Here is a 57,671-nt window from a genome sequence, read left to right as displayed (position 1 = left end):
TTGTTACTTTCTCTTGCATGTAGTATTTGGCTCATCGTTTTAGAAGCGACCCCAGGTACACCGGGAGAAAATAAGTACGGAGAACCTGTTTAAACGGTCAAATTAAATAAAGAAAACGAATTGCCTTTATAAAATATTTTTTTAAATATGTACTCCTTTTTAAAAGAAGCTAAAATTTATACTTATATCTTTTTATTGAAATAGTGCATATCTTTCATGGAAAGAGAAACAATATTACAAACTGTTTATAAAGGAGAGATCTTATGAAAGCATATGTAAATGAAAAATGCATTGGCTGTGGCCTGTGCGTTACCCTTTGTGGTGATGTTTTTTCTATGGACGACAGCGGTCTGGCAAAAGCGATTCCAGAAAACGTTCCCCCAAGTACAGAGGCTATGGTCATTGAAGCAAAAACAAACTGTCCCGCCATTGCCATTGAAACAACCGGTCATTAATAAAGATACGAAAAAGGAGGTATTCTTTTTGAATTCCTCCTTTTTAATATTATTTAAAAGTAATTTCTGCTTATGAAAGAAAAAGCATTCCAATACGAAACTTTATTTTTTATATATCACATATAATTCAATAATATATGTAAGAACAAGTAAAACAATTAATTGATAAGGCCCATCTTTGTGGGACAACTTGAGGCAAGATGAGCTACATGAAATCTCATATAGGAAAACATAATGATAAGTGATAATGTCAACATATTTATGCTGGTTGCAAGAACAAATAACAACTTTTTCATAAAAATATAACCTCCTTTTGGGTTTGTACCTATGTACTTTTCATTTCTTTCAAAAGAGTTTCTATCTTTTCTATCAGCTCACTTACCTATACATACAAGAATAAAAATCTAAAATCTATCATCAAATAAATTTACAAAATTTGTTATTTTTTTATTTTAGCATGACAAATTCTCTTTAGCAACCCACCTCACCTATCCTGGCCATTCTCTTTCAACAATCATAAACTAAAAACAAAAAAGTGACATCCGTAAACAGATGCCACCATTCTTTACATTTTTTATTTAAAATTTAAGCTGTTATCCTTTAACAATACATCGTGAGCGCCGCCTTCTACCAAGCTTGTGGTAGAAATTACGGTGATTTTTGCCTTCTCCTGCAATTCAGGAATGGAGAGCACACCGCAGTTGCACATAGTAGACTTTACCTTCTTCAAAGAAAGCCCCACGTTGTCACGCAGACTGCCTGCGTAAGGTACATAGGAATCTACGCCCTCTTCAAAGGAAAGATTTTCGTCACCACCCATGTCATATCTCTGCCAGTTTCTTGCACGGGCCGAACCTTCGCCCCAATACTCCTTCATGTAACTGCCGTTGATGTTTACTTTGTTTGTAGGGCTTTCATCAAAACGTGCAAAATATCTGCCCAACATGATAAAATCTGCACCCATAGCCAAAGCTAAAGTCATATGATAATCGTAAACGATACCACCGTCAGAGCAGATAGGGATATAAACACCTGTTTCCTTAAAGTATTCATCCCTAGCCTCCGCAACCTCAATGACTGCGGAAGCCTGTCCACGGCCAATGCCCTTTTGTTCTCTGGTAATGCAAATAGAACCACCGCCGATACCAACCTTCACGAAATCCGCACCACAATCTGCCAAGAAACGGAAGCCTTCTCTATCTACCACGTTGCCTGCGCCAATTTTCACGGTGTCACCATAATTTTTGCGTACCCAATCCAAGGCATCCTTCTGCCATTCGGAATAACCCTCGGAGGAATCGATACAAAGAATATCTACCCCTGCTTCCACCAAAGCAGGTACTCTTACCATATAATCTCTGGTGTTAATTCCCGCTCCAATCACATATCTCTTATCCTTATCCAAAAGCTCATGAGAATTTTCTTTGTGACTATCATAATCCTTACGGAATACCAAATATTGCAGTCTGCCCTCTTTATCAACAATAGGCAGCTGATTGATTTTATTGTCCCAAATAATGTTGTTCGCTTCCTTCAGGCTTGTCCCCTCGGGTGCTGTAATCAGCTGATTCAAAGGTGTCATAAACTCGCTGACCTTTGTGTCTCTCTCCATACGGCTGATTCTATAATCTCTGCTGGTCACAATACCCACCAATTTTCCCTGGGCAGTGCCGTCGGTGGTCACTGCAACGGTAGAATGGCCTGTTTTGCGCTTCAGGTTTAAAATATCCTGTAAAGTGCTCTCGGGGCTAATGTTGGAATCGCTCATAACAAACCCTGCTTTATAGGCCTTTGCTCTTGCTACCATTGCCGTTTGGCTTTCTATACTCTGAGAACCGAAAATAAAGGAAATACCGCCTTCCTTCGCCAGAGCCACCGCCATTTTGTCGTCAGATACTGCCTGCATAACCGCGGAAGTTAAGGGAATATTCATCTCCAAAGCGGGTTTTTCACCTTTTTTGAATTTCACTACTGGGGTTTTCAAACTCACATTATCCACTGTACATTCCTTTGATGAATAACCCGGTACCAGTAAAAATTCGCTAAAGGTTCTGGATGGTTCCGTAAAGTATTTCGCCATTTTTTTCTCCTCCTGATGAAAAATAGGGAGCGTATTTCTCTACGCTCCAACTCTAATAGAATTATTTTCATAAGATTTTAGCACTAAAACACCTCATGTACAAGGGGGAGTTCATTTTTTTCGAGATTTTGTAAATATCGTCGGTTTTTCTTCCCTTTTCACAAGTATTCATGAACAAAAAGCGCCCCTTGTCCTCAACCACCACACATTCGTCCGCTTCAAAAACGACGATTTAAATATCCCAAGCTTGTTCTGGCGACAACACCGATTACACTGCCTGTAATAAGGCCAAAAATAAGCAGAAATGGTAAATAATACATCAGCCGAATGTTCTCTACAACCAAAGCTGCAACAATAATTTGACCAATATTATGAAAAACTCCTCCGGCAATACTAACACCTATGATGCTGAATTTGTCTGTTTTTTTCAAAAGCACCATAATGCAGTAGCTAAACAGTGCTCCCGAAAGGCTATATAACAATCCGGCAAAGCCAGCAAACATCAGTCCCGAAAGAACCACCCTCACAAGAGAGATGAAAAAAGCCGCTCTTGCATCCATAAAATACAACACAATAACAATAATCACATTGGCAAGGCCAAGCTTCATTCCCGGAACCAAAAGTGGCAAAGGGATCAGCATCTCAACATAACCCATGAGTATGCCTAACGCAGCAAACAAACCATAATAAGCAACACTTTTCCGTCCCATTTAACCCACCACCATATCATACGCTGCTTTCTTTTCCCCTATAATTTCCACCACTAATTTATGGGGCAGGCAGACTATGGTTTCTCCTGTCAAATGGATTTTTTTATGCTCTACACAAATCTGGTCTCTGCAATCTGCTTCTTGCATCGTAACATAGCCATCCTGAATCTGTATGATATTAAAGCCTTCCTCCGTTTCTACCTGATATATGGTATCTTCAGATAGGGGTAATTCCGCTTTTACTTCACCATTGGCTGTAATTCTTGCGTATCCGCCTTTCTCCGCTCCCAAAAAGAAAAAAAGGGCAAAGCCAATCGCTGCCACAAGAAGAACCAAAATCAGAATTTTATCTCCTTTTTTCATACCTGTCACCTTTCTTCCACATAGGAAAAAAAGGAAGCAATTGCTTCCTTTTCTATGTAATAGGATTTATTAAAAATTACTATCTAAATGCCCAGAGCCGGAATCGAACCAGCGACACGAGGATTTTCAGTCCTCTGCTCTACCGACTGAGCTATCTGGGCGCATGTTTCTGACGCCATATTAGTATATCCAATAAAACCCCATAAGTCAACAATTATTTTACTTTTTTATTACAAATTGTACTATTTCATTAATATCTGCAAAAATTCTGATAATCATTCATGTTTTTTCGTTCCCTCAAAAATAAAAAACTTCGCAAATTTTGAAGGATAATACCCCATCATACAGCATGCCAAAAGGTCGTGAAATAGGCGTACCCTATAATGGGGTGATGCCGTTAATTTATTCCTTCCCCAGATTTTTAGCTCGTTCATCCCAATAATCACATGAGATTCCTACAACCTCTGAGGTAAAAGGTTCCCCTTTTTTTGTTTTATAGTGCCTTGTGGCACGAAATGCATATTTAGCACCAAAAAACATAATCGGTAAGTTGCAATACACAATGATGATATTTCCCAAATCAGAAATATACCAAAGATTATCCAATTCCAACCCCGCCAGTACAGAAACCGCCCCAAAAGGAATAAACACCAGCGCACCTAAAACTCGAATAAAATTGATAAAGCTTTTTTTCTTACTGATTCGATTTGCCGCAATTTCCGAAAAAATGATAAATCCGATGACACATGTATAGGCAAACAGACCATAACACAAGCTGACCAACAGGGTTATAAAGCTATCAGCCCCCGTTCCCGGTGTTAGGGAAGTGATGGAGGCCAAATATAGGGGAAGTTTCTGACCATGCAGTTCTTCCCACACCGTTGGGTTATTCCAAAGTTGGGCCATAACAACAATAAAACCTGAAAGGGTGCAAATGATAATGGTATCTAAAAATACACCCAGCGATTGCACACAGCCCTGTTCGCAAGGATGCTCTGCATTGGATGCGGCGGCAGACATGGTGATGGTACCCTGCCCTGCCTCATTTGACATGAGCCCACGTTTAACCCCTTGCACCAAAGCTGTACCAAAGAAACCGCCAAACACAGCTTCGGGAGTAAACGCACCTTTAAAAACAGCACCAAAGAAAAAAGGAATGGTGCGGAAATTTAAAAGAGCAATCACTACCACAGTTAGACAATAAATAACCGCCATAATTGGAACCATCTTATCCGTAACCTTTGTGATTTTTTTAATGCCGCCAAAGGCAAGGATACCTGTTCCGCCAACTAATACAACCGCAATCAAATAATAAAGAGCAGATGTCCTATCATATGTAGTTCCCGTTACTACCTGAGCAATGGAGCCCACGGAAGAGAACACATTAAACGCTTGGGCAGGCAAACAGAACATGGCATAAAGGATAAAAATAGAGGATAGTGCTACGCCCACCCACGCACGGTCTCCCATGATTTTTTTACCATAAAAGGGTAATCCGCCTACAAATTCGTCTCCCTTTTTCTCCTTAAATATCTGAGCCAATGTTGCTTCCATATAGGCTGTAGCCATACCGAAAAAGGCACTTACCCACATCCAAAACAGTGCACCAGGACCACCAACGGATATAGCACCTGTTACACCAAGAATATTCCCGGGACCAACCCGCATGGCAGAGCTTAGAAAAAAGGCTGCCAACGGCGTTATACCAATTGCCGCTGCCCTTTGCTTTGTCAGAATACGAAGTCCTTCTTTAAAATGGGTAACCTGGATAAATCCTGTTTTGATGGTAAAGAAAATCCCCGAGCCAATCAACAGAACCACAGCAAAGCTTAATTTACCCAAAATGGGAATGGCTGCGTACCATTCAAAATTTGTGGGAAAATCCCACATAAAATCAGCAATTGGCACGACAAATTGAAACACTCCGTTTACTGCATCAAATACTTCTTTCAAAATAAATCTCCTCCCAATTTTTAATTTTCCGGGCAAAGGTCCGAGGACTCTGTCCCCAACCCTGCAAGCCTTTGTAAAGGCTTGAGCCCAAACTCCTATAGCAAAAATTATATTTTTGGCGTTGTATTTCCTTTCAAAGAGCAAATGGATTTTGGACAACGATCACCATCTTAAAGCACCGCCAACGGTTTTACCTTTGCATGATATCAATAATGGTTCTATCCATAGCAAACATGCCCTCTGCTGAAATCCGCCCCAGATTCTTAACTGTATCCTCCGCTGAAGCACCAATAATGCCAAAATTGTTTGGAATTGCTTTGTGATTCATGGCAAGCATGGCTGAAAGAAAAGCAGAATATACCCCTGCCGAAGCCTTGAGGGAACAACCAATACTACCACCGTCGCAAATCATACCCGTTAAATTTGCAGCCATATGATTGATTGCGTTGGAAACCTCTTTGACACCGCCCCCCATAAGAAAGACCAGTCCTGCCGCAGCACCGCTCCCTCCACCTAACACACAACCACAAAGAGGCGATAACCTGCCTGTATAATGCTTACTATAAATTGTAACTAAGCCACTCAGTGCAACAGCCCGCAAAACCCACTCCTCCGATGCTCTTATGCCTCTTCCATAGGAAACAACGGGCAAGGAACACAAAATACCATGGGAGCCACTACCCACAATACTCATAGCAGGATTCGGAAGGCCGGATAACCTTGCATCCATAGCAGAACAGGTAAGCCGTTGGGCGTCATAAATCATATCATTGCCTAAAACACCTTTCTCACGGAAAGCATCTAAGGTAGAGCTGATTGCCAAGCCAACACCAACTGCCCCCAAATGAGAAAGCTTGCAGTTCATTTCTATCATTTCTTCTATAATATCCAATTCCTGAATGGAAACCGAAGCCGCGTATTCCACCATATCCTCAATGGTAATGGAATCAAAGGGAACAACTTCTTTCTTTTCCATCTCCATTCCCCTCTTCGTCTGAAAAAGGATCTCATCATTTTTCGCTGCATATGTAATATTATCGTGGATGCCTTCAATACGGGCAATGCCCACACCTCTTGTGGTTGTAATCTCACCTTGGACATAAATGGCTTCCTTATCCTGAGCGATTATAATTTCAACAGGAAGTTGTTTTGCCTTTTCCACCTGCTCTTGTGTTATCCCCTTTAAACACTCCAAGCCCAACTCCCACTTACCTCCAATTGCACCCAAAGCCGCTGCCATTTTACACCCCAGCTCCTTTGTACCGGGAATTCCACAAGAGAAGGAATTTTTATACAAACCTCCATTCATTTGAACCTCGATATGCAGTATCTCGCCTCCCACTAGGCTATAGGCTCTTGCCGTGGCAAGGGCAATGGCACCAACCTCTGTCACCCCTAATGCAGGGCGAATTTCAGATTTTAGAAGCTGCGTAAAGTCCACTATCTATTCCCCTCCTTATGTTTTTCCTAATTGTTTTCAGTATAGCGTTTCAGATAAAAAAATTCCACTTTTTTCTATGACTTTTTCTAATAAATCTCCTTAGGTACACATGTATACAGCATAATTCCCTATTTTTACTTGTTTTTCATTTTGAACTTCTCTATAATAAAACAGCTATTATATTTTATGCAGTTAAATTACTGCTTACTTTAGGAGGGTAATATGGATCAGCAAAGAGAAAAATTCTCATCCCGACTGGGCTTCATCCTCATCTCTGCAGGCTGTGCAATCGGTCTGGGTAATGTTTGGAAGTTCCCATATATTACGGGGCAATATGGCGGTGCCGCCTTTGTTCTCATTTATATTTTGTTTTTACTCATACTGGGCATCCCTATCATGGTAACAGAGCTTTCCGTCGGTCGTGCCAGCCAAAAAAGTGTGGCCATGTCCATGGATGTCTTAGAGCCAAAGGGAACCAAATGGCATATATTTAAATATTTCGCAATGGCAGGCAATTACATTTTAATGATGTTTTATACCACAGTTGCAGGTTGGATGCTTTATTATTTTATTAAAATGTCTGCTGGCAGTTTTGTTGGGTTAGATAAGGATGGGGTTGCCGGAATTTTCGGCTCTATGCTGCAAAATCCCACTTTAATGGCTGGTTATATGATTGCAGTGGTTCTAATCAGTTTTGCCATCTGCGGACAAGGGTTACAAAAAGGCGTTGAAAAGATCACAAAAGTCATGATGCTTTTATTGTTACTTCTAATGGTAATTTTAGCTACTCGTTCTATCTTCTTAAAGGGCGGTGAAGAAGGACTACGTTTTTATCTTACCCCCAATTTCTCCGCTTTAAAGGAATTTGGTATTGTTGAGGTTTTATTTGCTGCGTTAGGACAAGCATTTTTTACCCTTAGCATTGGTATGGGTGCCATTGCCATTTTCGGCAGTTATATCGATCGCTCCCGTTCTTTAACAGGAGAAGCCATTTTTATTACTTTCTTGGATACCATGGTGGCTTTAATGGCAGGCTTAATTATTTTCCCCGCCTGCTTTGCTTACGGGATTAATCCTGATGCAGGCCCAAGCTTAATTTTTATTACCCTACCCAATGTGTTTAATGCAATGCCTGGTGGGCGCCTGTGGGGGTCTTTATTCTTTTTGTTCATGTGCTTTGCCGCACTGTCCACAGTTATTGCCGTATTCCAAAACATAATTTCCTTTGGCACCGACTTAACAAAGGCAAGCAGAAAAAAAGTGGTTACAATCAATCTTTTGGCAATCATTCTTCTCTCCATGCCTTGCGTTTTGGGCTTTAATATCTTAAGCGGGATTCAACCTCTAGGAGAAGGTTCCTCTATTTTAGATTTTGAGGACTTTATTGTCAGCAACAATATCTTGCCTTTGGGCAGTGTGGTATATGTTTTATTCTGCTCCTTAAAAATTGGCTGGGGCTGGGATCATTTTATGGCAGAAGCCAACAGTGGCAAAGGCTTAAAATTTCCTAAATCTATCCGCTTTTATATTCAATGGATTTTACCTTTGATTGTGTTATTTGTATTTGTAATGGGTTATAAATCGTTGTTTTTTCATTGATATATTAAGGTAAATGCCTATTTTCATAAAGCAAAACATGAATATGATAGGTGAGACAGCACCCTCCACCAATGATGCTGTCTCACCCTTAAAAAGACCTGTTAATCTGACTGAGTCTTTTTTTAATTGCAAAAGTATTTTTTAATCTCTGCAAAAGTAAATACAAACGAAAGTCTTAAGAATAAGTAAAATTATGGAATATAATTAACAACCATGCTATACTAGAAACAATTTTGTCATTAAATAGGAGGTGTTGACTTGAAAGAAGCTTTGAAAAAAACGAGTCTTCTAAGTATGTTTTTTATTAGTCTTTTTTCTTGTTTCTTCTTTATTATACTTGGAATAGGCTTAGATGTGATATTGAATACCGGAACTGGCATTATTGGAAAACTCCTTGGTTCTCTAGGTCTTTATTTTGCGCCACTAGTCTTGCTTTACCGCAAGCTTCGCAAAAATAACCTAAATTTTAAAATATGGTTTCAACCGGTCCGCATTCGCGTTTCTGAAACATTAGCCGGAGCTATATTCCCAGAAATACTAGGTGTAGGTATCTTGCTTTTTCTAAGTATACTCCTTACCGCTTTTAGCGCTTTGCCCACGGATGGAACTTTAAACTTACCCCCAATAGGTACAATGGATTGGATACAGTTCTTTATCTTATCCTGCCTACTTGCACCGATTTGCGAAGAGATTTTATTTCGTGGATTTTTATTGGAGAAACTAGAGATTAATTATTCCGCAAAAAAATCCATCCTTATCACCTCTTTGGTTTTCGGATTGATGCATGGTATAAAGGGCATTTCCCCGGCTATAGTTAGTTTTGTTCTCTGTATACTATACAAAAAATATCATAGCTTAATTCCCTGCATTGCAATTCATTTTGTCCATAACTTACTGGCTATTCTACTAAAAAGCCTGGTTGCAAACACAACGACCACCGAAATTGCTGCAGACACTGCTGCCCCGTTATCTTCCACGGATATCGTATTTGTTGTATTTCTAATCTTCATTGGGGCAATTTGGTTGCATCGCTTTACAAAATCAAACTGGAAATATACTAATTCCGAAATAGAAAATGATACTTCATATGAAACCGTTTAGCATTTATTTCACAGGCTATCCTTGAAACCCGGGTTGGCCTGTGAAATTATTTTGAAAAAAATTATTGATGACAGCGTCTTATCTTCTTTCATCTCATCCTATCCATTGCAAAAAAGCGTATTTTTTAAAAAATCCCTGACAGAATAATACTTTTTTCTTTCCAAAAACCATGCTATACTCAAAACAAAAAGAGCGGAGGAGATATTTCATGAAATTAGCCTTAATTCAGATGCAAGTAAAAAGCACCCCTGAAGAAAACCTGGTAAAAGCAAAAACCCTTCTGGCAAAAGCCGCAAAAGAGAAATTTGACATTGCCGTTTTTCCGGAAATGTTTGCTTGTCCCTATGACAACAGCTGTTTCCCTCGTTTCGCCATGGATAAGGACGACCCCTTTCTTTTAGAAATAGGCGCATTGGCTAAGGAATACGGAATCTATATTATAGCCGGTTCTGTTCCAGAAAAATTTAAGGATAAAATCTATAATACCTCTTTTGTATTTGACCCAAAAGGCCGCAGAGTTGAAAAGCACCGTAAAATGCATTTATTTGATATCAATGTAGAGGGCGGCCAGCGGTTTATGGAATCCGACGTTTTAACGCCCGGCGAGGAATTTACCACCTTTGATACACCATGGGGAAAATTAGGACTTATGATTTGTTATGACATCCGTTTCCCTGAGCTTGCTCGTCTTTTGGCGCTTCAAGGCGCAAAGGGAATCATTGTGCCTGCCGCTTTTAATATGACCACTGGCCCAGCTCATTGGGAGCTCTCCTTCCGTGCGAGGGCGTTAGACAATCAGCTTTATATGGCAGGGGTTGCTCCTGCCAGGGATATGGATGCATCCTATGTTGCTTGGGGGCACACCATTTCCACCGACCCTTGGGGACGAGTTCAGGTACAGCTTGAGGAAAAAGAAGAAATTGCTTTTGTTGAATGGGATTTTGAATATTTGGAGAAAGTACGCAGAGAGTTACCACTTTTGAAGCATCGCCGTACGGATTTATACCGTCTGTCTGATATTTCTAATAATAAATAAGCAAGGTCTCAAGGTCTTGGGACGCTGTCCCAAACCCTGCAAGGGATACCTCCCTTGACCCATTTGTACAAAAACTACGTTTTTGTGTGGGAAACAGCTTGTAGACAAGGTCAAAATCTCGAGGGCTTTGCTCTCAAACACCCACAAGGGGTTCACCCATTGACCCATCTAAAACCCCATGCATATGGGGTTTTAATATAAGTTTTTGGTCTTGCTTTTTTCAAAAAAGCAAGTGGGTGTGGGTGAAACCCACGGTTTAACCTTTTAAAGGAGGAATGAAATATGCAAGAAACAATTTATCTGGCTGGTGGCTGTTTTTGGGGCACTGAACAGTATATGGAATCTATAGAAGGCGTCATTTCCACCCGCGTGGGCTACGCTTTGGGAAAAAAGGAAGGTCGGGAATTCAAACTCCCCCAAACCGTTACCTATGAGCAGGTTTGCCGTGGTGTGGGTCACGCAGAAACCGTAGAAGTAGTTTTTGACCCGGATAAAATCAGCCTGAACCAAATTCTTAAGGAATACGCTTATACCGTAGACCCAACCTCCATGGGCAGACAGGGCATGGATATTGGCATTCAGTATCGTACGGGCATTTATTATACCAGCCAAACCCAGGAGTCAATCATCGCCGCCTTTTTAAAGGAATTACAACAAGAATATGACCGTCCTGTTGTGGTGGAAAATCTACCCTTGCTACAATTTATTGAAGCGGAGGATTATCACCAAAAATATCTAACCAAAAACCCCGGGGGTTACTGCCATATTAATTATGAAAAGATTGCGAAACAAAAACAGCGTATCATTAACCAAAATGATTATCCAAAGCCGGAAAAAGCTGTTCTGAAGGAAAAGCTTACCCCTCTGCAATTTGCTGTAACCCAAGAGAATGAGACGGAACCCCCCTTTTTCAACAAATACTGGGAAACCAAAGAAGAAGGAATTTACGTGGATATTACCACAGGAGAACCCCTATTTACTTCGAAAGATAAATTTCAATCCTCATGTGGTTGGCCTGCCTTTGCAAAGCCATTAGATCCTAATACCATTTTGGAATATGATGACATTACCCACAATATGATTCGTACAGAGGTACGCAGTCGGTCGGGTAATGCCCATCTGGGACATGTTTTTAACGATGGTCCAAAAGAATTAGGCGGACTTCGCTATTGCATCAACAGCGCCGCCCTGCGTTTTATTGCGAAAAAAGACATGGAGCAGGAAGGATATGGCGAATTTTTACCTTTTCTATAGAAAATGGTTGTGTTTTTTGCGGCAGGAGGCTAAAATAAAGGACATATGAATTCAGTTATAAGAAAAGGAGCGATCTCTAGTGGATTTGACAACAGTAAAATCAATCTACCGTGATACGGCTGCCTATGCAAGCAAAGAGGTAACCATCGGCGGTTGGATTCGTACCATGCGTGTTTCCAAAAATTTTGGCTTTATTGAGCTAAACGACGGCTCTTTCTTCAAAAACCTTCAGGTTGTATTTGAAGCGGAAGCCTTATCTAATTATACAGAAATTACAAAGCAAGGCGTTGGTGCCGCTTTGATTGTAAAAGGAACTTTGATGGAAACACCTGACGCTAAGCAGGCCTTCGAGTTAAAGGCGGCAGAAATTCAGGTAGAAGGCACCTCTGCTCCTGAATATCCTTTGCAGAAAAAGCGCCACGGCGTTGAATTCCTACGCCAGATTGCTTATTTGCGCCCCAGAACAAATATGTTCTCCGCAACCTTCCGTGTAAGAAGCTTGATTGCCTATGCCATTCACAATTTCTTTCAGGAAAGAGGCTTTGTTTACGCCCACACACCTATCATCACAGGCAGTGACTGTGAAGGTGCAGGGGAAATGTTCCGTGTAACCACATTAGACTTAAATAACCTGCCAAAAACAGAGGATGGAAAAATTGATTTCTCCAAGGATTTCTTCGGAAAAGAAACAAATTTGACCGTAAGCGGTCAGCTTTCCGCAGAAACCTTTGCTATGGCATTCCGTAATGTATACACCTTCGGCCCTACTTTCCGTGCTGAAAACTCCAATACAGCCCGTCATGCGGCAGAATTTTGGATGATTGAGCCTGAAATGGCGTTTGCTGACCTTGAGGATAATATGGAATTGGCGGAAGATATGCTGAAATACATCATCCGCTATGTATTGGAAAATGCTCCCGAGGAAATGGAATTTTTCAACAGCTTTGTGGATAAAACTCTGCTGGAAAGACTGCAAAATATTTTGGACAATGAATTTGGCCGTGTAACCTATACAAAGGCTGTGGAATTGTTGATTGAAAGTGGACAAGTTTTTGAATATCCTGTTGAATGGGGTATTGATTTGCAAACAGAGCACGAACGTTATCTGACAGAGCAAATTTTCAAAAAGCCTGTTTTCGTTACAAACTATCCCAAGGAGATTAAGGCTTTCTATATGCGCATGAATGAGGATAACAAAACCGTTGCCGCAATGGATCTTTTGGTGCCCGGTGTTGGTGAAATCATCGGCGGAAGCCAGAGAGAGGAACGCTTAGACCTTCTGGAGCAACGTATGGACGAGCTGGGACTGAACAAAGAGGATTACTGGTGGTATCTTGACCTTAGAAAATACGGTGGCACCAGACATGCAGGCTTTGGCTTGGGCTTTGAGCGTGCAGTAATGTACTTGACAGGTATGGGCAATATTCGTGATGTACTGCCTTATCCAAGAACGGTAAAGAACGCAGAATTCTAATAATAATAAAGCGTGCTTGCTATTTAGCACATAAAAAAGACCCTATTGCAAAAAATTGCAATGGGGTCTTTTGAGTTTCTGTAAAAATTCACCGAGAAAACTGTCCTGTTTTATTCCTGTGTTAGTTTCCTATTCACGAAAGGTATCCTTTTTACTTGCCTTGGTTTTCCAATACAGAAAAAGAACAATGAAAAATGATAAGGTTTGGGCAATGGCAATACGCATCACTTGCAAATGGTCTGCCCCCGAAACTGCAGTAATATGCAATAAATTCACTATGGTATTATTCACAAAATGGTCTGCCATGGGCACCCAAAGATTTCCGAAAATTTTTGTCAGCATACACAGCTTTGCTCCCATCAAGCCCGACATAATGGTCAAGCTAAGCATTGCCATGAAGGCAGAGAAAATATTGATATCCCCTTCTAAAAAACTGCGCATTGGTGCCGCTATATGCCAAAGCCCGAATAGCACAGACGAAAGAATGGTTGCCCACAAAAAGGAGTATTTTTTTTCTGCAATTTTCAGAAATAACCCTCGAAAAATCCCCTCCTCCATTACCACATTTATTATATTTCCTGCAATACACATAATATAAAAAAATAAAGCGGTTTGATTACCCAGATTACCTTGTATGCTGTAGCTGGTCACATACCATTGCAGTGTTGGTGCATTTCCTGAGATATTTTGCATGATAAATTCTGTGCCATAAGCAGGGAGAAACACCAATATTCCTAACAGTATGCCATACGCCAGATACTTACCCGGTTTTACTTTTGAAAAGCCAATCGCTCTCCAAGAAATGCAAAAGTATCTCAACGTAAAAAAGAGAATGCATATCCCCACCATTTTATGCAGAAATGCCTCACCAAAAAATCCTCTGTCCGTTTGTAAGATGAAATATTCAAAGCCTCGAAAAATAAAACATACTCCATAAATGATTAGAATCAGCAATATTCCCATTTTTTTGTTTTCTGTTTTCATGCCACACTCCTTCTTTAAATGAGAATATACTCACTTGTTAAAATAATAGATTTCTCAAATATCATTGTGAAAGAAATCTATTTAATAAGAAATCAATATCCGCCTTTTAAATAAACCTTGATGACAATTCTCTTAAGAGCCCTTCTATTCCCTCAGGCCGCAAAGCACATTTCCCTTTACTCTATTTATAAAAAGGTGCCAATTACAACTCTCATGCAATTGCCACCTTTACAAAACTCATATATTTAAGGCAAGGCTTATCTTCTTACCATATCTCTTGTGATTTCAGCAATGCTGGTGGCACCACACATGGCCATAGTATCTCTTAGTTCCTCGCCAATTTTATTGATATAAGCCTTAACCCCTTCTCCACCGCCGCCGAATACCGCTGAAACAAAAGGTCTTGCAATAATAATTCCATCTGCGCCTAAGGCTAGGGCTTTAAAAATATCGCCACCAGTACGGATACCCCCGTCTACGAAGATTTTCATGCTATCCCCTACTGCCGCCACAATTTCTTCCAAAACATCTGCCGTTGCGGCACAGCCATCTAATACTCTGCCACCGTGGTTTGAAACAACAATGGCATCTGCACCTGCTTCTTTTGCCTTTAAGGCACCCTTTACACTCATAATTCCTTTTACAATAAAGGGTGTTTCAATCAGGGCGATGATTTCTTTTAATTCTTCCACTGTTTTGCTGCCTGCAGGAGGAGTCAGATTTTTCAAAAAGGGCAATCCTGCCGCATCAATATCCATGGCAACGGCAAAAGCATCACTTTTAGAAACCAACTGCATTTTCTCTTCTATGGTTTCCTTATTCCAAGGCTTTATTGTGGGGATACCCAAGCCCCCTGCTGTCTTAATTGCTTTGGTGGCACCCTCCATAACCTGAGGATTTACGCCATCGCCGGTAAATGCGGCAATCCCGTGTTCACTGCAAGCGGAAACCAAAACATCATTATATGTAATATCATTATATTTATCGCTGTAATGCAGCTGAATGGCACCTACAGGGCCTGCAAAAAACGGATAGTCAAAGTGCTTACCAAATAGGGTGATAGAGGTATCTATAGGCTTATTTTCATAGATGGTATCCATATTAAGATAAACTTTTTTCCAAGCCTCATAATTACGTACCGCCGCATCGCCAATACCCTTTGCACCAGGGCCCGGCAACTTATTTCCGCAAGCCTTTCCGTTACAAACAGGACAGGCAAAGCACTTATCGCCAATACATTCTCTTGCACTCTTTAATATTTCATCATATGTCATTATTTTAGACACCCCTTTTTCTTTTTTTAGGCCTATCATATCACAAGAAAATTAGGAAATCAAATTCTTACACCCTTTTTGAAATAGGGTTTCATATCTTAGAACTATGTTCATCCCCTGTTTTTCCATAATATTTTATTCAACTTCATTGCTTAGTCATCCAGATGGAAGTGAAGTTTATTTTTGGAGAAAATATCTTTTTCATTCAGCATTTCTACTGTCCTACAAAGTGAAATGTTAGACCCAAAAAATAGACAAAACACTCTCTCCTCATAAATTACCATTTTTAATCTATTTGTCTATCTTAATCTAGTCCCTGCACTCGCAGTATAAATTTCATACCACTCCCAGCGTTCCAATTTTACCTCCAAGGCTTTTATTGCGCTATCCAAACGAGAAAGCTTACTGCTTCCCACAATTGGCATTGCTTTTACAGGATGATACAATAACCACGCATAGGCAATGACCTCCGCCTCCACACCATGCCGCTGTGCAATTTCCAAGAGCTTATCTTTAACCTTTATATAAGGCGCCTCTTGGGAAGTAAATAGTTTTCCCCCTGCCAAGGGTGACCAAATCATTGGATGAAGCTTATTTTGTGTCAACAAGTCAATCATTCCTGAATGAATATGCTCGTCGCAACAAGGATTCCATTCTATCTGATTGGTGCAAAGCTGATTTTCGCAAAATTGATTTAGTGCTTGAAATTTAATTGGGTCGAAGTTTGACACACCAATTTCCTTCACCAGCCCCTCATTCTTCAATTCCAGTAACGCCCTTCCCGTTTCCTGAGGATCAAAGCAAGGGTCTTCCCGATGAATCAAATACAAATCCAATGAATCACAGGAAAGACGTTGCAGACTTTCCTTGCATGAAGTTTTAATCCTATCATAGGAAGTATCATAATATTTAAAGCCATCATGATTAAAAATTCCCGTTTTGCTTACCAGCTGAATTTTTTTGCGTAATGCCGGATTTCTAGCAAACACCCGTCCTAATTGAGTTTCACATTCTCCAAAACCATACACTTCTGCGGTATCAAAGGTGGTGACCCCCCGTTCCACGCACCCTTGCATAAAAGCCTCCAGCTCTTTTGTATTCCACTCCCATTGAACCAAACGCCAAAAGCCCTGTATGATGCGGGAAAAAGAAAGCCCTTCTGTCATTTTCAAATATTCCATATGAATACCCTCCTTTCGTAATTTCAACTATGTTTACTGTTCGCCATACTATGGGATATTCCTTTGGCATAATCCACAACTTATATTTATACCTCTCTTTAGGCGCTTTTTTTGCATAATCTACGGTTATTTCCGTAAAAAAATTGAATAATTGGTTGAATACCGTATATTATTCACACAGAGTGATTGAAATTCTAAAAAGCCCACACAATGAAATAAAGGCTTATATCCTGTATTTATAATAATTTATCTAAATTTCTTAAAATGTTTTCTATTATTTTTATTTATATTTATCCATCCCTCTTGTGTAAATGACTACAAACCATCTTCAATTCACAAAATTGTATAATTATGCATTTTCATATTGACTTTCTATTTGAAAGGTATATAATATAAAAAAATAAATTGTTTGAAAAGGGGAACAAGGCTATGAAATATAAAGTTTACATAGACGGCCAAGTAGGTACAACGGGCTTGCAGCTGCGTCAGCGTCTGGAGCATCATCCAAATATTGAGCTCATGCTCATCAGCGAAGAGCTGAGAAAGGATGAAGCCGAGAGAAAAAGACTAATGAACAGTGCAGACGTTGTGTTCCTCTGTTTACCCGATGAGGCGGCAAAAGAAGCAGTTCTTCTGGTGGAGAACCCCCATGTATGCATCATCGACGCCAGTACCGCCCATAGAACCAACCCACTTTGGACTTACGGCTTTCCGGAGCTTTCTCCCGCTCATAGACAAGAGATTGCAAAAGCAAAGCGTATAGCCAACCCCGGGTGTCATGCAACAGGCTTTATTGCGGCGGCATATCCCTTGGTAAAGCTGGGTATTCTAAGCCCTGATTATCCCTTCTCTGCCCACAGCATCACAGGCTACAGCGGCGGTGGCAAAGGCATGATTCAGGAATTTGAAGCTACTGACAGACCCAGTGCATACGAAAGTCCAAGACAATATGGATTAAATCAAACCCATAAGCATTTGCCTGAAATGCAGTATGTAACAGGAATTTCCGCTCCACCGGTATTTACGCCCATTGTGTGTGATTTCTACCGCGGTATGGAAACCTGCATCCCTCTGCATACAGACCTTTTTTTGAAAAAAGTTACAAAGGCAGAGCTCATTGATTTCTTTCAGGATTTTTATAAGGATTCCAATTTTATTAAAATCGCCCATGAAGAAAGTGGTTTTCTGGCATCGAATTTATTGGCAGATAGCAATGGCTTAACCCTTTATATCGAAGGAAACGACCAACGAATAACCATCACCAGCGTTTTTGATAACTTAGGTAAAGGTGCTTCTGGAGCGGCAGTGCAAAATATGAATATTGTCCTCGGTTTAGACGAAACCGAATCATTGATATAAACAAAGGAGGAAATTTTATGGAGAAAATAACAGGTGGTGTTACTGCACCTAAGGGCTTTCTCGCCGGCGGCTTACATTGCGGCGTGCGTGCAAGCCAGATGAAAAAAGACTTAGCTATGATTTACAGCCAAACCCCATGTACGGCGGCGGCAGTTTATACACAAAATAAAGTGTACGGTGCTCCTATTACCGTGACCAAAAACAACATTGCAAACGGAATGGCTCAGGCTATGATTTGCAACAGCGGCAACGCAAACACCTGTAACGCCGACGGCGTGGAAAAGGCAGAGGCAATGTGCCAAATGACAGCGGAGGCTTTAGGGCTCTCCCCCCAGGATATTATCATTGCTTCCACAGGGGTCATCGGTGCTGTGCTTCCCCTTGAACCTATTGCAAATGGAATCAAGGAATTAGCACCTCAACTCACAACAGACGGCGGAGCTTTGGCGGCAGAAGCCATTATGACCACCGATACCAAAGCAAAGGAAGAAGCCTATATCATTGAAATCGGCGGCAAAACAGTGACCATTGGTGCAATGGCAAAGGGAAGCGGCATGATTCATCCTAACATGGCAACCATGCTGGGATTCTTAACAACAGATGCGGCAATTTCTGCCCCGATGCTGAATAAAGCGTTAAAATTGGCCGTTGATGATACCTTTAACATGGTCAGCGTGGATGGGGATACCTCCACCAACGATATGGTCTCCATTATGGCAAACGGAATGGCAGAAAATCCTGTAATTGAAGCAGAAGGTACAGACTTTGAAGCCTTTTTAACGGTAATCAAGGAAATTTGTACTTCTATGGCTAAGAAAATTGCTGGGGATGGTGAAGGCGCTACAAAGCTTATGGAATGCACCGTAAATGGTGCACCAACTACCCCTTTGGCAAAGGCAATCGCCAAATCCATTATTACCTCCAGCTTGACAAAGGCAGCAATGTTTGGGGCAGATGCCAACTGGGGACGAATTCTTTGTGCCATCGGCTATACGGAAGGAGATTTCCAAGTAGATACCATTTCAGTAGATATTTCCTCACCAAAGGGCAGTATTCACGTTTGCGAGAATGGTGCAGGGGTTGCCTTTGACGAGGAAGTGGCTAAAAATATTCTTTTGGAACAAGAAATTCATATTCAAGTAGAACTGAATCAAGGGGAAGGCACCGCAACGGCGTGGGGCTGCGACCTAACCTATGATTATGTGAAAATCAATGGAGATTACCGCACTTGATGGGGAGGCAGAAAAAATGGTCACAGACTGCAACAACATAAAGGCAAAGGTTTTAACAGCGGCATTGCCTTATATACAAAAATATACAGGCAGAACCGTCGTAATAAAATACGGCGGCAATGCAATGATTCATCAAGAGTTGAAAAAAGCCGTTATGAGCGATATTATCCTGCTTTCTTTAGTGGGAATACATGTAGTACTGGTGCATGGGGGCGGCCCTGAAATCAGTGGCATGTTAAAAAAACTGGACATCCCCTCTCGTTTTATAGATGGTTTGCGGTATACAGACGAGGAAACCGCAGAGGTTGTTCAGATGGTTTTAGCGGGGAAAACCAACAAAGATTTGGTTTCCCTCATCGGGCAATTGGGGGGAAAGGCCATTGGTCTTTGTGGTATTGACGGAGGAATGATTAAGGCGAAAAAAATCCAAGGGGACTATGGATATGTGGGAGAAATTACAGAAATCAATACAGAGCCCATTACCCAAGCAATACAAAGTGGATACATCCCCGTAATCGCCACCGTTGGCACAGATTGCCAAGGACAGACCTATAACATTAATGCAGACACAGCGGCGGCAGAGATTGCGGCAGCGTTAAAAGCAGAAAACATCATTACTCTTACTGACATTAGAGGTTTGATGCGGGATATTTCGAATGAAAACTCTTTGATACCTGTGGTAAAAATAGACGAAGTGGAAACACTGATTAATGACGGGATTATCAGCGGCGGCATGATACCCAAGGTGAAGAGTCTAAAAAAGTCCGTATTATCCGGCGTAGAAAAAGCAGTCATGATAGACGGCCGGATTGTACATTCCATCTTGATTGAAATGTTCTCTGACGAGGGTGTTGGAACCATGTTTATAAAGTAATTTGAAAAAAGCTCAGTTCCTTCAAGCTTTTTTCAAGAATACAGAGGTCAAACAAATGAGTTCCTGCGACCTAAAAGGTCTTGAAACTCCCTGTTCTCCTCGAAGGGGCAAAGCGCCTCTTGCGTGTTCCATTTGGAAAACTCTTCGTTTCCCAAACCTTTCCGCTTTCTAAAAATAAATTTTCATTTCCTCGCAAAAACGAAGTTTTTGCATAAAGAGTCAAGGGATGAAATCCCTTGCAAGGTTTGGGACAGCGTCCCAAGGTCTTGCTTTTGACCTTGAACTTGAACTTAATCTTAATAAAGGAAGGTGAACCAAATGAGCTTTGTAGAAATCAAACAACAAGACCAGGAATATATCATGCATACCTACGGCCGCTACCCTGTGGCTCTTGACCACGGTAAAAATGCCACCTGCTATGATGTAGAGGGTAAAGAATATATAGATATGACCAGCGGTATCGGCGTAAATGCACTGGGCTTTTGCGATAAGGCCTGGATTGAAGCAGTCACAGCACAGCTTCAAAAATTACAGCACACATCAAACCTGTACTATACCGCTCCCTGCGGGGAAGCCGCAAAATTGGTCTGTGAGAAAAGCGGCATGAAAAAAATGTTCTTTGCCAATAGTGGCGCCGAGGCTAACGAAGGCGTGTTTAAAGCGGCAAAAAAATATAGCTTCTTAAAATATGGCAAAGGTAGAAGCACCATTGTGGCCTTGGAAAATTCCTTCCACGGCAGAACTTTGGCTACCCTTTCTGCAACCGGTCAGGATGCATACCATAACTATTTCTTCCCCTTTGTAGACGGCCTTGTTTTCGCAAAAGCAAATGATTTGGAAGATACCCTTTCCAAATTGACGGATGATGTATGTGCTGTTATTATGGAAATGGTTCAGGGTGAAGGCGGCGTTCTTCCTTTGAATCAGCAGTATGTAACGGCTGTATATAACGCTTGCAAAGAAAAGGACATCCTCTTTATTGTGGATGAGGTGCAGACAGGCATCGGCAGAACCGGTTCCTTCTTCAGCTATCAGCAATTTGGCATTCACCCCGATTTAGTATCCTGTGCTAAGGGTCTTGGTGGCGGGTTGCCCATTGGCGGCGTATTATTCGGAGAAAAAACAGAAGAATGCTTGTCTGCCGGAGATCATGGCTCCACCTTTGGCGGCAATCCCGTTGTTTGTGCGGGTTCTGTTGAAATTTTGAACCGTTTGAATGATGATTTTCTGGCTGAGGTTCAAAAAAAAGGTGAATTTATTAAAAATCAGATATTAACTATGCCCCATGTCACCGATGTGGTAGGCATGGGCATGATGCTTGGCGTAAGCCTTGATATAGATGCAAAAGATGTTATTCAAAAATGCTTGGATAACGGATTAATGGTACTTTCTGCAAAAACAAAGGTAAGACTTTTACCACCTTTAACCATTACCAGAAAAGAACTGGAAAAAGGTCTCACCATACTAGCGGATGTATTAAAATCAATGTAAAATACAATAAGGTATTCCGCAAAACGCAGCTTCAGGCTAAGTGGTTTTGGGCAATCTCAAAGATTCCCTGTTAGAAAAATCCGCCCATGTCCTCCTGCGTTTTGCGCTGTATATTAACTATTTCCCAGGCGCACTAGAAAGAGAGGCATGAAACGAATGAAGCACTTTTTAAAGTTGTTAGATTGTACAACAGAAGAAATTATCGAGCTTTTAGACTTGGCTGATCAGTTGAAAAAATATGTGAAGGAGGGTAAAGAGCACCATTTCTTAAAAGGCAAAACCTTAGGCATGATTTTTGAGAAATCCTCTACCCGTACCCGTGTTTCCTTTGAAACAGGAATGTATCAGTTAGGCGGACATGCCCTTTTCATCAGCTCCAAAGATGCCCAAATCGGCCGCGGAGAACCCACCGAGGATACCGCTCGTGTTCTTTCCCGTTATTTAAACGGCATTATGATTCGTACTTATGAACAAAATGAAGTGGAAACCCTTGCAAAATACGGCTCCATTCCCATCATCAATGGCTTGACAGACTTCTGCCACCCCTGTCAGGTTATGGCGGATTTGCAAACCATTCGTGAACATAAAGGCAAATTAGAAGGCCTAAAGATGTGCTACATCGGTGATGGTAACAATATGGCCAATTCCTTAATCGTAGGTGGCTTAAAGGTTGGTATGACAGTAAGCATTGCTTGCCCCGAGGGCTATCGTCCCGACGGCAAGATTCTTGATTTTGCCAAGGAATACGGCGATAAATTTATTCTCACTGATGACCCTAAGGTTGCGGCAAAAAATGCCGACGTAATGATTACCGACGTTTGGGCATCCATGGGTCAAGAGGAAGAACAGGCCATTCGTGCCAAGGCATTCGATGGCTATCAAATCAATGCAGAATTGATGGCACTGACCAACAACGGCTGTATGGTTCAGCACTGCCTGCCTGCCCACAGAGGCGAAGAAATTACCGCTGATGTTTTTGAGGCACACGCAGACGAAATTTTTGATGAAGCGGAGAACCGTCTTCATGCACAGAAAGCAATTCTCGTAAAATTAATGGGCTGATAGGATGTGAAAAACGATGAAAAAAGCATATTTGGTTCTGCAAAACGGAAAAGTTTTTCCCGCAACACGCTTTGGTAAAGAAGGCGAAATTACAGCAGAGTTGGTTTTTACAACAGGAATGGAAGGTTATCTGGAAACCTTGACCGATCCCAGCTATCACGGTCAAATAGTAGTGCAAACCTTCCCGTTGATTGGAAATTATGGGGTAATTCCCGATGATTTTGAAAGCCAATCCCCCTCCCTTTCTGCATATATCGTAAGAAATATCTGCGAATTGCCCTCTAACTTTAGAAACGAGGGTACCTTAGGGGCATATCTGGAACAACAAGGGGTAATCGGTCTTTGCGATTTAGATACCCGTGCCTTGACAAAGATTATTCGTGAATACGGCGTAATGAATGCCGCTATTGTAAACGAAATCCCACAAGATATGGATGCCTTTTCCAGAAGCCTTTCCAATGCCGCTTTAAGCAGCAGTGTGGATAAGGTAACCTGCAAAGAGGCATATGTGCTAAATCCTACAGGGAAAAAGCATGTCGTACTTTGGGATTTTGGCTATAAGAAAAACATGGGGGATGAATTAATCAAAAGAGACTGTAAGCTCACCGTTGTTCCCGCGCAAACCACAGCAGAGGAAATTTTGAGCTTAAAACCTGACGGTATACTCCTTTCTAACGGCCCCGGAGACCCCTCCGATAACAAAAGCATTATCGAAAATATTGGCAAGGCTGCCCAAAGCAAAACACCAATTTTCGGTATCTGCCTTGGACACCAAATGCTGGCTTTGGCAAAGGGTGCTATCAGCACAAAATTGAAATATGGTCATAGAGGTGCAAATCAGCCTGTACGCTATACCCCAACAGGCAGACTGTATATCACCAGCCAAAACCATGGCTATGCCATTAAATCCGAAACATTACCGCCTTCTGCTGTGCTCTCCTTTACCCATGTAAACGATAACACCTGCGAAGGAATCGAATATACTGATATCCCTGCTTTCTCCGTACAGTTTCATCCAGAAGCTTGCGGCGGACCCAAGGATACCAACTTTTTGTTTGAACAATTCATGTCTTTAATGGGAGGGAAAGAAAATGCCGCTGAATAAAAAATTGAAACGTGTTATGATTATTGGCTCTGGCCCTATTGTTATCGGACAAGCGGCAGAATTTGACTATGCCGGCACCCAAGCATGCCGTGCGTTGAAGTCCTTAGGTCTTGAGGTTATTTTAATTAACCCCAATCCCGCTACCATTATGACGGATAATGCCATTGCAGATAAGATATATATTGAACCGTTAAAAATTGACGTCATCAAACGAATTATTAAAAAGGAAAAGCCTGACGGCCTTCTATCCACATTGGGTGGGCAAAATGGTTTAACCTTGTCAATGCAATTGGCAAAAGAAGGTTTCTTGGAGCAGGAAGGTGTCCTTCTGTTAGGCTCTCGTTTGGAAACCATTGATAAAGCTGAAGATCGTTTGCTGTTTAAGGAAACCATGGAAAAGCTGAATCAGCCCTGCATCCCCTCTGAAGTAGTTACAGATATTGAAAGTGCTTTAACCTTTGCGGATTACATTGGCTATCCCGTTATTGTGCGTCCCGCCTTTACATTGGGGGGAAGCGGCGGCGGTATCGCCAAAAACAAGGCCGAATTATCGGAAATTGCCCGCAGTGGTTTGGAGGCTTCTCCTATTCATCAAATCTTAGTTGAGCAATGTATCTCCGGTTGGAAAGAAATTGAATTTGAAGTTATGCGCGACGGTGACGGAAACGTAATTGCTGTATGTTCCATGGAAAACTTTGACCCTGTTGGCGTTCATACAGGGGATTCCATCGTTATCGCCCCTGCTGTTACTTTAGCGGATAAGGAATATCAAATGCTGCGTACTGCCGCTTTGGATATCATTACCGAATTGCAGGTAGAAGGCGGTTGTAATGTTCAGTTTGCTTTAGACCCCGAGAGCTTCCGTTATGCGGTTATTGAGGTAAACCCCCGTGTTTCCCGCTCCTCTGCTTTGGCATCCAAAGCCACAGGTTACCCCATTGCCAAGGTTGCGGCTCTGATTGCCGTTGGACTGACCCTTGGGGAAATCGAAAACGCTGTAACCGGCAAAACCAGCGCATTCTTTGAGCCAACCTTGGACTACGTTGTTGTAAAACTGCCAAAATGGCCTTTTGACAAATTTGTTTACGCAAAAAGAAAGCTTGGCACCCAGATGAAGGCTACAGGGGAAGTTATGTCCATCGCACCTTCCTTTGAGCAGGCACTTTTAAAGGCAGTTCGTGGTGCAGAAATCTCCATGAATACCCTAAATTTAGGAATTCTCGAGGAAAACAACACCGAGGAAATCAGAGAAATGCTAGACGAAGCCACAGACCGCAGACTTTTTGTGGTATACGAGGCGTTGAAACGTGGCCTTTCTATCGAGGAGGTTCATAAAATTACCCTCATTGATGAGTGGTTCTTAGGCAAGCTCATGAATATTTTAGAGGTGGAACAACGCTTAGCAAAAGAGACCCTCAACGAAGAATTATATGTGTTGGCAAAAAATACGGGCTTTTTGGATAAGACCATTTTCAGCCTATCGGGACAAACCCATCCCCACAGAAACTCTGTTTATAAAATGGTTGATACCTGTGCGGCGGAATTTGCGGCTCAAACCCCTTATTTCTACGCAACCTATGACACAGAAAACGAAGCTGCAGAATTCATCGAATCCCATAACAGCGGCAAGAAAACTGTTATCGTATTTGGTTCCGGCCCCATCCGTATTGGTCAGGGTATTGAGTTTGACTATGCTTCCGTTCACTGCGTTTGGACATTAAAAGAGGAAGGCTATGACGTGGTTATGGTGAACAATAACCCTGAAACCGTATCCACTGACTTTGACACTGCCGACCGTCTTTATTTTGAACCCCTTACCCCTGAGGATGTAATGGATATTATCGCCACAGAACAGCCCTATGGCGTTGTTGTTGCCTTTGGCGGACAAACGGCAATTAAGCTGACAAAGGCTCTATCCGAAGCAGGTGTGCGTATTTTAGGCACCTCTGCTCAAAGCATTGATGCCGCGGAGGACAGAGAGAAATTTGATGCCATTCTTGAGGAATTGCAGATGTCCAGACCAAAGGGCTTTGGCGTTATGACAAAAGAAGATGCATTACATGCGGCAAACCAGCTTGGCTACCCTGTTCTGGTACGCCCCTCCTACGTTTTGGGTGGTCAAAATATGATTATCGCCTTTTCTGATGAGGAAGTCGCTCGTTATATGGATATTATTCTGGCAGGGGGCATTGAAAATCCTATTTTGGTAGACAAATATCTCATGGGTACTGAGGTTGAAGTTGACGCAATCTGCGATGGTGAAGCTGTGCTCATTCCGGGGATTATGGAGCATGTGGAGCGTGCCGGCGTTCACAGCGGTGACTCTATTGCTGTCTACCCTGCATGGAACCTGAGCGGCCCCCTTACTCGTCGCTTAATCGAAGCAACGGAAAAATTGGCATTGGCATTGGAAACCAGAGGCTTGATTAATATACAGTATGTTATTTTTGAGAATGAAATCTATATTATCGAAGCCAACCCTCGTGCTTCCAGAACCATTCCTTATATCAGCAAAGTAACAGGCTTGCCTGTGGTTGATATTGCTACACAGGTGATGCTGGGTAAAAAACTTGCAGACTTGCCTTACGGCACAGGCTTATACCGTCAATCCCTATTTTCTGCAGTAAAAGTGCCTGTATTCTCCTTCGAGAAGCTGACAGATGTGGATACCCACCTTGGGCCTGAAATGAAGTCCACAGGGGAGGTCTTGGGTATTGGGCGTACTTTGGAAGAAGCTATCTATAAAGGCTTAGCAGGGGCAGGCTACCACATGGAACAGCGTGGCGGCGTACTGCTGACAGTGAAAAAGCGGGATAAAGTTGAGGTGGTTCATCCTGCAAGAAAATTGCATGAATTAGGCTTTCAGCTCTATGCAACAGAAGGTACAGCTTATGAGCTGAAAAAATATGATATCCCAGTAACGGAGCTGCCTACTATGGTAGAGGGCATTGATGAAATTATGGAGCTTTTGGAAAGCGGAAAAATTCAGTATATGGTTTCCACTTCCAATAAAAGCACCTTGCCCCAGCTTGCCAGCGTAAAACTGCGTAGAAAAGCAACGGAACGTGGTATTTTCTGCCTTACCAGCATTGATACCACAAATGCCTTGGTAAACGCTTTATTCAGCGGATTCCACCTAAATAATATGGAACTCATTGATATTGCCCATTTGCCCAGAGAAAAGGAAAAGCTGCATTTCACAAAAATGCGTGGCAGTGGCAACGATTATATCTACTTTAACTGTTTTGAACAGGAAATTAAAAATCCTGAATTTTTAAGTGTATGGCTTTCCAGCCGTCGTAACAGCATCGGTGGTGATGGCATTGTGCTTATTGAGCCTTCAACCATAGCTGACGCAAAAATGCGTATGTTTAACGCTGACGGTACAGAGTCTGCAGTTGCAGGAAATCCTATCCGCTGTGTTGCAAAATATCTGTATGATAACCATATGATACAATCAGAAAACGTGAGCATCGAAACAGGAAACGGCGTGAAGCAGTTGGAGCTTTTTGTTCGTGAAAATGAAGTTTACTCCGTTTTGGTGCATATGGGACAGGCAGACTTTAATCCCAAGGCTGTTCCCGTTACACTGGGTGATGAGCCTGTGATTCACAAAGCAGTTACTGTTGGCAATAAGGAATACTTTATTACCTGCCTTTCCATGGGCAATCCACACTGTGTGATTTTCACAGAGGATGTAGAATATATACCTTTGGATGAAGTGGGCCCTATGCTGGAGCATGCGCCTTTCTTCCCCGAACGGGCGAATATTTCCTTTGCCTCCGTGGAAGACCGTACAACCTTGCGTATGCGGGTATGGGAAAGAGGCATTGGGGAAACCATGGCCTGTGGTACAGGTGCTTGTGCTGTAGCGGCGGCGGCAGTTGCTTTGGGACATTGCCCCGATAAGCAGGATATTACTGTGAAGCTTCGTGGTGGAGATTTAATTATTCACTGTGACGAAAACAATATTACCATGACCGGTGATGCCCGTAAGGACTTTGAAGGCATTATCGAAATTTAATCAAGTTATACTTCATGGGAGCCGATAATGTCGGCTCCTTTTGAAAAAGCTACAGTTTTTTTGGCTATCGAAACACTTTAGCTTAAAAAAAATATGACCTTAACCAAACTTCAATACATTTCCTAATATAGTAAAATTAATCGCCAAAAATCGTTTTATTTGTTGACAATTATTATTATTTAATATATAATACACATAAAGAGAAGACATATATAAATATTAAAATTCAATGATCTCGGAGGTGTTTTTATGGAACTGAAAGGCTCTAAAACAGAAGCGAATTTAAAAACCGCATTTGCAGGTGAATCTGAGGCAAGAAATAAATATACATACTATGCAAGTGTGGCAAAAAAAGAAGGTTACGAGCAAATTGCTGCTCTTTTCTTAGAAACTGCCGGCAATGAAAAGGAACATGCAAAAATCTGGTTTAAACTGTTACACGGTGGCACAGTGCCTACCACAGCTGAAAACCTTTTGGATGCAGCAATGGGCGAAAACTATGAATGGACAGATATGTATGCAAACTTTGCAAAAGAAGCAAAAGAAGAAGGCTTTGACCGTATCGCTTATCTTTTTGAAGCAGTAGCAAAGATTGAAAAGGAACATGAAGAAAGATATCGCCAGCTTTTAGAAAATGTAAAGACTGGTGCAGTATTTTCAAAAGAGGAAGAAAGCGTATGGCAGTGTGAAAACTGTGGTCACAGACATGTTGGTAAGGATGCTCCTGGGCTCTGTCCAGTTTGCAATCACCCTCAGTCCTATTTCCGTTTGGCTTCCCAAAATTACTAAGGCGTATTTTCCTCAGTAATTTTAAAAGATACACAGAAACAAAAAGAGAATTGATGCCCCCTGTCAATTCTCTTTGCTTTATAATAATATAAAAAATTAAGGGTGCCGGCAAAGCCGGCATCCTCTTTTTATTTACTTAAAAAATTCTGAAAAGCTTTTCATTTCCTCAACTGCTTCGGTAACCTTAGCAAGATTTGAAGTATCTCCCAATAGGATTGCACCACAAATGGTATTGTTTAAGAAATAATATTTCTCCAAAATACCCTTTCTTTCATCCTTCACCTGCATGGTCTTATAAGTTAAGCCCTCTTTACTGCCTGGATCACCGATGGCATAGAGCATAGTTCCCAATGCTGCCAAAGTTACACCATAGGTCTTTTGGCTATAGGTTAAGCTATCCCCTGCAGCATTTGCCCCTGCAATACGTCCCATTTCAGACGCTACAGGCCAAATTGCAATATTCATACCCTGATACTGAGCACAATCACCACAAGCATAAACATCAGGCAAATTGGTACGCATTGCTTCATCCACAACAACAGCACGGTCACAAGTAATGCCTGCCTCGTTAGCCAAAGCGATGCTTGCACGAACTCCCGTGGAAATAATCACGATATCCGCTGGAATGCTTTCGCCACCATCCAATAAAACACTTTCAACCTTGCCATTTCCGCTAAGCTCGGAAATCTTTGCACCGGTTACAATGCGAATGCCTTGGTCACTGGCAATCTTGGTGAGCATATCTACTGCCTCGCTGTCTATCTTCCCTGCCATTAAAACGGGTGCACCTTCCAAAACTGTTACCTGAAGCTTTTCTTTGCGCAATTCCCAAGCAGCCTCAAGTCCTAATACACCACCACCAATAACCACAGCGGATTTTGCATTCAATGCCCAGTGGCTTACCTTCTCCACGTCAGAAATGGTTCTGATTGCGGTTACGCCTTCCAAATCCTTTCCTTTGATCGGAGGAACAAAGCTGTTTGCACCCAAGGCATACACACACTTATCATAAGGCAATACTTCACCGTTGGAAAGATGAGCTTCCTTCTTCTGGGTATCCAGCTTCTCTACCTTGGTGCCTAATTTAATGGTGACCTGATTATCTTCATACCAAGCTCTATCCTCGCTGGCAATGGCATCGCCGCTTAAAGCGCCAAACATATTCTTTGTCAGCATAGGTCTATCATAAGGCAATTCCTTCTCTTCCGAAATCATGGTGATTTTTGCCGTTTTATTCCGCTCTCTGATGGCTTTTGCCGCATTCAGCGCTGCAGTACCGCCACCAAGAATCACAAAGTTCTCCAAGCTTTCCTTGTAGAAAGCAACGGTTTCCACTTCAATTGGTGCAAAGTTTTCAGGCCCAACACCGCAAACAGGGCAACGATCCAAGGAGGAATCCAAAATTTCACCGCAAACCAAGCATTTAACCAGCGTAGACCTTGCGCCTGATTTTTTTGGCATTTCCTTTTGCTGCAATTTCTGTCCAAAACGATAGCCAAACTCAAAGGCTTCTAAGAGCTCTTTCTCCGAAGGCTTAAATTGAACACGATAGCCTTCCATTACACGCATATTCAACTGTTTCAAGCGTTCTATCAAATGAGGTACGCCCTCGCCGCTCCAACCGTAACTGCCAAAGGCACTGGCAAGCTTTCCACCATGAATAGGAGAATATAATGACGTAGCCAAATCCCAAATGGGCTTTAAGGCATCCCCCAAAATAGTAGGTGTACCAAACAAGAGCCCTTCCGCTGGGGCGATTTCACCCAAGACCACCCCTGGGTCTGCCGTAACCATATCATAAATTTTTACTTCAATATCGCCGCTTTCACGAATACCATCTGCAATTTTTTCTGCCAGCTCACCGGTATAGCCATAAGCACTTACATAAGGAATTACAACAGTTTTCTTCTCGTTTACAGGAACCTTACACCATTCCTCATAAATTTGAATTAATTCTTCTATATGGCTATCCAAGACTGGGCCATGGCCTGTGCAAATCATATCAATTTCCAAAGACTTTACCACATCCAAGGCTGCCGTCATATAGGGCTGTTTAAAGGGTCCTAAAATATTATCAAAGTAATATTTTGTCGCACGCATATAGCCTTCCTCATCCGTTACAGTGCTTCTTAGAATGCCGTCATGGGCGTAATGAGAGCCGAAGGAATCGCAAGTAACCAGAACCTTATCCTCAACAATGTAAGTATACATACTATCAGGCCAGTGAAGGTTTGGCAGGGAATAAAAACGCAGTGTTTTATCACCAATACGCAGTTCATCCTTATCCTTCACAGGAATACTATAGAAATCACGATTTACAATCTGTTTTAAAAAGCCGATGGCCGTTGGTGTTGCAATGATTTTTGCTCGTGGGCATTTTTCAATAATGCTCTGCAAGCTTCCCGCATGATCAGGTTCTGTATGGTCAACAACTATATAATCAATATTTTCCACATCAAGCTTTTCGGCAATCGCTTTTTCATATTCATCAAAAAACTTTGCTTTTGCTGTTTCAAACAGTACTGTTTTATCCCCGCATTTTAAAATGTAAGAGTTGTAGGTTGTGCCGAACTCCGTATTCATAATAATATCAAAAACTCTTAAATCCTTATCTAAAATACCTGCCCAATAAAGATCTTTTTTTAGTTGCAATGTATTCATGAAACTCCTCCTTTTTTAATGTATACTGTATGCGTCATTTATGTTTAGAATAGTACACCTTTGTATGATTCCTTTAAAATCTAAGCTTCATACATATTTTCTTTTTTCTATGTTAGCTTTTTTATTCAAAAAACAAAGACCGGCATTTACCGGTCTTTGGGTTGGTTTTTATGCTTCGTACTTCCAAAGTCCATGTAAATTACAGTACTCGTACGCTGCTACTACTTTCTCATCATCTGTCAAAGCAAATTCAGCCTCAGGAGCACCTGTGTGATCCAAATATTTCAGCTGTCCGCCTTGGGTTGTTTCCAAATAGATCCAAGCAATATGATGCTCTTCCAGCATAGGATGGGCAACACTGCCAACTACAACCTTTACTTTATTTCCCTCTACAGTTACAACGGGAACATGCTTTTCTGACGCACCATCAGAGGTATTTGCTTTCAATTCCTGCATAGCCTCACCACAACAGACTACAGTACCTCCTCTATCCTCTACCATGTGAATAATATTTTTACAATGATTACATCTAAAAAATTTTGGTGTCATGCTGCATTCCTCCTTCATCATTAAACCGTTTATATTTTGTTATAATGCATTATCTTAAGTTTCTTTATACAAATTTATTTTTACTTTTGTATGATAATATGATAGCATAAATAGAGAGAAAAAAAAAGTTGCAATTGCAACATTAGAAGGTGTTTTTATGAAAAATTTGAGTAAAAATCCAATTTTTTCCGGTGTAACTGCCGATGATATTGAAAAAATGATTGTTTGCTTTGAAGCGGAAAAAAAATTTTTTCATGAAAAACAAACAGCCTACGTTTATGATGTGGGTTGTCAAAAAGTTGGATTGTTGTATCATGGTTGTGTCTCCATTAATCGGCTGAATGCCGACGGGTCTTTAGATATGCTAGAATACATTGAGGATTCCGGAATATTCGGTGCTGCTTTTTCTTTTTTCGATCATGATGATGAATTTATTGTGATTTGTGAAAAAGATTGTGCCATTCTTTTTGTAGATAAATCGCATATTACAAAACGATGCTCAAACGCTTGTGCCCACCACAGCATAGTCATTGAAAATCTACTCACGTTTATGTCTAGAAAAATTGTAAATCTAACGGAAAAAGTAGATATTTTAAGCCATCGCACCATTCGAGAAAAACTTTTATGCTATTTTCGGTTGCAGACGGCAAAGACAGGAAAAAATTTTTTCCAACTGCCCTTTTCTTTTCTAGCATTAGCAAATTATCTTTGCATTGACCGCAGTGCTATGATGCGGGAGCTGAAAAGAATGAAGGAAGATAACACTGTAAAAGTTATTGATAAAAATATTTTTTTAAACGCTCCAAAATACTAACCAAAAAAATATATTGATTTCCTTTTACAAATTAAAAAGCCCCTTTTGCATGGAATGAATTCGTGCAATTGGGGCTTTTCTCTCCTAAATAAATATGTTTTTATTCAATTTCTGAAATCGCATAAGTTTTTTCTAGGAAGCGCTGATTTAACAAAGGGTGTACAGATGCTCCGGGAAATTTTTTGCTTCACAACGAAAAATTCACCCTTTTATATGTGCCCACGGTATAAACCAGCGTTTTCCTAATATAAGAATTAACCTTTTAACCTATGAAGATACTTTTCTTTGGTGGCCATACCGCCCCGAATGTGGCGTTCTGCTTTATTAACCTCAAGCACACGACGAACAGATCTTGCCAATTCCGGATCAATACGCTCTACACGGTCAGTAATATCTTTATGTACCGTTGATTTACTGATCCCAAATTTTTTCGCCGTTTCTCTGACAGTGGCGTTAGTATGGATCATAAATTTTGCCACCTCTACCGCCCTCTCTTCGATATATGTTTTCAAACCGTAGCACTCCCCTAAAGATCATCTTGGATTATTTATATGCGAACACTAACGTCATATATGAACCTTTTCGGGGATTTCTTAAAGAAGTATTGCTTGAATTTTATTATTTTTTAAATTTTAGAGGAATTGTAGGGCAAGATGATGAAAGAATGTTTATCCCTTCACAAACAACGCGTAAAGGCAATGTAAAAAAATAGGAACTTTAATAATTTTTTATCAATTATTCTTGTATTTTTATAAAACAACCAGTATAATAATTCTTAAAAAAAATTTAATTTTTATGGGAGGTTGTTATGGAAAAAAATGGTTCTACCCAAGGTTTTCGTTCATTCCTAAAACGTAAGGATATTGAATTTTCTGCAAAACGTTACGGAATTGAAGCCTTAGGGGCAATGGCACAGGGTTTATTCGCTTCTTTGCTGATTGGCACCATTATTACCACAATAGGTCAGCAGTTTGGTATTGAGATTTTAGTGGAAATCGGGGGCTATGCAAAAAGTGTCACCGGGCCCGCTATGGCCATCGCCATAGGTTATGCGCTGAAATGTCCACCGCTGGTTCTTTTCTCATTAATTGCAGTGGGCGGAGCTGCCAATAGCTTAGGGGGTCCAGGTGGTCCTTTGGCTGTACTTGTTGTTACAATTTTTGCGGCAGAATTTGGTAAAGCAGTATCAAAGGAAACAAAAATTGATATTTTAGTAACACCCTCTGTAACAATTATCATAGGCGTATTATTGGCTATGTGGTGGGGTCCCACTTTAGGGGCACTTGCAAATGGCGTAGGAAGCACCATTATGTGGGCCACGGAGCTTAGACCCTTCCTTATGGGCATACTGGTTGCTGTTATTGTAGGTATTGCCCTTACCCTACCCATCAGCAGTGCCGCCATTTGTGCCACCTTAGGGCTGACCGGTCTTGCCGGTGGTGCGGCAGTGGCGGGATGTTGTGCCCAAATGATTGGATTTGCGGTAATGAGCTTTCCTGAGAACAGATGGGGTGGGTTATTTGCCCAAGGGATAGGAACCTCTATGCTTCAGATGGGCAATATTGTGAAAAATCCAAAAATTTGGATTCCACCCACTTTAGCATCTGCCATTACAGGGCCAATCGCCACCTGCTTCTTTCAAATGAAAATGAATGGAGATGCCGTTGCCTCTGGCATGGGCACCTGTGGGCTTGTTGGACAAATTGGCCTTTATACAGGCTGGCTAAATGACATTGCCGCAGGCACAAAAGATGCAATCACTGCCTTTGACTGGTTAGGCATGGGCATGATTTGCTTCATTCTTCCTGCAATACTTACCTTAATTTTTGCTTATATATTAAGAAAAATTGGTTGGATTCGTGAAAATGATTTGAAATTGAATTTATAATATCAAGGGTGTCGTTAAATCGACACCCTTTTTAATTTTATATTGAAAAGATTTATAAGATTGGATTATTTTTAAGGCTTGTTGTAGTTGAAATAAAAGTAAAACTTATTACAATAAAAAGCCCCAAAAGGTAAGGGGCTTTTTCAACTTCTATTTTAATTTATATATAGAAAACTTCTCTTGGAATTGTATAGGCATATTTAAAAAAGCCTGCTTAAAGTCCTCCTCCTCCAAAAGCCCTCCCTCTTTGGCTACCACAGCAGCTGAAATATAATTTGCCGCTTCTATTGCTTCCTTGAAACCAAGACCAAAGCGTCTTGCGGCGATGATTGCTCCCATATGGGAATCTCCGGCGCCTATGGTATCCACTACCGTTGTTTTTACGGGGGAAGCATAGCAATCCTGTTCTCCATCATAGCAATAAGAGCCTTTTTCCCCTAATGTAACAATTACGGGACGCTGTGTTTTTTCAAACAGTTTTCTTGCCCCACCTTCAATGGTAGTTTCAGCAGTGAAATCCATAATCTCTTTTTCATTGAGGTGCATAATGGGGTGAAGTTTTAAAACAGCATCCATTCTTTTCTCATCAATTTTCAAAATACGAGGGCTTGGTGAAAAATATATCTGATATTCAGGATGCTTTTTCAAATATTCTATAATATTCATACCTGTATGCTCTTCAATTTCCAAGCCACAAATATATACGCTGTCTATGGATTCTTGATGAATGTTTTCCAAGTAAGATTCCTCAAAGGTATATTCAATGCCATGGTCAACAATAAAGGTTCTTTCCCCCCCTGCTTCTACCATGCAATAACAGCAACCATTTTCCTCCTCAGGACGTCTTACATAGATTGAAACCCCTCGCTCCGTCAGCCTGTCCAATACAAAATTGCCATAAATACCACCCCCTACGGCAGTACAAAGGCTATAGGGTGCAGAAAAATGGCGCAAAATATCTGAGGTTAAAAATGCACAGCCCCCCAAAGAGCGGCTTTGCCTTGAAATATGGATATCCTCTCCGGTTACAGGCAAATGAGGAATATTAACAATGACATCCACCACTGCGGAACCAATTACCAACGTTTGTTTCATTCATGTTCTCTCCTAACTTTATTCACTGTTCCTAGTATAGCATAAAAAATATAATTTTCGAATTTTTTCTTTTTTTGGGAACTAAGGAAAAAAAGCTGCGTCATATAAAATGAAAAAAATAATGAAGCCTTCAAAAGGAAAGGGGAAATATAAATGAAAAATATGAAACGTTTGTTAATTACCGCATCTTTAGCAGCTGCACTTGCTCTTGGCTCCGCCTCCGCAGTTTTTGCAGCAGAAAGAAACTCCATCACCACCACAGGAACAGGAATAGTAAATGTTCAACCTGATGTTGCCACCATGTCATTTACCATTCAAAGTACAGGTAAAACCGCTGAAGCAGCACAGAAAGACAACAACATGATTTCAGCAAAAGTTATTAGTAAATTAGAAGAAATGGGAATTGCCAAGGATAAAATTATTACAAGCTATTCCGCAGTATATCCTACCTATCAGTATGACGCTGAAACAGGAAAAAGCAGCATCAGTGGTTATCAAGCAAACATTAACTTGGATGCAACCGTAAAAGACATTGATAATGTGGGAACCTATATTGATGGTGCGTTAAAAGCAGGTGCAACAGGCTTTAACAATGTGGTTTTCTCTTTGGAGGACACAAACCGTTATTACACACAAGCTTTACAGCAGGCTGTTAAAAATGCTTCCAACTCTGCTAATGCAATTGCAACTGCATACGGTAAGCCTTTAGGTGAGATTTTAAACGTTGTGGAGCATGAATCCTACGCTTCTTATGAAGAACCGGCAGTTTACAGAGAAAAAGCTATGCTGGATTCCGGCTATGGCAGCAGTAATCAAACAGTAATCAAGTATGATAAAGTGAAAGTAACTGCTACCATTACTGCTACCTATGGTATTTAATAGAGCATCTCATCTATAAGTATCCTCTAAAGTTAAAGTAGAAAAGTTTATACCTTATAAGCCCAATTGCCTAGCAATTGGGCTTTTGATATATCCCAGAATTTTTATACTAAAACCGCCTTTATAACTTTTTATTGCTACCTTAATGAGAAGAGACAATCTTCAAACCTATAATTCCTACTACAATAAAACCAATACAAATCAATCGAACCACGTCAAAAGGCTCTTTAAATAGTAAAATTCCTAAAAAAACTGTTCCAACAGTTCCGATTCCAGTCCAAATTGCATATGCAGTTCCTAAAGGAAGTTCTTTTAATGCCAATGATAAAAAATAAAAGCTGGCTATCATCCCTGCTACAGTAAGTATACTTGGCATAATTTTTGTAAAGCCTTGTGTATACTTTAGACCCAAAGCCCATCCTACCTCACAAATTCCTGCAATGATTAAATAAACCCATTTCATAATTTTCACTCCTTTTAAATAAAATAAAGCCTGAAAGATATTTTCATATCTCCCAGGCTTTTATCCCTCCGTGTACACAGCAAACTGTGCGTTTTATCTCGGACCTGACCAGTTATCAATTTCAAACTGCGGAACCCTATAAAACTTTATATTTGATTTCTCTATAATAAAACAGACAAATTTCTTCATGAAATTTGTCTGTTTTAAACGGAGAAGGAGGGATTTGAACCCTCGCGCCGCGTTAACGACCTATACCCTTAGCAGGGGCACCTCTTCAGCCTCTTGAGTACTTCTCCAAAAAACCTACTGCCAAAATATCATATCATTTTTCATGAGCTTTGTCAAGGAAAAGTATTTGCAAATTATTTTATTTTTTTCCTATAACAGACATTCCATTTCACCTTGTATACAACCAGGAATATTGCAACCAACTATGAAAATCTACATCGGTTGTATACTCAGAAAGTTTTGAATCATTTTTTATTAACGGGAGCCATGACAAGCACAGCCCCCTATTTAAACTCAAAAATTATTTCTTCTTTTCCAATTTCTCTAAGCCACCCATATAAGGACGCAAAACTTCAGGAATGCGTACAGAACCATCTGCCTGTAAATTATTTTCCAAGAAAGCAATCAGCATTCTGGGAGGTGCAGCAACGGTATTATTTAAAGTATGAGCAAAATATTTCTTTCCATCTGCAGAAGTTACACGAATACCTAATCTTCTTGCCTGAGCATCTCCCAAGTTGGAGCAGCTTCCTATTTCAAAATATTTTTTCTGTCTTGGGGACCATGCCTCAACGTCTACAGACTTCACTTTTAAATCTGCCAAGTCGCCGGAGCAGCATTCCAAAGTACGTACGGGAATATCCATTGTGCGGAACAGATCAACAGTGTTTTCCCATAATTTATCATACCACATAGGGCTGTCTTCCGGCTTGCATACAACTATCATTTCCTGCTTTTCAAACTGATGAATACGGTATACACCACGTTCTTCAATACCATGAGCTCCTTTTTCCTTACGGAAGCAAGGAGAATAGCTTGTTAAGGTTTGAGGTAAGTCCTCTTCCTTATTCATTGTATCAATAAATTTACCAATCATAGAATGTTCGCTGGTACCAATGAGATACAGGTCTTCTCCTTCGATTTTATACATCATAGCATCCATTTCTGCGAAGCTCATAACCCCTGTAACAACGTTACTACGAATCATGAAAGGAGGAATGCAATATGTGAAACCACGGTTAATCATAAAGTCTCTGGCATAGGATAACACTGCGGAATGCAAACGAGCAATATCCCCCATCAGATAGTAAAAGCCATTTCCTGCAACTCTTCTTGCCCCTTCCAAGTCAAGGCCATCGAAGCTTTCCATAATTTCTGTATGATAGGGAATTTCAAAATCGGGTACAACAGGCTCACCATATTTTTGAACTTCCACATTTTCACTATCATCTTTGCCGATAGGAACAGAAGGATCAATGATATTTGGAATTGTCATCATGATTTTTTTGATTTTTTCCTCTACCTCTTTTTCCTTTTCTGTCAGTTCATCAACTCTTGTTGCTTCTGCCGCAATCTTTGCCTTTACAGCTTCCGCCTCATCCTTTAAGCCTTTTGCCATTAACCCGCCAATTTCTTTGGACAGCTTGTTTCTTTCTGCACGCAGTACTTCAACCTCTTGCTTGATACCTCTGTTCTCAAGGTCTAAAGCAATTACCTCGTCTACTAAAGGTAACTTATTATCCTGAAATTTCTTTTTAATATTTTCTCTTACCACATCGGGATTTTCCCTTACAAATTTAATATCCAACATCTTTTTTTCCTCCTTATTCTTTCTAACTTATACGAATTTGGGAAATCGGAGTAAATAAAAAAACCCCCGATCCCATAAAAAACAGGGACGAGAGTATTTCCCGCGTTGCCACCCAGATTGCCCGAAAAAATTTCGAACCTCTTTAAACAGCGATATAGGGCTTACCCTTCCGACTTTCATCGGCAGCTGGGAAAGTGGAGCATTTTCCTTGTTTCATCGGCTCGCACCAAACGCCGACTCTCTGAAGAAATACAGAAAACTTAGCTTTCCTATGGGCGATTATTCGCCACACGCTTTGCCCCACTATTATATACCAGTTTGCAAAGAAAAATCAATAGTTTTTCGTGCTTTTCCAATTTTGTTGCAAAATTCATAGTTATGTCAACTTATAGTATAAATTTTTCTATAATTTCTGCCACTGCATCCTGCTCACATCTATTTTTTGTAATATAATCTGCAATTTCTTTTACCTCAGGCTCTGCGTTAGCCACTGCAATCCCCAAGCCCGCTTTTTTTATCATGGAAATATCGTTATGACTATCCCCCACAGCAATGACTGACTTTAATGGCACTCCAGCTTTTTTTGCGGTTTGTTCCATAATATTGCCTTTGCTAACACCTTTTTTTACAATTTCCATAAATATTTTGCTGGAAAAAAAACAATCTAACTCGTCTCCTGCAGTTTCTTGCACCATTTTCTGCACCAAGAGCAGCTTTTCTTTCTTTCCCGAAATAAGAGATTTTGTAAATTCACCTTGATAATTTAGAGGTTCTTTTACCACCTCAACGCCACTCCCCATAACTTTGCAATATTGTTTTACCCTGTCTGTCTCAATCTCAGCCATAAATTTTCGGTCATCATAATAATATAACTCCAAACCAAGCTCTCGGGCAAAATTTGCGATGGGAGCATAGGTCTTTGGAGAAAAGCTTTCACGTATTGCCAGGGACATATCTCTTAAGTCATAAACAGCTCCCCCATTTTGGCAAATGGCATAGCCTTCTTTGCCAATTAAATTCAATTGTTCAAGAAAGCGTTCCACGCCAAACACACCTCTGCCAGTACAGATTACAAACTGAACGCCTTTTTTTATAGCTTTCTGAATTGCAATATTATTTTTTTCTGACACTTCCGTATCATTTTTTAATAAAGTTCCATCCATGTCAGAAAAAATCATTTCATAGCCCATATTCTACTCCTTTTTACACTGCCTTATTAACATTCTGTGGATAACTACGTATTTAAAAAAATATTTTTATTAGTTTTCATAATATTCCTGTTGGTTATCCACAATATCCACATATTTTATACACATATACACATTTTTTTAAGAAAAAAGGTGGTTTTCGGAAAAACACTTTCCTACTTCCACCCCATGTTTATTCTTCTTCTTTCAATAGTTCTTTTTCTATGAAAGGAGGCAATTCTTGAAAAATATTTTCTTCAAACTGAACTGATTCCCCTTCTTCCATTTCTTCGCTTAGCACATCAACCACTGCAATTTGACTTGCGATAACCTCTTCTTGGAAAATTTGTTCTTTTTCAGCCATGGTAACATCCCCAATTTCTCCTGCGGCCTCTTTTGGAGCCTCCTCCTTGGAAATATCAAGCTGTAACTGTTCTTCCATAACAGGCTCTTTGTCTTTCTTACGGAAAACAGGTCTAAATTTAACCTTGAGCACTTTTTCATGTTCTGGGTGATATGCCTGATCCTTAGCCATTTGCACAGCCTTAATTTCCTCTTCAGAAAGCATATATATGCTTACACCCATTTGTATAGGTTTGGCATAAGTGAAAGAGCCAGTGCGGCTGTGAATGCCATTTAAAACCACGCCATTATCCTCACCGTCTAACAAAGCCAAAGCGAAGCAGAGGTTTCCTCCCATTTCTTCAAAGGGATTATAACGTACCAATCCAACCTTTTGGATATTGCTCTTCATGGTTTTATCCATATCCGTAACCATATCCAGTAGCTTTCCGTATTTTTCCTCAATTTCTTTTGAACTTTTATAGTATTTTTCTAATTTCATTTCTAAATTATGGCTAGGTCTACGATTAGTGCCCATAAAAAAATCATATCTTTTCTTTTGCCCATTGAACTTCACAAACAAGACAATACACAAAATGAAAAGAAGAAGCACCGCAATCCCTAAGCCAATAAGAATATATATGATATAATCTTGCTGTAATTCCATTTGCAATTATCCTTCCATTCTTTTCATCATGGTTAAAAGTCTATCCAAATCTTCTTGAGAATAATACGAAATTTCAATTTTCCCCTTATTTTTCATTTGACTGATTCGTACCTTTGTGGAGAAAATAGTTTTTAATTCATCCTCAACTGCTTTTTGATTTGCATTTTCCGAAAATTCTTTCTTGTCATTTTTTTTCTCTTTTTGATTTAATTCCGCTTTCACCAAGGCTTCTGTTGCTCTTACGCTTAATTCTTCTTCAATCACGTGCTCTGCCAATTCAAATTGACGCTCTTGATCTGTAATGGAAAGAAGAGTTCTGGCATGACCGCTTGACAGCTTATTTTCGATGACAAAGTTTAAAACCCTCGAATCTAGCTGTAGTAAACGCATGGAATTCGTAATTGCAGAACGACTTTTCCCTACTTTTGTTGAAATTTGCTCCTGACTAAAGCCGAACTCATCCTGTAATCGACGATAGCTTTCAGCCTCTTCTATAGGATTTAAGTCTTCTCTTTGCAAGTTCTCCACTAAGGCTGCTTCAAAAGCCTCAGCATCTTCCCATTTTCTTTCAATAGCAGGTATTTTTTTCAATCCTGCAATTTTTGCCGCTCTCCATCGTCTTTCTCCCGCAATGATTTCATAGTAGTCTCCATTTTTACGAACAACTACGGGTTGAATCATACCATAGGTTTTTATTGAGGCTGCCAACTCCTCCAGCGCAGTTTCATCAAAATATTTTCTTGGCTGTTTCCTATTTGGCTCAATCATATCTATTTCGATTTCCCAAACACCGCTTTTACCCATATCTTTCCCTGTTTCTTTAAAATCTTCCAATTTATTATTGATCAATGCTTCTAATCCCATTCCTTTTGAACCTAGTCCCATTTTTTTAGCAGCCATAAATTAACTCCACTCCCTTTCGATAACTTCTTCTGCTAAAAGTGCATAGCTTTCTGCCCCTTTGGATTTGGGGTCATATAAATGGATGGGAAGTCCATGACTTGGTGCCTCCCCTAATCGAACATTTCTTGGAATAATACTGCGATATACACTGCTTCCCAGACTCCGCTTTACTTCTTCAACCACCTGCAAAGATAAATTTGTCCTTGCGTCATACATGGTAAACACGATACCCTCTATTTCTAAATAAGGATTTAGCCTTTTTTTGACTAAATTTATGGTATGAAGCAACTGCTCTAACCCCTCCAAAGCAAAATATTCGCATTGAATGGGAACCAACACCGTATCAGCGGCTGTAAGAGCATTAATTGTAATAAGATTCAAAGAAGGAGGACAGTCAATAATAATAAAATCGTATGCCTCTTTTATTTTTTTCAGCTCTTCTTTTAATATAAATTCTCTCTCTTCCTTACCAATAAGCTCTATTTCGGCCCCGGTAAGGCTAATATTTGCAGGAATTATTTCCAAACCTTCTACGCAAGTGGGTTGTTTAATATCCATTATAGTGGCTTCACCCAGAAACATATTATATATTGTTAATTCCATACCATTTTTATCAAGACCAAGGCCACTGGTTGTATTTCCCTGTTGATCTGCATCTATTACAAGGACTTTCTTTCCATATGTAGCTAAACTGGCAGATAAGTTGATTGCTGTGGTAGTTTTTCCTACCCCACCTTTTTGATTGGTCACTGCAATAACCCGTACTTTACCCATGGATTTTCCCGCCTTTCATTGCTATCTGCAAAAATTATAGCACATACCCTAGTGATTGAAAAGAAAAAACAGTAATGTTTCACGTGAAACACTACTGTTTTAATGCTCTTTCGCAGATTATGTTTCACGTGAAACATAATTAGCGTTTTGGATTTACAAAAACATGAATTGCCTTAGGAACTACCTTCACTTCAAAAGGCATTCTTGGCCCCATTTCCCCATCAACAGTTGACTCCATAATTTTAAAATCATCCGCAAGACATTCAATTTTAAAATATGAATCTCTTAAATACAGGATATTTCTTGTGTCATTGATATGATCTCCTGTTAGCATTTTTAAAAACAAAGGAGACAGCTCTATTAATGGTCTTCCCCGAATTGCAATCAATTCAAACATGCCATCTTGAATAGAAGCCTGTGGGGAAAGTTTTGCAAAACCGCCCGTACCGGCACTATTCATAATCATATATAAATACAGATCCTCTTCGATTACTTGACTACTGGTCGTAATGCGAAAAGGTATTTTATGAAAGCTTGGTATTTGCTCTACTCCTTTTAGATAATAGGAAAGACTTCCTAGGGCATTTTTTAAATCTTTATCTACAGTTTGAGAAACATTGGTAAGAAGTCCACCGGCACACACATTAATAAAATAGGTTGTGTCATTCACAAGCCCTAAATCGATGGCTACTGCATGGGTATTTGCAATGGCACGGCAGGCATCTTCAACCTGTCCACTTTTGAAACCAAGAAAGGTTGCAAAATCATTTGCTGTACCTGAGGGAATAATCCCTAGTGGTATATCCAATTTCCGCCTCATCATTGCATTTAGTACTATATTTACTGTTCCATCGCCACCGGATGCAACAATCAAGTCATAATCATCAGGCATTTGCTCAATATGTTTTGTAATATCACCTTCCGTCATGGTACGAAAAGGATGAACTTCAAAGCCTCCATCTTGAAAAATACCGATACAGACATCCAAATCAAATTTAAAGCTTTTATTCCCTGAAAAAGGGTTATAAATCAACTTCAATTTTTTCATGGTAAGACACCTCACTTTTACATTTGCTCTGGTGCATCAATGCCCAAAATACACAGGCCTTCCTTCATAACTGTTTTTACTGCCACTACAACAGCCAATCGTGCCTGACGGACATCTTCTTCACTATTTAAAATAGGATTATCATGATAAAATTTATTAAAAGCCTGGGCGATTGCAACCAAATGTCTTGTGACTACAGAAGGCTCCAATTTATTCGCTGCATCCTTAATTTTTTCAGGATATGTCTCCAAAAGCTTGCAAATATCTAATGAAGCTTCATCCGAGAGCGCATCAAAGTGAATATCACTCAGATTGATGTCTCCTGCTCTTTTTAAAATACTACAAGCTCTAGCATGGGTATATTGCACATAAGGGCCTGTTTCTCCATCAAAATTAAGCATTCTCTCCCAGGAAAAAACCACATCCTTGATACGACCATTATATAAGTCATTAAAAATAACTGCACCAATGCCAACTTGCTTTGCAACTTCTTCTTTATTTTCTAAAGATGGATTTTTTTCTTCAATAATTTTCTTTGTTTCCCCAATTGCCTGATTCAACAAATCTTCCATCAATATAACATTACCATGGCGGGTAGAAAGCTTACCGCTATCTAAGCTTACCAAACCAAAAGGAACATGAATCAAATCTTTATACCAGTCATAACCCATCAAATGAATTACTTCAAACCACTGAGCAAAATGGAGATTTTGATCTAATGCCGTCAAATAAATGCACTTATCGAAATTATATGTTTTTTTACGGTACAACGCCGCAGTAATATCTCTGGTTGCATAAAGGGTGCCTCCATCCTTACGAATAATCAGGCAAGGTGCCATATTTTTATGCTCCAGGTCAACAATCATTGCACCTTCACTTTCCTTAAGAATATTCTTTTCTTTTAATTCCTCCACAACAGGCGCCATCTTATCATTATAAAAGCTTTCACCTGTATATGCATCAAACTTTACACCAAGCATTTTATAAACTCGTTCAAATTCCTTGATGCTAATATCATAAAACCATCTCCATAGAGTAAGGGCTTCTTCGTCGCCTTCCTGCATTTTCACAAACCAAAGTCTGGCTTCGTCATCCAAAGCTGGATTTTTCTCAGCTTCATCATGAAATTTTACATAAATCCGCATTAGTTCCTGAATGCCTTGACTTTCAACAGCCTCTTTACTACCCCAGTTATGATATGCAACAATCAGCTTACCAAATTGTGTACCCCAATCTCCCAAGTGATTGACGCCTTCACAGTTATAACCCAAAGCTTCATAAATCTTATAAATTGCATTCCCAATTACCGTAGAACGCAAATGTCCCACATGAAAAGGTTTTGCTATATTCGGCGAGGAATAATCAATGACTACAGTTTTACCCACACCAATATCACTTTTTCCATAATTCTCTTTCTCAGCTAAAACCTTAGTCAAAATCTCTTGGGCATAGATACCTTTTTTTACAAAAAAATTAATATATGCACCAACCACTTGTATATTTTCAATAAACGCAGGCTTGTCCAGCTTGTCTGCAACCTCTTGAGCAATCATGGGAGGTGCTTTACGAAACACCTTCGCCAAACGAAAGCAAGGAAAAGCAAAATCTCCCATGGCCTTGTTTCCGGGTATTTCTACTGTGCTTAAAGCATCATCCAAAGAAAGCTCCGTAGCCTTTGCTAAGAGTCCGGCAACCTCCATTTTAAAATCCATATTAAAATCCTCCAATCAGAATTCTTAAGTTCAAATTACACGCATAAAAATAATAAAAAATAAGTGCGTACTTCTATAAACTTTATCATAAAACCCCAGTAAAATCAAGGAAAACCCCGACTCACACCATATTATAATCAAATTTTTAACGAAAAAAAACATCCCATTAGAGATTCATGCTCCGCTTTTAGGATGCCTTTTCAATCATTCCCTTTTTCTAACTTTCAGCCATACTTCACAGTCAAATTTACATAGGAGATATGCTCTCTCATCACTGCATATGCAGTTTGATAATCACCATTTTTGATTGCATCTAATAGTTTTCCATGTAAATCCAGAGTTACATCAATAGCTCTGGGATTTTGTGTTAAAGACTCCCTAAGTGCGAGGCGAATGCCCTTTTCAAAGGATTCCTTAGCCGCAATCATAGTACTGATAAGAAGATTATTATGGGTAGCCGCTGAAACCTGCAAATGAAACATGGTGTCATAATCTACAAATAAATTCACATCATGCTTACTTTCTATCATTTTTTCATAGCAAAAAGTAATATTTGCAATGTCCTCAGGGGTGGCCCTTTTTGCTGCATAGCTTGCCGTTTCCGCCTCTAACATATATCTAAACTCCAATAGATCGCCTATGTCAGAATTTTCCACAGTAATACTAAAAGGAGCAATATTCACAATATTATCAATTTCATTGATAAAAGTACCTGCTTTTGAGCGCTTGATAAAACCAAAAACCGCCAAAGCCGTATAAGCCTCTCGTAGGGTACTACGTCCAACTTTTAACATATCACTTACAATATTTTCATTAGGCAGCATATATCCTGCCGGCAGCACCCCACCCATAATCAGTTCCTTAAATCGCTGGAACAAATTTTGGGAAATATTGCATTTACCTAAATCCTTGGTCAAATAAGCCACATTCTCCGCAAGATAATCCCTCTCCATACTGCTCCTCCAAACGCTACATTCTTAACATGTTCTTAACATTGATGGACATATTTTATCATTGTTTTTGTTGCCTGACAAGAGCTTTTCTTATTTTTCAAATACATATTCCTCTTGAATCTCTGAAATAGGAATTTTTCGATCTAACAAAAAGGATGCTGTTTCATCATGAACCTCTTCCAGCCGTCTTTGATCCTTCCTTCGGATAAGCTGATCTTTTTTATTTTGATCTAGTGTCATCATTTCATAAACACTGCGCACCACAAAATGATTCGTATCCTGCGCATTTCTAAATTGCGTCCAAACAGGAACGAAAGAGACCTTTTTTACATTTGGTGGCTCATCTCCCAGCTGTTCAATGGTTAAATGCAAAATAATAGATGCATTTCTGGGAGGTGTTGTTTGGGAAGAGATAAAATTTCCTAAGGAATAAATAATAAACCCATCATGTTCACCATCACCATGGTCTACCTTTCGGTATTCCATACGCTGCAATACATGGGGATGACTGGCTAAAATAACATCTGCTCCTGAAAGAAACATCAAATCTGCCCACTTTTGAAAGACTTCCTTTGGGAAGGTTTCATATTCGTTACCCATATGTGGCATCACAACAACAACATCAGCACGCTCTCTGGCCTTTTTGATATCAGCAACCATTTGATCCTCATTTATGAGATTCACCAAATATGCATCAGGCACAGCAATACCATTGGTACCATAGGTATAAGATAAAAAAGCAAAATTAATTCCATTTACATTCTGATATAAAATTTTATCCCGATCTTCTGCTGAACGGTACGTTCCCATATGGGCAATTCCCGCCTCATCCAGCTTGTCCAAGGTACGGATTAATCCTGCTTTTCCCGTATCCATACAATGATTATTTGCAGTGGTTAAAATATCAAAGCCTGCATCCTTCACTGCATCCAAAAATGCATCAGGGGTATTAAAACAAGGGTAAGAAGAGTAGCTTCTTCCTGTTCCTCCAAAGGTTGATTCCAAATTTCCCAAAACAAGGTCATAGCCGTCAAAATATTTCTTCACATCTTGGAAATTATGCATAAAGTCATAGGTCCCCGTAGAGGGGTCATAGGCCTCTTGATATTGATAATCATGTACCATGATATCACCCACAACTGCCAGCTTAGCCTCTCTGACGATCGGCAATGCTTCACCTGTGGAGACGGAATAGTTTTGCTTACTTACTGCTGAGCAGGAGGTTAAAAAGAAACATATGAACAACAAAGTAACTATTTTTTTCATTTTATACCTCCCAATTAGAAGCTTTATATTCTTTCAAATAAAATACCTATAGTACTAATCTTTTTGGCACAAAGCCAAAATAGTCAAGTAGAAAGAAAGCCCGCTTTTGCGAATTGGCTGCAAGTTAAACGGGCTTTTTTATTTCTGCTTCATTCATTTTTAATTCACTTTTCTAGGAAATAAAAGGTTTCCTGATGTAAATTTTTTAGTTTAGCTCTTCTTCATTATTTAAGCTAATCGCTGTACCATTTTTAATGGAACGACGGCAAATATAATATATAAAACAACATAATAACGCAGGTACAAAAACCAAAATAAAATAGATGGTATTTTTCCACATGAAAAATACCCAGATAGAAAGCACAAGCATAAAAACCGGTAAAATGATACCTGTCCATTTCCCATTTGGTCTACTTGCAACAACGCCTTCAATAAAAACCATGCAAATAACCAGTGAAATAACTTTCCCCAAAGCTAAAAAAAAGTCAACGTCCCACATCTTCCCTCACACCTCGATTTTTCTGATACGATCTAATTTAATTCTAGCAGTATAATGAATAATTGTCAAATAATCATCAAAATTTTTAATCCAGTTATATAATTTTAACAAAAAAAGATATAACTAACAACTGTATCAACAAAAAAAGATACCAATAAAATCGGTATCTTTTTTTCTATTTATTCTGTAAATGAGGTTTCTTCTTCTGAGATAATAGAGCTTCCCTCGTTTGAAACGGAGGTTTCATCATCCAAAATTTCTAAATCATCTTCTTTAATATCTTCCTCAGAAATTTTTGCGATACCCACAACCGTTACACCTTCATTCAAATTCATCAATTTAACACCCTGAGAAACACGGCCAATGGTTGAAATATCCTTTGCACGCAAACGAATAATAATGCCTTCTGATGTCATAAGCATCACTTCTTCATTCTCCTCAACCAACAGAACACCGGTCAATGCGCCTGTTTTTTCTGTCAATTGATGTACCTTCAAGCCTTTACCACCGCGGTATTGAACAGTGAATGCATCTGTTTCAGTACGTTTTCCAAAGCCTTTTTCCGTTACATTCAAAATTTCTGCATTTTCCATAATCTTCACGGCTGAGACCACATAATCCTCCTCACGCAGGGTAATTGCTTTTACACCTGTAGCCGTACGGCCCATAGGGCGCACATCTTTTTCAGAGAACTTAATACCCAAACCGTTTCTTGTTGCAACAAAAATTTCGTTTTCACCATTGGTTGTCATAACAGAAATCAGATTATCATCATCCCTCAAATTAACAGCAATTAAGCCACCCTTACGGATATTTGCAAAGCTTGCCATCTCTGTTTTCTTAATGATGCCTTGTTTTGTAATCATAACAAGGTATTCATCTTCCTTAAATTCCTTCACAGGGATAATCGCAGTAATGCTTTCACCGGGGGCAATTTCCAACAGATTTACAATTGCCATGCCCCTTGCTGTACGTCCTGCTTCGGGAATTTCATAGCCCTTCATACGGTATACTCTACCCCGATCGGTAAAGAACAAAATGGTATCGTGGGTGGAGGAAAGGAACATATCCTTAACAAAATCTTCCTCTCTTGTTTGCATACCAACAATACCTCTGCCCCCTCTATTTTGGCTCTTATAGGTATCCAAAGGGGTACGTTTGATATAGTTCAGGTTTGAAAGAGTCATAACGCAGGTTTCTTCCTCAATCAAATCCTCCACATCAATTTCACCGGGGTTTTGCACCAACTGGGTACGACGTCCATCGCCATACTTATCTCGAATCACTGTTATTTCATCCCGAATGACGCCAAGCATTAATTTTCTATCTGCCAACAAGGATTTAAAATAAGCGATTTTTTCCATTAATTCTTTATACTCCGCATCAATTTTTTCATGCTCCAAGCCTTGCAAACGACGCAGCTGCATTTCCAAAATTGCCTGAGCCTGAATCTCAGAAAGCTGAAAGCGTTCCATCAGGCGTTCCTTGGCATTATCATAGCTGGTACGGATGATGCGGATAACCTCATCAATATTATCGATGGCAATACGCAGACCTTCCAGAATATGGGCACGTTTTTCTGCCTTATCCAAGTTGAACTGGGTTCTTCTGGTAACTACATTTTCTTGATGTTTCAAGTATTCCGAGATAATTTGCTTCAAGTTTAAAGTTTCCGGCTTACCATTAACCAACGCAATCATAATCGCGCCAAAGCTTTCCTGAAGCTGGGTATATTTATAAAGCTGATTTAAAATAACATTGGCATTTACGTCCTTCTTCAGCTCAATAATAATCTGAATATCATCGCCCGCAGAGGCATCATACAAATCGCTAATACCTTCAATACGTTTATCTTTAACCAATTCGGCAATTTTTTCAATCAACCGAAGTTTATTCACCATATAGGGCAGTTCTGTTACCACAATTTTTTCACGGCCGTTTGACATAGGCTGAATTTCAGCCAGTGCACGAACCAAAATTTTCCCTCTACCAGTACGATATGCCGCACGAATTCCACTCTTCCCCAGAATTGTTGCACCTGTGGGGAAGTCCGGCCCCTGGATATGCTCCATTAATTCCTCAACATCAGTATCTTTATCATTGATGGTATTATCAATCATACAAACAACACCATTAATGACTTCCGTCAGGTTATGGGGTGGTATATTGGTTGCCATACCAACGGCGATACCCGAGGAACCATTCACCAGCAAATTAGGGATTCTAGCGGGTAAAACAGTTGGTTCTTTTTCATTTTCATCGTAGTTTGGCACAAAATCAACGGTATCCTTTTCAATATCCGCCAACAATTCTGCAGTAATTTTGGACATTCTTGCCTCAGTATAACGGCTTGCAGCAGCACCATAGCCGTCAATAGAGCCGAAGTTACCATGACCATCCACCAGCATATAGCGCATTGAGAAATTCTGAGCCATACGCACCATTGCTTGATAAATAGAGGCATCACCATGGGGGTGGTATTTACCCATGGTATCACCCACAATACGAGCCGATTTACGGTAGCCTTTATTTGGGTCAAGGTTCATTTCGTTCATAGAGAAGAGGATACGTCTTTGCACAGGCTTCAAGCCATCCCGCACATCGGGCAATGCACGGGCAACGATAACGCTCATGGCGTAATCGATATAGCATTTTTTCATTTCCTCGTTGATATCTATGGAAACGACCTTATCTATTTCTTTGAATTCGTCGCTCATTTTTTCACCTCTTTTTTATTTAAAGGGATAAGACCTCGGGGCTTTGCCCCAATTCCCCACAAGGGATTTCATCCCTTGACCCCTTTTTTCAAAAACTTCGTTTTTGAAGGGTTGGTTAATTATTATTAATTCTTAGACCTTGGGGCTTTGCCCCAATTCTCCACAAGGGATTTCATCCCTTGACCCTTTTTTCAAAAACTTCGTTTTTGAAGGGTAGAATTCTTGGAAAACGAAGTTTTCCATATTGGGTCAAGGGCAGTGCCCTTGCTGAGTCTTAGGGACAGCGTCCCTATGGTTTTGACCTTGCTCTTGACCTTAATAATCCATTTCAGCATACTCGGCATTCTCAGCTATAAAATCCCTTCTGGGTTCAACACTATCCCCCATAAGCATGCTAAATATCTCGTCGGCAATCAAAGCATCGCTGATATCAACTTTTTTCAAAATACGGTGTTCCACAGCCATGGTGGTATCTCGCAGCTGATCAAAGTCCATCTCACCCAGACCCTTATATCTCTGTACTTCTTTAATCCCCGTTTTTCCAATCTCGTTGTATAACGTTTCCAACTGTAAATCATCATAAACGTAATAGTGCTGTTTATTCTTCTCCACACGGTATAAAGGAGGCTGGGCAATATAAACCTTGCCTTCCTCAATTAATTGAGGCATATAGCGGTAAAAGAAGGTTAAAAGCAATGTACGGATATGGGCACCATCCACATCGGCATCTGTCATAATTACGATTTTATGATAACGTAATTTTTCAATATCAAAATCTTCAGAAATCCCTGTGCCAAAAGCAGTAATCATATTTTTGATTTCTTCACTGCCTAAGATACGATCCAGTCTAGCCTTTTCCACATTCAAAATTTTCCCTCGCAAAGGTAAAATCGCTTGTGTTTTAGGGTCTCTTGCCTTAATGGCACTTCCCCCCGCAGAGTTACCCTCTACGATATAGATTTCGCACTCATAAGGGTCTTTACTGGTACAATCAGTGAGCTTGCCCGGCAATCTTGTATTCTCCAAGCCTGTTTTACGCCGTACCAATTCCCTTGCCTTTCTGGCAGCGTCACGGGCTCTGGAAGCCATCATACCCTTCTCAATGATATTTTTAGCAACCGCAGGGTTTTCCTCCAGATAATAGGTAAAATATTCGCTTAAAACGCTTTCAACAGCATTCTTTGCTTCGCTAGTACCCAATTTCGCCTTTGTCTGCCCTTCAAACTGAGGATCTTCAACTTTGATACTGATAACTGCAGAAATACCTTCTCTTACATCATCACCAGAAAGCTTCTTATCTGCATCCTTGAGAATACCAATTTTTTTCCCATAATCATTCAATGTTTTTGTCAAACCGCTTTTAAATCCAATTAAATGGGTACCGCCATCAGGGGTATTGATGTTATTTACAAAGCTGAAAATATTTTCGGTATATCCATCGTTATACTGAAATGCCACTTCCACCAAAATACCATCCTTCTGACCACAGCAATAAAAAATATCGTTATATAAGGCCTGACGGCTTTTATTGATATAAGCAACAAATTCCTTAATACCACCTTCGTAGTGGAACGTACGAGCCTGTTCCATTCCCTCACGTAAATCTATGAGATTAATTTTCAAGCCCTTTGTAAGAAAAGCAGTTTCCCGCAAGCGCTGCTTTAAAATATCGTAGGTAAAAACCGTTTCCTCGAAAATTTCAGGATCGGGCAAGAAATGCACATAGGTACCATGCTGTTGTGACTCACCAATGACAGCTAACGGTGCTAATACATCACCACGGGCATATTTTTGCTCATAGAGCTTACCCTCGGTATGAATGTTTACCGTCAGCCATGTGGACAGAGCATTTACAACTGATGCACCAACACCGTGGAGACCACCGGAAACCTTATAGCCTCCTCCACCAAATTTTCCACCGGCATGCAAAATGGTAAAAACAACCTCTACGGCAGATATACCTTTTTGCTGTTGAATACCAACGGGAATGCCTCGGCCATTATCCATAACAGAAATGGAATTATCCGGATGAATTTTTACGGTTATTTCAGTACAAAAACCTGCCAAGGCCTCATCCACCGCATTATCCACGATTTCGTAAACCAAATGATGCAGCCCTCTGGCGCTGGTAGAACCGATATACATTCCCGGTCTTTTTCTAACAGCCTCCAAACCTTCCAACACTTGGATTTGACTTTCATTATAATCTGATGACATAAAACCTCTCCTTCAACTAAATCTTTTAGGGTTCTTCATCGTGCTTTGTGCCAAAGAAAAAATAGGTTTCTATCATAAAACCTATTTCAAATCAAAAATGATAGGTAAAATTTTTCTTTTTTTAAAGCTTAGACACTGTTTATCAGTGTACGCTGTTTTCCTAGGAAACACGCTTTTGCACATTCCTTAAAATCTTAGAAAACAGTCTGAATATTTAAGAAATAAAAAACTAAAACAGGACTTTTTTTGTTCCAAATTTTAGTGAGTTTTTAACACATAACTATTATAACATTTTTAAAAGAATTCTACAAGAAGAAAACCTTATATTTTCAAGGAAAACACTAATTTTTAATGAAACTTTTGAATGTTTTTCCTTCCTTATTAATTAATATATGATTTTCATAAAGAAAATATAGGGTATTTTTGGATTATTTTAGGGGAAACCAAAGGATTCCATTTTTTCTGAAATCTTTTCTAGGGAATAAACCAAAGTTTGTGCTCCCCATGCAGACATCTTAAAAGCTCAAAATGCAATAAAAAAAGCGTAAGTTTTAGTCACTACGCTTTTCCATTCCATTTTCACCTATAATTTGTCCATTTTCCACATAAAACAAATTATCTTTGCTGATATATTTTTTTATTGCATCCTCAATTCCAGTACAAGTCAAAAATGCCTGCAAACCATCAATACTTTCCATCAAATATTTTTGTCTTCTCTCATCCAATTCAGACAGCACATCATCCAGAAGTAAAACAGGGTCTTCCCCCGTCTCTTCTCGTATCAAATCTATTTCTGCCAACCTTGCCGCCAAGGCTGTAGTTCTTTGTTGCCCCTGAGAACCGAAGCTTTTCACCTCTTTCCCATCAATGGTAAACAAAATATCATCTTTATGAGGCCCAAAATTGGTACTGCCTAAATAAATATCTCGTTGCAAATTTCGTTTCAGCCTTTCCTCCATACGACCCGGCTCACAATTCGGCTTATATATAATTTTAAGGGCATCTAAGCCCCCTGTAAGAGCGTTTAACTTTTCAGCGGCGATTTTATCCAGTCTTTGCAAAAAATCCGTTCTAGCCGCCATAACACGCTCACCGTAATCAATTAACTGGGCATCCCATACAAAAAGAGTTTCTTGTAGAGCGGAATTTTTTTGAATCTCCCGCAATAAATTATTTCTCTGCTTCAAAATACGGTAATATTGTTGCAAATCATAATAATAAACTCGACTAAGCTGACAAAGCTCCATATCCAAAAAACGTCGCCTCTCTGCAGGCCCGTCTTTGATCAAAGAAAGATCCTCAGGGGAAAAAACGACGGTATACAAAGTACCAAACAGGTCTCCAAGCTTCTTTATGGGTATACCGTTTCTGGCTATGCCTTTTTTGGTATCTCTCTTCAAATGAACATCAATACGCTCTTTTCGGTTATTTTTATTGATTAATAAACGAATATGGCTTTCTTCCTCTTGAAAACCTATCATTTGCCAATCATTTTTTGTCCGCATAGACCTTCCCATGGCACATAAATAAAGGGATTCCAAAAAATTGGTTTTCCCTTGAGCATTCTTACCGTAAAATACATTAATTCCTGGAGATGGTTTAATTTGCATCTCCATCAGATTGCGAAAGCCTTGCAAAGAAACCTCCAAAATTTGCATAAATATCCACCTAATATACAAGATTATTTTAAAGATATCATTCGACAAAATATTTAATGTTAAATAAATAACAATATATTTTGCTTTGATATCTCACTTAGGATACAAAAAATATAAAAATATAAGCATTTGCTTATTTATAAGCGTTATATTTCTAAAATATTTTATCCACAAAAGCAATATTTTTATAACAGCGAAAAAAGCCCGCTGTTTTTTGCAAAAATCACATTGCAATACGGGCCTTCCCACTCTAAAAATAATTAAATACTATGTTTTTTAGTATTTATTGAAATCTATACTGACTTTCTTAAAAAATCTTCTCTAAAAAAACTCCGTGAAGGCTTTAAAAAATGTTTAACCTTCCATCACAACTTTAACAGAGCCTAATCCCTTCACCTCAACCACATCATTGGGGCGAATTTTTTTTCCTCTTTCCAAAGCCTGATTTCCGTTTACATAAACCAAACCTTCAGCAATTAAGGCTCTAGCATCCGAACCTTGTCCAATGATGCCGGCAAGTTTTAAAATTTGCTGTAATTTAATATATTCTGTTTGAATTCCAACTTCTTGCATAAAGTAGTCCTTCTTTCTTATTGTTTACATAAAACAATTACATTCTTAATGGGAGAATCAAATATTTAAAGGAGTCTCCCTCCACAGGCAATATGGTACAAGGACTTAAAGAAGCGGTAAAATGAATTTTTACGTTTTCTTCGTCAATAGAACGCAGGGCTTCGATAAAATAACGGGGATTAAAGGCAATGGAGATTTCTTCCCCTTCCACTTCCACTGAAATCTCCTCGAAAGCCGTTCCCATATCACTTTTAGAGGTGATTTCCATGTTTTTTGTTTTGATTTGGAAGCGAACCGGTGTTTTTCTATTATCTCTGGAAACCAATGAAGCACGTTCCAAAGATTGAATCATTTCATTTTTATCTACCAAAACCTCTGTTTTAAAATCTTCTGAAAAACTTTGCTCATAACGGATAAAATCCCCTTCAATTAAACGGGAAACCATAATTGCTGTGCCTAAATCAAACAAAATATGCTTGTCTGTCACATAAAGAGAAACCAAATCTTCCTCAGATTGAGATAAAATTTTATTTAATTCACTTAAGGTTTTGCCGGGAACAATGACTTCATTTTTTCCACAGCTTTGAAGCAAAAGGCTTTTTCGATAGGAAATACGATATCCATCAACGGAAACAATATTAAAAAATTCATCATGAAACTCAAATAATTCACCTGCTAAAACAGGTTTTGCATTATCTTGAGCAATGGAAAAAATAGTCTGACGAATCATATTTCTTAAGTCATTTTGCTTTAAAGTATATGCCTGATTTTGTTCTACCTCAGGTAAAGGAGGAAAATCCTCTCCACCTTGACCCATAATGCTAAATTCAGAAGAACCACAAACAATGGTTACCGCATTTTTTTCATTGGTGGAAATTGTTACGTCCTCTCCGTTTAAGCGACGTACAATCTCGTTGAAAATACGGGCTTCAATGGCAACTTCACCTTTTTCCAAAATGTCAGCTTCAATCGCAGCGGTTTTAATACCCAATTCTAGATCATTTCCAGTTAAAACAAAACCTTTTTCATCAGCAGTTAGTAAGATGCATTCCAAAATAGGCAGTGTGGTGCGATTGGAAACTGCTTTATTCACGATATTTATGTACTGTAACAGTAGGTCTTTTTTACAAATTAATTTCAAGTTGTTCACAACTCCTTTTCACACAGTGTTTGAAGAAATAAATAAGATTTAATCCGCAGTAGCAGTAGTAGGGGCTGTGGGTTTGTGGAAAACCTCTTTTTTCCCCAAGAATCAGGAATTTTGGGTGTTGACAAGCCATGTGGAAGCCATGGGGGTAACAGATAGGCTTATCCACAGTATGCACAGCAAGGTTGAATTGTTAATAGTTGTCCACAGTCTTTCCCTATCCTGCTCCACAAGGCAATGTGGAAAAATTATTGCCCCTTAATTTCCTTCTCCAGCTGCAAAATGGTGTTTTGCAATGCCGTATCATTTTCCAACTGCTTTTCAATTTTAGAAATTGCATGTATTACAGTTGTATGGTCACGCCCTCCAAAGCTTTCGCCTATCTTTGGTAGGGAGATATCTAATAATTTTCTGCATAAATACATAGAAATCTGTCTTGGGAAAGCAATATTTTTGGGTTTCTTGCTTCCTTGAATATCTTCTATGCGAATATTAAAATGTGTCGCCACAATTTCCTGAATGGAATCAGGGGTAATGGGAGCAGAGGCATTTTCACTGAAAATATCTTTTAAAGAGTTTTCAGCCAAGAAAATAGAAATATCTTGGTTTGTAAGTGTTGCAAATGCAACAATTCTTGTCAAAGCGCCCTCTAGTTCTCGAATATTTGAAGCTATATTTTTTGCAATATATGCCAAAACATCATCGGGTACCTGCAAATTATCCCGCTCTGCTTTTTTTCGTAAAATTGCAATTCTTGTTTCATAGTCCGGTGGTTGAATATCAGCAATCAAGCCCATTTCAAAGCGGCTGCGCAATCTGTCTTCTAAAGTTTCAATTTCCTTGGGTGGACGGTCCGAGGAAATAATAATTTGCTTTGTTGATTCATACAATGCATTAAAGGTATGGAAAAATTCCTCCTGAGTACCTTCTTTTTTAGAAATAAACTGAATATCATCAATCAAAAGAACGTCGATATTTCTATATTTATTACGAAAAGCC

Annotated in this window: 47 protein-coding genes, 2 tRNA genes and 1 riboswitch (2 of these 50 cut by a window edge); of the genes, 18 read left to right on the top strand and 31 right to left on the bottom strand. The window is 39.8% G+C overall.

All coding sequences use genetic code 11. From position 1 onward, the window contains the following. Both NE558_RS03395 and NE558_RS03390 read left to right on the top strand, forming a co-directional pair. On the top strand, positions 1-93 hold the 3' end of the coding sequence (locus NE558_RS03395; protein ID WP_256148502.1) for a DUF805 domain-containing protein. The gene continues 330 nt to the left of window position 1, outside the view; the window shows 93 of its 423 coding nt (coding positions 331-423); its start codon lies beyond the left edge, outside the window; it ends in the stop codon at positions 91-93. A gap of 170 nt (positions 94-263) precedes the next feature. Next, positions 264-455: a ferredoxin gene (locus NE558_RS03390; RefSeq protein ID WP_066046559.1), complete on the top strand. Its 192-nt coding sequence runs from the start codon at positions 264-266 to the stop codon at positions 453-455. Between the two features lie 574 nt (positions 456-1,029). Here the strand turns inward: NE558_RS03390 and NE558_RS03385 are convergent. From NE558_RS03385 to NE558_RS03360, 6 genes are all read right to left on the bottom strand, one after another. Further along, positions 1,030-2,535, bottom strand: a complete 1,506-nt coding sequence (locus NE558_RS03385) for an IMP dehydrogenase (protein ID WP_256148501.1) — start codon at positions 2,533-2,535, stop codon at positions 1,030-1,032. A 218-nt stretch (positions 2,536-2,753) separates the two neighbouring features. Beyond that, positions 2,754-3,245: a Gx transporter family protein gene (locus tag NE558_RS03380; protein ID WP_256148500.1), complete on the bottom strand. Its 492-nt coding sequence runs from the start codon at positions 3,243-3,245 to the stop codon at positions 2,754-2,756. Further along, positions 3,246-3,608: a NusG domain II-containing protein gene (locus NE558_RS03375; RefSeq protein WP_256148499.1), complete on the bottom strand. Its 363-nt coding sequence runs from the start codon at positions 3,606-3,608 to the stop codon at positions 3,246-3,248. Positions 3,609-3,696: 88 nt separating this feature from the next. Then, positions 3,697-3,769, bottom strand: a tRNA-Phe gene (locus NE558_RS03370). Positions 3,770-4,010: 241 nt separating this feature from the next. Continuing rightward, entirely contained in the window at positions 4,011-5,561 is a 1,551-nt protein-coding gene (locus NE558_RS03365) for an alanine/glycine:cation symporter family protein (RefSeq protein ID WP_256148498.1), read from the bottom strand. Positions 5,562-5,751: 190 nt separating this feature from the next. Beyond that, positions 5,752-7,002 carry a serine dehydratase subunit alpha family protein gene (locus tag NE558_RS03360; RefSeq protein ID WP_256148497.1) on the bottom strand — a complete coding sequence of 417 codons (1,251 nt, stop codon included), beginning with the start codon at positions 7,000-7,002 and terminating at the stop codon, positions 5,752-5,754. Between the two features lie 222 nt (positions 7,003-7,224). Between NE558_RS03360 and NE558_RS03355 the strand changes: the two genes are divergently transcribed. From NE558_RS03355 to asnS, 5 genes are all read left to right on the top strand, one after another. Next, the gene (locus NE558_RS03355) at positions 7,225-8,601 is read left to right on the top strand and encodes a sodium-dependent transporter (protein WP_256148496.1); all 1,377 of its coding nucleotides are present in this window, start codon (positions 7,225-7,227) and stop codon (positions 8,599-8,601) included. A gap of 258 nt (positions 8,602-8,859) precedes the next feature. Continuing rightward, a complete protein-coding gene (locus NE558_RS03350; RefSeq protein WP_256148495.1) occupies positions 8,860-9,702 on the top strand; it encodes a type II CAAX endopeptidase family protein in 843 nt (280 codons plus the stop codon). A gap of 208 nt (positions 9,703-9,910) precedes the next feature. Next, positions 9,911-10,738, top strand: coding sequence for a carbon-nitrogen hydrolase family protein (locus tag NE558_RS03345; protein WP_256148494.1), 828 nt, complete (start codon positions 9,911-9,913; stop codon positions 10,736-10,738). A 282-nt stretch (positions 10,739-11,020) separates the two neighbouring features. Continuing rightward, positions 11,021-11,992, top strand: a complete 972-nt coding sequence (gene msrB, locus NE558_RS03340; protein WP_256148493.1) for a peptide-methionine (R)-S-oxide reductase MsrB — start codon at positions 11,021-11,023, stop codon at positions 11,990-11,992. Between the two features lie 79 nt (positions 11,993-12,071). After that, on the top strand, positions 12,072-13,466 hold the full coding sequence (asnS, locus tag NE558_RS03335) for an asparagine--tRNA ligase (RefSeq protein WP_256148492.1): 1,395 nt from the start codon (positions 12,072-12,074) through the stop codon (positions 13,464-13,466). A 129-nt stretch (positions 13,467-13,595) separates the two neighbouring features. On the opposite strand, the gene NE558_RS03330 is transcribed toward asnS, so the two are convergent. The 3 genes from NE558_RS03330 to NE558_RS03320 form a co-directional block, all read right to left on the bottom strand. After that, positions 13,596-14,450, bottom strand: a complete 855-nt coding sequence (locus NE558_RS03330; protein WP_256148491.1) for a CPBP family intramembrane glutamic endopeptidase — start codon at positions 14,448-14,450, stop codon at positions 13,596-13,598. A gap of 257 nt (positions 14,451-14,707) precedes the next feature. Further along, positions 14,708-15,724 carry an alpha-hydroxy-acid oxidizing protein gene (locus tag NE558_RS03325; protein WP_256148490.1) on the bottom strand — a complete coding sequence of 339 codons (1,017 nt, stop codon included), beginning with the start codon at positions 15,722-15,724 and terminating at the stop codon, positions 14,708-14,710. A gap of 299 nt (positions 15,725-16,023) precedes the next feature. Then, complete coding sequence (locus tag NE558_RS03320) at positions 16,024-16,905, bottom strand: aldo/keto reductase (protein ID WP_256148489.1); 882 nt, start codon at positions 16,903-16,905, stop codon at positions 16,024-16,026. Positions 16,906-17,334: 429 nt separating this feature from the next. Here NE558_RS03320 and argC point away from each other — a divergent pair, with 429 nt between their 5' ends. From argC to rbr, 8 genes are all read left to right on the top strand, one after another. Continuing rightward, positions 17,335-18,264 carry an N-acetyl-gamma-glutamyl-phosphate reductase gene (gene argC / locus NE558_RS03315; protein WP_256148488.1) on the top strand — a complete coding sequence of 310 codons (930 nt, stop codon included), beginning with the start codon at positions 17,335-17,337 and terminating at the stop codon, positions 18,262-18,264. Between the two features lie 17 nt (positions 18,265-18,281). Next, complete coding sequence (gene argJ, locus NE558_RS03310; protein WP_256148487.1) at positions 18,282-19,496, top strand: bifunctional glutamate N-acetyltransferase/amino-acid acetyltransferase ArgJ; 1,215 nt, start codon at positions 18,282-18,284, stop codon at positions 19,494-19,496. Continuing rightward, positions 19,477-20,370, top strand: coding sequence for an acetylglutamate kinase (argB, locus tag NE558_RS03305; protein WP_256148486.1), 894 nt, complete (start codon positions 19,477-19,479; stop codon positions 20,368-20,370). The genes argJ and argB overlap by 20 nt, the downstream gene beginning before the upstream one ends. Positions 20,371-20,688: 318 nt before the next feature. Beyond that, positions 20,689-21,861, top strand: a complete 1,173-nt coding sequence (locus NE558_RS03300; protein WP_256148485.1) for an acetylornithine/succinylornithine family transaminase — start codon at positions 20,689-20,691, stop codon at positions 21,859-21,861. Between the two features lie 156 nt (positions 21,862-22,017). Then, positions 22,018-22,923, top strand: a complete 906-nt coding sequence (argF, locus tag NE558_RS03295; RefSeq protein WP_256148484.1) for an ornithine carbamoyltransferase — start codon at positions 22,018-22,020, stop codon at positions 22,921-22,923. A 16-nt stretch (positions 22,924-22,939) separates the two neighbouring features. Next, positions 22,940-24,028 carry a carbamoyl phosphate synthase small subunit gene (locus tag NE558_RS03290; RefSeq protein ID WP_256148483.1) on the top strand — a complete coding sequence of 363 codons (1,089 nt, stop codon included), beginning with the start codon at positions 22,940-22,942 and terminating at the stop codon, positions 24,026-24,028. Continuing rightward, positions 24,015-28,052, top strand: coding sequence for a carbamoyl-phosphate synthase large subunit (gene carB, locus NE558_RS03285; RefSeq protein WP_256148482.1), 4,038 nt, complete (start codon positions 24,015-24,017; stop codon positions 28,050-28,052). The genes NE558_RS03290 and carB overlap by 14 nt, the downstream gene beginning before the upstream one ends. A gap of 249 nt (positions 28,053-28,301) precedes the next feature. Continuing rightward, entirely contained in the window at positions 28,302-28,841 is a 540-nt protein-coding gene (rbr, locus tag NE558_RS03280; protein ID WP_256148481.1) for a rubrerythrin, read from the top strand. Positions 28,842-28,973: 132 nt separating this feature from the next. Here the strand turns inward: rbr and NE558_RS03275 are convergent, their stop codons facing one another. Then, complete coding sequence (locus NE558_RS03275; protein ID WP_256148480.1) at positions 28,974-31,502, bottom strand: FAD-dependent oxidoreductase; 2,529 nt, start codon at positions 31,500-31,502, stop codon at positions 28,974-28,976. Positions 31,503-31,670: 168 nt separating this feature from the next. Next, positions 31,671-32,051, bottom strand: coding sequence for a desulfoferrodoxin family protein (locus tag NE558_RS03270; RefSeq protein ID WP_256148479.1), 381 nt, complete (start codon positions 32,049-32,051; stop codon positions 31,671-31,673). Positions 32,052-32,208: 157 nt separating this feature from the next. Here NE558_RS03270 and NE558_RS03265 point away from each other — a divergent pair, with 157 nt between their 5' ends. Then, positions 32,209-32,865, top strand: coding sequence for a Crp/Fnr family transcriptional regulator (locus NE558_RS03265; protein ID WP_256148478.1), 657 nt, complete (start codon positions 32,209-32,211; stop codon positions 32,863-32,865). A 254-nt stretch (positions 32,866-33,119) separates the two neighbouring features. Here the strand turns inward: NE558_RS03265 and spoIIID are convergent, their stop codons facing one another. Then, on the bottom strand, positions 33,120-33,377 hold the full coding sequence (gene spoIIID, locus NE558_RS03260; RefSeq protein ID WP_066046511.1) for a sporulation transcriptional regulator SpoIIID: 258 nt from the start codon (positions 33,375-33,377) through the stop codon (positions 33,120-33,122). A gap of 296 nt (positions 33,378-33,673) precedes the next feature. Here spoIIID and NE558_RS03255 point away from each other — a divergent pair, with 296 nt between their 5' ends. After that, positions 33,674-34,753: a PTS transporter subunit IIC gene (locus NE558_RS03255; protein ID WP_256148477.1), complete on the top strand. Its 1,080-nt coding sequence runs from the start codon at positions 33,674-33,676 to the stop codon at positions 34,751-34,753. Positions 34,754-34,903: 150 nt separating this feature from the next. Here the strand turns inward: NE558_RS03255 and NE558_RS03250 are convergent, their stop codons facing one another. Then, positions 34,904-35,848: a carbohydrate kinase family protein gene (locus NE558_RS03250; RefSeq protein WP_256148476.1), complete on the bottom strand. Its 945-nt coding sequence runs from the start codon at positions 35,846-35,848 to the stop codon at positions 34,904-34,906. A 153-nt stretch (positions 35,849-36,001) separates the two neighbouring features. Here NE558_RS03250 and NE558_RS03245 point away from each other — a divergent pair, with 153 nt between their 5' ends. After that, positions 36,002-36,727 carry an SIMPL domain-containing protein gene (locus tag NE558_RS03245; RefSeq protein ID WP_256148475.1) on the top strand — a complete coding sequence of 242 codons (726 nt, stop codon included), beginning with the start codon at positions 36,002-36,004 and terminating at the stop codon, positions 36,725-36,727. A 142-nt stretch (positions 36,728-36,869) separates the two neighbouring features. Here NE558_RS03245 and NE558_RS03240 read toward each other — a convergent pair whose 3' ends face one another. The 18 genes from NE558_RS03240 to dnaA all read right to left on the bottom strand — a co-directional run. Continuing rightward, positions 36,870-37,190, bottom strand: a complete 321-nt coding sequence (locus NE558_RS03240; RefSeq protein ID WP_256148474.1) for a DMT family transporter — start codon at positions 37,188-37,190, stop codon at positions 36,870-36,872. Positions 37,191-37,237: 47 nt separating this feature from the next. Further along, a riboswitch (guanidine-I (ykkC/yxkD leader) is annotated at positions 37,238-37,341 on the bottom strand. A 57-nt stretch (positions 37,342-37,398) separates the two neighbouring features. Beyond that, a tRNA-Ser gene (locus NE558_RS03235) sits at positions 37,399-37,486 on the bottom strand. A 233-nt stretch (positions 37,487-37,719) separates the two neighbouring features. Further along, positions 37,720-39,009 (bottom strand): serine--tRNA ligase, encoded by a 1,290-nt coding sequence (gene serS / locus NE558_RS03230; RefSeq protein ID WP_256148473.1) that lies wholly within the window; start codon positions 39,007-39,009, stop codon positions 37,720-37,722. Positions 39,010-39,395: 386 nt separating this feature from the next. Next, a complete protein-coding gene (locus NE558_RS03225) occupies positions 39,396-40,199 on the bottom strand; it encodes a Cof-type HAD-IIB family hydrolase (protein WP_256148472.1) in 804 nt (267 codons plus the stop codon). Positions 40,200-40,389: 190 nt separating this feature from the next. After that, complete coding sequence (locus tag NE558_RS03220) at positions 40,390-41,205, bottom strand: DUF4446 family protein (protein WP_256148471.1); 816 nt, start codon at positions 41,203-41,205, stop codon at positions 40,390-40,392. 6 nt (positions 41,206-41,211) lie between these two features. Then, a complete protein-coding gene (locus NE558_RS03215; RefSeq protein ID WP_256148470.1) occupies positions 41,212-42,105 on the bottom strand; it encodes a ParB/RepB/Spo0J family partition protein in 894 nt (297 codons plus the stop codon). 3 nt (positions 42,106-42,108) lie between these two features. Further along, the gene (locus NE558_RS03210) at positions 42,109-42,882 is read right to left on the bottom strand and encodes a ParA family protein (RefSeq protein ID WP_256148469.1); all 774 of its coding nucleotides are present in this window, start codon (positions 42,880-42,882) and stop codon (positions 42,109-42,111) included. Between the two features lie 139 nt (positions 42,883-43,021). Further along, the gene (locus tag NE558_RS03205; protein ID WP_256148468.1) at positions 43,022-43,930 is read right to left on the bottom strand and encodes a YegS/Rv2252/BmrU family lipid kinase; all 909 of its coding nucleotides are present in this window, start codon (positions 43,928-43,930) and stop codon (positions 43,022-43,024) included. Between the two features lie 17 nt (positions 43,931-43,947). After that, positions 43,948-45,642 carry an arginine--tRNA ligase gene (gene argS / locus NE558_RS03200; protein WP_256148467.1) on the bottom strand — a complete coding sequence of 565 codons (1,695 nt, stop codon included), beginning with the start codon at positions 45,640-45,642 and terminating at the stop codon, positions 43,948-43,950. Between the two features lie 224 nt (positions 45,643-45,866). Beyond that, positions 45,867-46,595 (bottom strand): FadR/GntR family transcriptional regulator, encoded by a 729-nt coding sequence (locus tag NE558_RS03195; RefSeq protein ID WP_256148466.1) that lies wholly within the window; start codon positions 46,593-46,595, stop codon positions 45,867-45,869. Positions 46,596-46,685: 90 nt separating this feature from the next. Next, positions 46,686-47,861, bottom strand: coding sequence for a CapA family protein (locus tag NE558_RS03190; RefSeq protein WP_256148465.1), 1,176 nt, complete (start codon positions 47,859-47,861; stop codon positions 46,686-46,688). 205 nt (positions 47,862-48,066) lie between these two features. After that, the gene (locus NE558_RS03185) at positions 48,067-48,360 is read right to left on the bottom strand and encodes a hypothetical protein (RefSeq protein ID WP_256148464.1); all 294 of its coding nucleotides are present in this window, start codon (positions 48,358-48,360) and stop codon (positions 48,067-48,069) included. Positions 48,361-48,539: 179 nt separating this feature from the next. Further along, complete coding sequence (gene gyrA, locus NE558_RS03180; RefSeq protein WP_256148463.1) at positions 48,540-51,077, bottom strand: DNA gyrase subunit A; 2,538 nt, start codon at positions 51,075-51,077, stop codon at positions 48,540-48,542. 315 nt (positions 51,078-51,392) lie between these two features. Further along, entirely contained in the window at positions 51,393-53,294 is a 1,902-nt protein-coding gene (gyrB, locus tag NE558_RS03175) for a DNA topoisomerase (ATP-hydrolyzing) subunit B (RefSeq protein WP_256148462.1), read from the bottom strand. Positions 53,295-53,845: 551 nt separating this feature from the next. Beyond that, entirely contained in the window at positions 53,846-54,952 is a 1,107-nt protein-coding gene (recF, locus tag NE558_RS03170; protein ID WP_256148460.1) for a DNA replication/repair protein RecF, read from the bottom strand. Between the two features lie 354 nt (positions 54,953-55,306). Then, on the bottom strand, positions 55,307-55,525 hold the full coding sequence (locus tag NE558_RS03165) for an RNA-binding S4 domain-containing protein (protein ID WP_256148459.1): 219 nt from the start codon (positions 55,523-55,525) through the stop codon (positions 55,307-55,309). A gap of 37 nt (positions 55,526-55,562) precedes the next feature. Next, positions 55,563-56,675: a DNA polymerase III subunit beta gene (dnaN, locus tag NE558_RS03160; protein ID WP_256148458.1), complete on the bottom strand. Its 1,113-nt coding sequence runs from the start codon at positions 56,673-56,675 to the stop codon at positions 55,563-55,565. Between the two features lie 245 nt (positions 56,676-56,920). Next, a protein-coding gene (gene dnaA, locus NE558_RS03155) for a chromosomal replication initiator protein DnaA (protein WP_312059555.1) crosses the window boundary here: on the bottom strand, positions 56,921-57,671 show its 3' portion. Its footprint extends 581 nt past the window's final position; 751 of the gene's 1,332 nt are visible here — the last part of the coding sequence; the start codon falls outside the window, past its right edge; it ends in the stop codon at positions 56,921-56,923.

Origin of the sequence: Anaerotignum propionicum (genome assembly GCF_024461735.1) — a bacterium.
Classification (GTDB): Bacteria; Bacillota; Clostridia; order Lachnospirales; family Anaerotignaceae; genus Chakrabartyella.
This window is presented reverse-complemented; position numbering and strand designations above follow the sequence as displayed.

What these genes read in the sequence shown, in the direction of transcription:
- NE558_RS03390 (WP_066046559.1), top strand. Translation starts at nt 264, where the DNA reads ATGAAAGCATATGTAAATGAAAAATGCATTGGCTGTGGCCTGTGCGTT.
- NE558_RS03385 (WP_256148501.1), bottom strand. Translation starts at nt 2,535, where the DNA reads ATGGCGAAATACTTTACGGAACCATCCAGAACCTTTAGCGAATTTTTA.
- NE558_RS03380 (WP_256148500.1), bottom strand. Translation starts at nt 3,245, where the DNA reads ATGGGACGGAAAAGTGTTGCTTATTATGGTTTGTTTGCTGCGTTAGGC.
- NE558_RS03375 (WP_256148499.1), bottom strand. Translation starts at nt 3,608, where the DNA reads ATGAAAAAAGGAGATAAAATTCTGATTTTGGTTCTTCTTGTGGCAGCG.
- NE558_RS03355 (WP_256148496.1), top strand. Translation starts at nt 7,225, where the DNA reads ATGGATCAGCAAAGAGAAAAATTCTCATCCCGACTGGGCTTCATCCTC.
- NE558_RS03345 (WP_256148494.1), top strand. Translation starts at nt 9,911, where the DNA reads ATGAAATTAGCCTTAATTCAGATGCAAGTAAAAAGCACCCCTGAAGAA.
- msrB (WP_256148493.1), top strand. Translation starts at nt 11,021, where the DNA reads ATGCAAGAAACAATTTATCTGGCTGGTGGCTGTTTTTGGGGCACTGAA.
- NE558_RS03330 (WP_256148491.1), bottom strand. Translation starts at nt 14,450, where the DNA reads ATGAAAACAGAAAACAAAAAAATGGGAATATTGCTGATTCTAATCATT.
- NE558_RS03325 (WP_256148490.1), bottom strand. Translation starts at nt 15,724, where the DNA reads ATGACATATGATGAAATATTAAAGAGTGCAAGAGAATGTATTGGCGAT.
- NE558_RS03320 (WP_256148489.1), bottom strand. Translation starts at nt 16,905, where the DNA reads ATGGAATATTTGAAAATGACAGAAGGGCTTTCTTTTTCCCGCATCATA.
- argC (WP_256148488.1), top strand. Translation starts at nt 17,335, where the DNA reads ATGAAATATAAAGTTTACATAGACGGCCAAGTAGGTACAACGGGCTTG.
- argJ (WP_256148487.1), top strand. Translation starts at nt 18,282, where the DNA reads ATGGAGAAAATAACAGGTGGTGTTACTGCACCTAAGGGCTTTCTCGCC.
- argB (WP_256148486.1), top strand. Translation starts at nt 19,477, where the DNA reads ATGGAGATTACCGCACTTGATGGGGAGGCAGAAAAAATGGTCACAGAC.
- NE558_RS03300 (WP_256148485.1), top strand. Translation starts at nt 20,689, where the DNA reads ATGAGCTTTGTAGAAATCAAACAACAAGACCAGGAATATATCATGCAT.
- argF (WP_256148484.1), top strand. Translation starts at nt 22,018, where the DNA reads ATGAAGCACTTTTTAAAGTTGTTAGATTGTACAACAGAAGAAATTATC.
- NE558_RS03290 (WP_256148483.1), top strand. Translation starts at nt 22,940, where the DNA reads ATGAAAAAAGCATATTTGGTTCTGCAAAACGGAAAAGTTTTTCCCGCA.
- carB (WP_256148482.1), top strand. Translation starts at nt 24,015, where the DNA reads ATGCCGCTGAATAAAAAATTGAAACGTGTTATGATTATTGGCTCTGGC.
- rbr (WP_256148481.1), top strand. Translation starts at nt 28,302, where the DNA reads ATGGAACTGAAAGGCTCTAAAACAGAAGCGAATTTAAAAACCGCATTT.
- NE558_RS03275 (WP_256148480.1), bottom strand. Translation starts at nt 31,502, where the DNA reads ATGAATACATTGCAACTAAAAAAAGATCTTTATTGGGCAGGTATTTTA.
- NE558_RS03270 (WP_256148479.1), bottom strand. Translation starts at nt 32,051, where the DNA reads ATGACACCAAAATTTTTTAGATGTAATCATTGTAAAAATATTATTCAC.
- NE558_RS03265 (WP_256148478.1), top strand. Translation starts at nt 32,209, where the DNA reads ATGAAAAATTTGAGTAAAAATCCAATTTTTTCCGGTGTAACTGCCGAT.
- NE558_RS03255 (WP_256148477.1), top strand. Translation starts at nt 33,674, where the DNA reads ATGGAAAAAAATGGTTCTACCCAAGGTTTTCGTTCATTCCTAAAACGT.
- NE558_RS03250 (WP_256148476.1), bottom strand. Translation starts at nt 35,848, where the DNA reads ATGAAACAAACGTTGGTAATTGGTTCCGCAGTGGTGGATGTCATTGTT.
- NE558_RS03245 (WP_256148475.1), top strand. Translation starts at nt 36,002, where the DNA reads ATGAAAAATATGAAACGTTTGTTAATTACCGCATCTTTAGCAGCTGCA.
- NE558_RS03240 (WP_256148474.1), bottom strand. Translation starts at nt 37,190, where the DNA reads ATGAAATGGGTTTATTTAATCATTGCAGGAATTTGTGAGGTAGGATGG.
- serS (WP_256148473.1), bottom strand. Translation starts at nt 39,009, where the DNA reads ATGTTGGATATTAAATTTGTAAGGGAAAATCCCGATGTGGTAAGAGAA.
- NE558_RS03225 (WP_256148472.1), bottom strand. Translation starts at nt 40,199, where the DNA reads ATGGGCTATGAAATGATTTTTTCTGACATGGATGGAACTTTATTAAAA.
- NE558_RS03220 (WP_256148471.1), bottom strand. Translation starts at nt 41,205, where the DNA reads ATGGAATTACAGCAAGATTATATCATATATATTCTTATTGGCTTAGGG.
- NE558_RS03215 (WP_256148470.1), bottom strand. Translation starts at nt 42,105, where the DNA reads ATGGCTGCTAAAAAAATGGGACTAGGTTCAAAAGGAATGGGATTAGAA.
- NE558_RS03210 (WP_256148469.1), bottom strand. Translation starts at nt 42,882, where the DNA reads ATGGGTAAAGTACGGGTTATTGCAGTGACCAATCAAAAAGGTGGGGTA.
- NE558_RS03205 (WP_256148468.1), bottom strand. Translation starts at nt 43,930, where the DNA reads ATGAAAAAATTGAAGTTGATTTATAACCCTTTTTCAGGGAATAAAAGC.
- argS (WP_256148467.1), bottom strand. Translation starts at nt 45,642, where the DNA reads ATGGATTTTAAAATGGAGGTTGCCGGACTCTTAGCAAAGGCTACGGAG.
- NE558_RS03195 (WP_256148466.1), bottom strand. Translation starts at nt 46,595, where the DNA reads ATGGAGAGGGATTATCTTGCGGAGAATGTGGCTTATTTGACCAAGGAT.
- NE558_RS03190 (WP_256148465.1), bottom strand. Translation starts at nt 47,861, where the DNA reads ATGAAAAAAATAGTTACTTTGTTGTTCATATGTTTCTTTTTAACCTCC.
- NE558_RS03185 (WP_256148464.1), bottom strand. Translation starts at nt 48,360, where the DNA reads ATGTGGGACGTTGACTTTTTTTTAGCTTTGGGGAAAGTTATTTCACTG.
- gyrA (WP_256148463.1), bottom strand. Translation starts at nt 51,077, where the DNA reads ATGAGCGACGAATTCAAAGAAATAGATAAGGTCGTTTCCATAGATATC.
- gyrB (WP_256148462.1), bottom strand. Translation starts at nt 53,294, where the DNA reads ATGTCATCAGATTATAATGAAAGTCAAATCCAAGTGTTGGAAGGTTTG.
- recF (WP_256148460.1), bottom strand. Translation starts at nt 54,952, where the DNA reads ATGCAAATTTTGGAGGTTTCTTTGCAAGGCTTTCGCAATCTGATGGAG.
- NE558_RS03165 (WP_256148459.1), bottom strand. Translation starts at nt 55,525, where the DNA reads ATGCAAGAAGTTGGAATTCAAACAGAATATATTAAATTACAGCAAATT.